This is a genomic window from Phenylobacterium sp. RIFCSPHIGHO2_01_FULL_69_31, from assembly GCF_001824475.1.
Lineage (GTDB): Bacteria > Pseudomonadota > Alphaproteobacteria > Caulobacterales > Caulobacteraceae > Phenylobacterium.
This window is the reverse complement of record NZ_MHXN01000023.1, coordinates 94,198-135,358: the sequence shown is the minus strand read 5'-3', so window position 1 is coordinate 135,358 and position 41,161 is coordinate 94,198. Positions and strand designations below refer to the sequence as shown.

The 41,161-nt window shown below is 69.2% G+C and carries 45 protein-coding genes; 32 read left to right on the top strand and 13 right to left on the bottom strand.

Annotated elements, in window-relative coordinates:
- Nucleotides 1-99 precede the first annotated feature (99 nt).
- The 9 genes from A2790_RS13680 (at nucleotide 100) to A2790_RS13640 (ending at nucleotide 8,078) form a co-directional block, all read left to right on the top strand.
- The gene (locus A2790_RS13680) at nucleotides 100-594 is read left to right on the top strand and encodes a GNAT family N-acetyltransferase (RefSeq protein ID WP_293392604.1); all 495 of its coding nucleotides are present in this window, start codon (nucleotides 100-102) and stop codon (nucleotides 592-594) included.
- A gap of 158 nt (nucleotides 595-752) precedes the next feature.
- Entirely contained in the window at nucleotides 753-1,640 is an 888-nt protein-coding gene (locus tag A2790_RS13675; protein WP_293392601.1) for a sce7726 family protein, read from the top strand.
- A 6-nt stretch (nucleotides 1,641-1,646) separates the two neighbouring features.
- Nucleotides 1,647-2,582 carry a sce7725 family protein gene (locus tag A2790_RS13670; protein ID WP_293392599.1) on the top strand — a complete coding sequence of 312 codons (936 nt, stop codon included), beginning with the start codon at nucleotides 1,647-1,649 and terminating at the stop codon, nucleotides 2,580-2,582.
- Between the two features lie 8 nt (nucleotides 2,583-2,590).
- Complete coding sequence (locus A2790_RS13665; protein ID WP_293392597.1) at nucleotides 2,591-3,613, top strand: RES family NAD+ phosphorylase; 1,023 nt, start codon at nucleotides 2,591-2,593, stop codon at nucleotides 3,611-3,613.
- Between the two features lie 130 nt (nucleotides 3,614-3,743).
- On the top strand, nucleotides 3,744-4,523 hold the full coding sequence (locus A2790_RS13660; RefSeq protein ID WP_293392594.1) for a hypothetical protein: 780 nt from the start codon (nucleotides 3,744-3,746) through the stop codon (nucleotides 4,521-4,523).
- A gap of 175 nt (nucleotides 4,524-4,698) precedes the next feature.
- Entirely contained in the window at nucleotides 4,699-5,877 is a 1,179-nt protein-coding gene (locus A2790_RS13655; protein ID WP_293392592.1) for a VWA domain-containing protein, read from the top strand.
- Nucleotides 5,878-5,920: 43 nt separating this feature from the next.
- A complete protein-coding gene (locus A2790_RS13650) occupies nucleotides 5,921-6,580 on the top strand; it encodes a TetR/AcrR family transcriptional regulator (protein ID WP_293392589.1) in 660 nt (219 codons plus the stop codon).
- Complete coding sequence (locus tag A2790_RS13645; RefSeq protein ID WP_363080943.1) at nucleotides 6,577-7,728, top strand: MFS transporter; 1,152 nt, start codon at nucleotides 6,577-6,579, stop codon at nucleotides 7,726-7,728. Before A2790_RS13650 ends, A2790_RS13645 begins: the two co-directional genes overlap by 4 nt.
- A gap of 32 nt (nucleotides 7,729-7,760) precedes the next feature.
- Complete coding sequence (locus A2790_RS13640; protein ID WP_293392586.1) at nucleotides 7,761-8,078, top strand: cupin; 318 nt, start codon at nucleotides 7,761-7,763, stop codon at nucleotides 8,076-8,078.
- Here A2790_RS13640 and A2790_RS13635 read toward each other — a convergent pair.
- Together A2790_RS13635 and A2790_RS13630 are read right to left on the bottom strand one after the other, a co-directional pair.
- A complete protein-coding gene (locus A2790_RS13635) occupies nucleotides 8,075-9,511 on the bottom strand; it encodes a UdgX family uracil-DNA binding protein (RefSeq protein WP_293392583.1) in 1,437 nt (478 codons plus the stop codon). The two genes, A2790_RS13640 and A2790_RS13635, sit on opposite strands and share 4 nt — an antisense overlap.
- Nucleotides 9,511-10,734: a putative DNA modification/repair radical SAM protein gene (locus A2790_RS13630; RefSeq protein ID WP_293392580.1), complete on the bottom strand. Its 1,224-nt coding sequence runs from the start codon at nucleotides 10,732-10,734 to the stop codon at nucleotides 9,511-9,513. The genes A2790_RS13635 and A2790_RS13630 overlap by 1 nt, the downstream gene beginning before the upstream one ends.
- A gap of 656 nt (nucleotides 10,735-11,390) precedes the next feature.
- Here A2790_RS13630 and A2790_RS13625 point away from each other — a divergent pair.
- The 6 genes from A2790_RS13625 to A2790_RS13600 all read left to right on the top strand — a co-directional run bounded on the left by A2790_RS13625 (nucleotide 11,391) and on the right by A2790_RS13600 (nucleotide 16,307).
- A complete protein-coding gene (locus tag A2790_RS13625) occupies nucleotides 11,391-11,759 on the top strand; it encodes a GntR family transcriptional regulator (protein WP_293392577.1) in 369 nt (122 codons plus the stop codon).
- A gap of 4 nt (nucleotides 11,760-11,763) precedes the next feature.
- Complete coding sequence (locus tag A2790_RS13620; RefSeq protein ID WP_293392574.1) at nucleotides 11,764-12,615, top strand: ABC transporter ATP-binding protein; 852 nt, start codon at nucleotides 11,764-11,766, stop codon at nucleotides 12,613-12,615.
- A complete protein-coding gene (locus A2790_RS13615; RefSeq protein WP_293392572.1) occupies nucleotides 12,612-13,487 on the top strand; it encodes a hypothetical protein in 876 nt (291 codons plus the stop codon). The genes A2790_RS13620 and A2790_RS13615 overlap by 4 nt, the downstream gene beginning before the upstream one ends.
- A 27-nt stretch (nucleotides 13,488-13,514) precedes the next feature.
- Nucleotides 13,515-14,360, top strand: a complete 846-nt coding sequence (locus A2790_RS13610; protein ID WP_293392569.1) for a DUF2306 domain-containing protein — start codon at nucleotides 13,515-13,517, stop codon at nucleotides 14,358-14,360.
- A gap of 11 nt (nucleotides 14,361-14,371) precedes the next feature.
- The gene (locus tag A2790_RS13605) at nucleotides 14,372-15,112 is read left to right on the top strand and encodes a hypothetical protein (protein ID WP_293392566.1); all 741 of its coding nucleotides are present in this window, start codon (nucleotides 14,372-14,374) and stop codon (nucleotides 15,110-15,112) included.
- A gap of 64 nt (nucleotides 15,113-15,176) precedes the next feature.
- Nucleotides 15,177-16,307 carry a hypothetical protein gene (locus A2790_RS13600; RefSeq protein ID WP_293392564.1) on the top strand — a complete coding sequence of 377 codons (1,131 nt, stop codon included), beginning with the start codon at nucleotides 15,177-15,179 and terminating at the stop codon, nucleotides 16,305-16,307.
- A 10-nt stretch (nucleotides 16,308-16,317) separates the two neighbouring features.
- Here the strand turns inward: A2790_RS13600 and A2790_RS13595 are convergent, their stop codons facing one another.
- A complete protein-coding gene (locus tag A2790_RS13595; protein WP_293392561.1) occupies nucleotides 16,318-17,913 on the bottom strand; it encodes an NAD(P)/FAD-dependent oxidoreductase in 1,596 nt (531 codons plus the stop codon).
- A gap of 74 nt (nucleotides 17,914-17,987) precedes the next feature.
- On the opposite strand from A2790_RS13595, the gene A2790_RS13590 reads away from it, so the two are divergent.
- The 4 genes from A2790_RS13590 (at nucleotide 17,988) to A2790_RS13575 (ending at nucleotide 21,007) form a co-directional block, all read left to right on the top strand.
- Complete coding sequence (locus A2790_RS13590; RefSeq protein ID WP_293392559.1) at nucleotides 17,988-18,866, top strand: transglutaminase family protein; 879 nt, start codon at nucleotides 17,988-17,990, stop codon at nucleotides 18,864-18,866.
- A gap of 33 nt (nucleotides 18,867-18,899) precedes the next feature.
- Complete coding sequence (locus A2790_RS13585; RefSeq protein WP_293392556.1) at nucleotides 18,900-19,046, top strand: hypothetical protein; 147 nt, start codon at nucleotides 18,900-18,902, stop codon at nucleotides 19,044-19,046.
- A gap of 53 nt (nucleotides 19,047-19,099) precedes the next feature.
- Entirely contained in the window at nucleotides 19,100-19,702 is a 603-nt protein-coding gene (locus A2790_RS13580; protein WP_293392553.1) for a DUF6134 family protein, read from the top strand.
- Between the two features lie 144 nt (nucleotides 19,703-19,846).
- A complete protein-coding gene (locus A2790_RS13575; RefSeq protein WP_293392548.1) occupies nucleotides 19,847-21,007 on the top strand; it encodes a hypothetical protein in 1,161 nt (386 codons plus the stop codon).
- Here the strand turns inward: A2790_RS13575 and A2790_RS13570 are convergent.
- Complete coding sequence (locus A2790_RS13570) at nucleotides 20,968-21,426, bottom strand: hypothetical protein (RefSeq protein ID WP_293392546.1); 459 nt, start codon at nucleotides 21,424-21,426, stop codon at nucleotides 20,968-20,970. The two genes, A2790_RS13575 and A2790_RS13570, sit on opposite strands and share 40 nt — an antisense overlap.
- Before the next feature lie 229 nt (nucleotides 21,427-21,655).
- On the opposite strand from A2790_RS13570, the gene A2790_RS13565 reads away from it, so the two are divergent.
- From A2790_RS13565 to A2790_RS13525, 9 genes are all read left to right on the top strand, one after another.
- The gene (locus A2790_RS13565; protein WP_293392543.1) at nucleotides 21,656-22,975 is read left to right on the top strand and encodes an MFS transporter; all 1,320 of its coding nucleotides are present in this window, start codon (nucleotides 21,656-21,658) and stop codon (nucleotides 22,973-22,975) included.
- Nucleotides 22,976-23,058: 83 nt separating this feature from the next.
- Complete coding sequence (locus A2790_RS13560) at nucleotides 23,059-24,561, top strand: ATPase domain-containing protein (protein WP_293392540.1); 1,503 nt, start codon at nucleotides 23,059-23,061, stop codon at nucleotides 24,559-24,561.
- Nucleotides 24,558-25,718 carry a sensor histidine kinase gene (locus A2790_RS13555; protein ID WP_293392537.1) on the top strand — a complete coding sequence of 387 codons (1,161 nt, stop codon included), beginning with the start codon at nucleotides 24,558-24,560 and terminating at the stop codon, nucleotides 25,716-25,718. The genes A2790_RS13560 and A2790_RS13555 overlap by 4 nt, the downstream gene beginning before the upstream one ends.
- Before the next feature lie 223 nt (nucleotides 25,719-25,941).
- A complete protein-coding gene (locus A2790_RS13550) occupies nucleotides 25,942-26,520 on the top strand; it encodes a GNAT family N-acetyltransferase (protein WP_293392534.1) in 579 nt (192 codons plus the stop codon).
- Between the two features lie 9 nt (nucleotides 26,521-26,529).
- Nucleotides 26,530-27,297, top strand: a complete 768-nt coding sequence (locus A2790_RS13545) for a prolipoprotein diacylglyceryl transferase family protein (protein ID WP_293392531.1) — start codon at nucleotides 26,530-26,532, stop codon at nucleotides 27,295-27,297.
- Complete coding sequence (locus tag A2790_RS13540) at nucleotides 27,245-28,642, top strand: radical SAM protein (protein WP_293392528.1); 1,398 nt, start codon at nucleotides 27,245-27,247, stop codon at nucleotides 28,640-28,642. The genes A2790_RS13545 and A2790_RS13540 overlap by 53 nt, the downstream gene beginning before the upstream one ends.
- Complete coding sequence (locus tag A2790_RS13535) at nucleotides 28,639-28,917, top strand: hypothetical protein (protein WP_293392525.1); 279 nt, start codon at nucleotides 28,639-28,641, stop codon at nucleotides 28,915-28,917. The genes A2790_RS13540 and A2790_RS13535 overlap by 4 nt, the downstream gene beginning before the upstream one ends.
- Nucleotides 28,914-29,171, top strand: coding sequence for a hypothetical protein (locus A2790_RS13530; RefSeq protein WP_293392522.1), 258 nt, complete (start codon nucleotides 28,914-28,916; stop codon nucleotides 29,169-29,171). The genes A2790_RS13535 and A2790_RS13530 overlap by 4 nt, the downstream gene beginning before the upstream one ends.
- Before the next feature lie 51 nt (nucleotides 29,172-29,222).
- Nucleotides 29,223-30,716: an MFS transporter gene (locus A2790_RS13525; RefSeq protein ID WP_293392519.1), complete on the top strand. Its 1,494-nt coding sequence runs from the start codon at nucleotides 29,223-29,225 to the stop codon at nucleotides 30,714-30,716.
- On the opposite strand, the gene A2790_RS13520 is transcribed toward A2790_RS13525, so the two are convergent.
- From A2790_RS13520 to pcaF, 6 genes are read right to left on the bottom strand one after another with little or no spacing between them, the layout of a single operon-like run.
- Complete coding sequence (locus A2790_RS13520) at nucleotides 30,713-31,789, bottom strand: Glu/Leu/Phe/Val dehydrogenase dimerization domain-containing protein (protein ID WP_293392517.1); 1,077 nt, start codon at nucleotides 31,787-31,789, stop codon at nucleotides 30,713-30,715. The genes A2790_RS13525 and A2790_RS13520 overlap by 4 nt on opposite strands.
- Nucleotides 31,790-31,849: 60 nt before the next feature.
- Nucleotides 31,850-32,878: an alpha/beta fold hydrolase gene (locus A2790_RS13515; RefSeq protein ID WP_293392515.1), complete on the bottom strand. Its 1,029-nt coding sequence runs from the start codon at nucleotides 32,876-32,878 to the stop codon at nucleotides 31,850-31,852.
- A 51-nt stretch (nucleotides 32,879-32,929) separates the two neighbouring features.
- On the bottom strand, nucleotides 32,930-33,184 hold the full coding sequence (locus A2790_RS13510) for a DUF3253 domain-containing protein (RefSeq protein ID WP_363080931.1): 255 nt from the start codon (nucleotides 33,182-33,184) through the stop codon (nucleotides 32,930-32,932).
- Nucleotides 33,184-34,332, bottom strand: coding sequence for an acyl-CoA dehydrogenase family protein (locus A2790_RS13505; protein ID WP_293392511.1), 1,149 nt, complete (start codon nucleotides 34,330-34,332; stop codon nucleotides 33,184-33,186). The genes A2790_RS13510 and A2790_RS13505 overlap by 1 nt, the downstream gene beginning before the upstream one ends.
- A 14-nt stretch (nucleotides 34,333-34,346) precedes the next feature.
- Nucleotides 34,347-34,988, bottom strand: a complete 642-nt coding sequence (locus A2790_RS13500) for a hypothetical protein (RefSeq protein WP_293392508.1) — start codon at nucleotides 34,986-34,988, stop codon at nucleotides 34,347-34,349.
- 5 nt (nucleotides 34,989-34,993) lie between these two features.
- Nucleotides 34,994-36,202: a 3-oxoadipyl-CoA thiolase gene (pcaF, locus tag A2790_RS13495; RefSeq protein WP_293392505.1), complete on the bottom strand. Its 1,209-nt coding sequence runs from the start codon at nucleotides 36,200-36,202 to the stop codon at nucleotides 34,994-34,996.
- Between the two features lie 161 nt (nucleotides 36,203-36,363).
- Here pcaF and A2790_RS13490 point away from each other — a divergent pair, with 161 nt between their 5' ends.
- The 4 genes from A2790_RS13490 (at nucleotide 36,364) to A2790_RS13475 (ending at nucleotide 38,334) form a co-directional block, all read left to right on the top strand.
- Nucleotides 36,364-36,834, top strand: coding sequence for a PaaI family thioesterase (locus tag A2790_RS13490; RefSeq protein WP_293392503.1), 471 nt, complete (start codon nucleotides 36,364-36,366; stop codon nucleotides 36,832-36,834).
- A 19-nt stretch (nucleotides 36,835-36,853) separates the two neighbouring features.
- Nucleotides 36,854-37,324 carry a GFA family protein gene (locus tag A2790_RS13485; protein ID WP_293392500.1) on the top strand — a complete coding sequence of 157 codons (471 nt, stop codon included), beginning with the start codon at nucleotides 36,854-36,856 and terminating at the stop codon, nucleotides 37,322-37,324.
- Nucleotides 37,325-37,396: 72 nt separating this feature from the next.
- Nucleotides 37,397-37,825: a DUF2147 domain-containing protein gene (locus A2790_RS13480; RefSeq protein WP_293392497.1), complete on the top strand. Its 429-nt coding sequence runs from the start codon at nucleotides 37,397-37,399 to the stop codon at nucleotides 37,823-37,825.
- A gap of 53 nt (nucleotides 37,826-37,878) precedes the next feature.
- Nucleotides 37,879-38,334: a GNAT family N-acetyltransferase gene (locus A2790_RS13475; RefSeq protein WP_293392494.1), complete on the top strand. Its 456-nt coding sequence runs from the start codon at nucleotides 37,879-37,881 to the stop codon at nucleotides 38,332-38,334.
- A gap of 35 nt (nucleotides 38,335-38,369) precedes the next feature.
- Here A2790_RS13475 and A2790_RS13470 read toward each other — a convergent pair whose 3' ends face one another.
- The 3 genes from A2790_RS13470 to A2790_RS13460 form a co-directional block, all read right to left on the bottom strand.
- Nucleotides 38,370-39,005 carry a glutathione S-transferase gene (locus A2790_RS13470; RefSeq protein ID WP_293392491.1) on the bottom strand — a complete coding sequence of 212 codons (636 nt, stop codon included), beginning with the start codon at nucleotides 39,003-39,005 and terminating at the stop codon, nucleotides 38,370-38,372.
- Nucleotides 39,006-39,073: 68 nt separating this feature from the next.
- On the bottom strand, nucleotides 39,074-40,354 hold the full coding sequence (locus A2790_RS13465; RefSeq protein ID WP_293392488.1) for a nucleoside transporter C-terminal domain-containing protein: 1,281 nt from the start codon (nucleotides 40,352-40,354) through the stop codon (nucleotides 39,074-39,076).
- Between the two features lie 99 nt (nucleotides 40,355-40,453).
- Nucleotides 40,454-41,161 (bottom strand): aldo/keto reductase (locus tag A2790_RS13460; RefSeq protein ID WP_293392485.1); only part of this gene is annotated, 708 nt, incomplete at its 5' end.

Below are 41,161 nucleotides of genomic sequence, written 5' to 3'. Positions count from 1 at the left end.
AGCAGCCAGCCAACAAACAAGGGGGCGAGCCACAGCTCCGGCGCCCGCCTCCGCCCCGACCGCATTGTGACGCTCCCCGCGCCGGCGTAACCAGGGCGGATGGCGCCCCTCTCCAGCATCCGCGTTCGCCGCAGCCGTCCGTCCGACGCGGCGAGCCTGCGGGAGGTGCTCCACGACACCTACGAGATCACCTGGCTGCCCCAGCTGACCCCCGAGGCGGCGCGAGCCTTCCGCGAGGCGGACCGCCCGGCCGCCTACGTCGCCGAACGGGGCGGCCTGTTCCACGTCGCCGAGGTGGACGGCCAGGTCGTGGGCTTCGTGGATTGGGAGGCTGATTTCGTGAACGCCCTGCACGTGCGGTCCAGCCACGCGCGCCTGGGCATCGGCAGCCGCCTGATGGACGTGGCAGAGGCCGAGATCGCCCGCGCGGGCTTTCCCGTCGTCAGGCTGGAGACGGACACCTTCAACGCCCGCTCCCAGGCCTTCTACCGGGCCCGCGGCTACCGGGAAGTCGATCGGTATCCGGACGAGGAGTGGAACAGCGGTCTTACGACGCTCTTGCTGGCGAAGGCGATCAGCCGCGTGGGTAACTGAGTTGCAGTAGGCTGGGGCTATGAGGAAATCTTGGCATCCAGGCGGGAAGCCGACGCTAGTCAGTGGCGGCGAAATTCGAGGATTCCCACGACGCGCCTCCTAACTTAGAAGGAGAGTCGTGTTTCCGAGCGACCCGCCCGGCGGGACGCGGAGGGATTGTGGTGCACACCCCCAGCCAACTAGCAGCGCTTTCACGCCTATTCTCAGCGACCGTGTTTCGCGAAATGGCGACCAAGGGGCGCTCTGCGACGTTTGCGAGGCTGATCGGCGAAACCGGCCTGCTGGACGGCCGATTCACTGGCCCTACCGTGGCGGAAGCGTTTGACGCGGCGTTCTCACGCTTGAGACGGGCGGGAGCCAGAGACGAATACGTCTATCGCTCCGCCCTGACCCACAATGTCCTGCTCGGGAAACACTCGCTCAACACTGCTGCAATGCTCGCTGAGTTTCGCGCAGGGGCATGTAAGGCCGACCTGGTAATCCTCAACGGCACGGCGACGGTCTACGAAATCAAATCGGAGAGGGACTCGCTTGTCCGTCTTGAGAATCAAATTCGCCAGTACCGACGGGTCTTTGCCAAGGCCTACGTGATTGCAGGCGAAGACCACGTCAGCGACGTGCTCAAGGCCACGCCCGCCGAAGTCGGCGTCCTGAGCTTGGTTCGGTGGGATCGAATAAACACTGTGCGAGAAGCCGTTGAAACTTTCGACGCCGTGTGCCCGGTCGCAATCTTCGAGGCGCTACGGACTGCTGAGGCGTGCAAGATTTTGACCGCGTTGGGTGGCGAGCCGCCGGACGTCCCGAACACGGAGCTACATCGCGCATTGCGCACGAAGTTCGAACAGCTAGACGCGGCTGCAGTGCATCGCGAAATGGTATCGGTTCTGAAGCAGACGCGTAATCTCGCGCCGCTGCATGCACTGGTTGACCGCTTGCCAGCTTCGCTACAGCCTGCTGCCCTGTCGATTCAGGTGCGACGCGCCGACCATGAACGGCTAGTCAAAGCTGTGTCTACACCCTTCGAGGAAGCGCTAACCTGGGGCTGACACGGCATGTACTACCCCTATTTTCGCGGCAAGCAGTTCGAACTGATCACAGTCCGCGAAACTGCCGCCGTGATGGCGGCGGCCGGATTCGTGCCCATCATTGAACCGGTGAAGGAAACCCTTAACGGCCTTGATCGCGCTCTGAAGGCGGTTTGCGAGGCCGGGGGCAACGCCATCGTCATCGTCAACCCCTACCACGGGGATCATTCCGACGACGGCGCGGGTATCTCCACACTTTTGAGAGCCAAGTATCTTGGCAAGGGAGGCATCAGCGCTGGCATTTTGCTTAAGGAGCATATGTCGCGACGCGACGCGCTGGGATGTTACAAGGCCCACGAAGACCACAGACCCGTCTTCGTTCACGCCGGCTTCACTGACGGCAAGGGCTTGGCCGAGGATATCGGCGACATCCTCCCTGACACTCAACACGTATTCTTCGAGAAATACTGCGGAACTCTATATCGGAAACACTTTCGCGGCAGCCGAAGGATTCTGTTGCGAGACGGGTTCGAGAGACGGCGCAACGCCGACCATCCGCCGATGGAGGTCTTTTCAGAGCTACACCTAACGTACGCAGACGACGGCATGGACGGCTTCGGCGATTTCCTGATCGTCGGCGACGACTTCACCGAAGGCGGCGGGCCTGCGTACGCCGTGGCCATCCATCTGACCTTCATCAACCCGGAGAAAGACGACGTGATGTATATTTATCATTTCGTCTCAGACTCCAAAGATACCCCTACCGATCCAGCGGGAAAATTCGCCCAAGCCTTAGCAAAGCTGATCAAAAAGCTTGATGGTAGAATGTCACATTTGGAAGACACCTCCGCGATCACGGAGTTCCGTGACTTATACGCCAAAAAGCACTTCCCTGGGCTCGGCCAAGTGAAGAAGCTGTCGATGATCCACCACGTCGAAACGCTGGCTCGCTATTTGTCATAGCACCGGAGATGGGCGCGCTTTGCTGTCCGGAATGTTTCGGCGATCGCGGCTTACGCCGCGACATCATCCCGTCGCTGAGTGCAGCAACAGGCGACTGCGGCTACTGCGGATCAAGAGACGTGCCCTTGGTACCGCCCAATGCACTCGCAGATGTTTTCGAACTCTTGATCAGCGCCTACGAGGCAGACGAGGAAGGTTCCACGCTCATTGAGCTGATGAAGCGGGATTGGCAGCTATTTTCGCATCCGGCGATGGATGCCGCCCATGCCAAGGAGTTGCTCAGCGAAATTCTCGATGACGGCGAGATTGTGCGGAAGCGGTTTTCGCCATCCTCCAGCTTCACCAGTACCGGCCTAGTGCAATGGGAGACGCTGCGCGAGGAGCTGATGTGGAAGAACCGCTACTTCCTCGATCAGGCGATCGACGAGGACCGGCTTCGAGATCTCCTGGCCTTCCTGCCGGCGGACGATATGCCGGACGTCTGGTATCGCGCTCGCATCATGACTGGCGACAACCCCCACTCCATTGAGGAGATGGGCGCTCCGCCGCCACGTGAGGTCTCCCATGGCCGCGCTAATCCGCCGGGGATTCCCTATCTCTACGTCGGCTCCAAGCCTGATACGGCCGTCGCCGAGGTGAGGCCGCACACAGGTGAGAAGGCGTGCGTCGCAGACTTCAAGATCAAAGGAGCTCTTACCGCCGTTGATCTGCGCAATCCCCGCCAGCTGGTATCCCCGTTCTTGCTGGCCGATGCTGCTGCGATCGGCCAGCTGCGGGCAGACATCCCTTTTCTTGAGCGCCTTGGTGACGAACTGACCCGCCCCGTGCTGCCGCGTGGCGCAGCTATCGATTACGTACCCAGTCAATACCTATGTGAGTTTATCAAGAAGCGCGGCTATGACGGGGTCGTCTACCGCAGCTCGGTCAGCGACGGGATCAACCTTGCGCTGTTCGACCCTAGCCGCGCGGTAGCCGGCGCGGTCGACATCTATGACGTCAGAGGCGTCTCCGTTCAGATCGAACGGGTCTAGCGCAGCGCGCTCTTAGTCCTGGCGGCTAGCCGGTCCAAACTCTCGGAGCCGCCATTCCCAACGTTGGAAATGAGTCAAGCCCCCCAACAAACTTTGACTCCCACCCCCACCCCATGTTCCCTTTTCGTTCATGGCGTCGGATCTCGACCTCACCGAACAGGAACAGGCGTCCCTCGCCGAGCTGGCTGAGCTCGACATGGCGCTGGCGCGGCATGTCCATGCCCATGCGCTGGCGGCGGACGATCCGGCGACCATCGCCGACCTGGCCCGCGCCTATCAGCGGATCGCGCGCTCGGCGCGGCAGAGCCTGGCGCTCACCGCCAAGCTTCGGCGCGATGCGGCGCGCGACGCCCTGGAGGCCGCCCGCGAGGCGCGGCTGAAGGCCGACCGCGACGCGATCCTGGCGCCCTTCGCCATGCGCTACGCCCGCCCGGCCTATGAGCCTCATGACGACGAGGCCTATGACGACGAGGACGAGGCCGACGAAGACTTCGACGATGACGAGGACCAGGACGGGGCCGGCGACGAAGACGGCGACGATCCCGCCGCCGCCGCCGCACCCGCCGCCACGCCCGACCCCGCCGTCCTCGCCCGCGAGGCCGAGCTGCGCACTGCCCTGCGCCGGCTGATCTGGGACGAGCGCGAGCGCCTCGAGACCGAGGAGACGCCGGAGGACCTGTTCGTCCTCCTGGACGAGCGCCTGGAGGCGGTGCGGCGCTGGCCCGCCCCGGCCGCCCGGCCGCTGGACGAGGACGTGGTCGAGGTCAGCCGCATCCTGGGCCTGCCCCCTCGGGCCCTGGGCGAATGGCGCAGCCTGCCCGATCCCGAGCCGCCGCCGGAGCCGCCGGCCCCGCCAGCGCCTTCACCCCCGGACCCGGACCCGGCCGACCCGTGGCGCAGCTCCGCCTGACGCCGCGCCCATCGCCCCCGGTGCGGCCCGTTCCCCCGATCGCAACACCCGAAACGCCGCCCGCCGCGCCGCCGGCGCGTGCGCCTGCGCGCCGGCGCGACCCCGGCCGCACTGGACATCGGGAACCGGCGGCCCCATCCTTCGCGTTCAAACGACCGTTCGACGCGAGCTGCCGATGTTCATGCGCTTCTTCACCGAGCTTCGCGAGGCCAAGGTGCCCGTGACGCTGAAGGAATACCTCGCCCTGATGGAGGCGATGGACAAGCAGGTCATCGACCGTTCGGTGGAGGACTTCTACTACCTCTCGCGCGCCGCCCTGGTGAAGGACGAGAAGAACCTCGACAAGTTCGACCGGGTGTTCGGCCACGTCTTCAAGGGCCTGGAGAAGACGGACGGCGAAGGGCTCACCGCCGACATCCCAGCCGAGTGGCTGAAGAAGATCTCCGAGAAGTTCCTGACCGAGGAAGAGAAGGCCCAGATCGAGGCCATGGGCGGCTTCGACAAGCTGATGGAGGCCCTGGCCCAGCGGATCAAGGAACAGAAGGAGCGCCACGAGGGCGGCAACAAGGCCATCGGCACCGGCGGCACCTCGCCCTTCGGCGCCAACGGCTATCACCCCGAGGGCGTGCGGATCGGCCAGGACAAGGGCCGCCACGGCAAGGCGATCAAGGTCTGGGACAAGCGCGAGTACAAGAACCTCGACGACAGCGTCGAACTCGGCACCCGCAACATCAAGGTGGCGCTGCGGCGGCTGCGCAAATGGGTGCGCGAGGGCCACGCCGACGAGCTGGACATGAACGGCACCATCCGGGGGACGGCCGAAAAGGGCTATCTCGACATCCAGATGCGGGCCGAGCGGCGCAACAAGATCAGCGTGCTGCTGTTCCTCGACGTGGGCGGGTCGATGGACAGCCACATCAAGGTCTGCGAGGAGCTGTTCAGCGCCGCGCGCTCAGAGTTCAAGAACATGGAGTTCTTCTACTTCCACAACTGCCTCTACGAGGGCGTGTGGAAGGACAACCGGCGCCGGCACACCGAAAAGATGAACACCTGGGACGTGCTGCACAAGTATCCGCACGACTACAAGGTGATCTTCGTCGGCGACGCCACCATGAGCCCCTACGAGATCACCTATCCGGGCGGCTCGGTGGAGCATTGGAACGAGGAAGCGGGCGCCATCTGGATGGACCGGGTGGCCCAGATCTACGAACACATGGTCTGGCTGAACCCGACCGCCGAGCGCCACTGGGACTACACGCCCTCGATCGGCGTGATGAAGCAGCTGGTGGGCGACCGGATGTTCCCCCTGACCATCGACGGGCTGGAAAAGGCGATGCGGGAGTTGTCGCGCTGATCGCGCAATAGGCCTAGCATCCGGTAGCGCTTATGGGATTCGCATGACCGATCCCCTGATTCAGGACCCGTCCGAGACCGAAGAGGCCGAGGCCGCCACCAAGCAGGCGGTCTTCAACGCGGCTGAGCGATTGTTCGCCCTGCACGGCTTCCAGAACGTCTCGGTGCGCGACATCACCGCCGAGGCGGGGGTGAACCTGGCCAGCGTGAACTACCACTTCGGCTCCAAGGACGCCCTGCTCTTCGAGATCTTCCGCCGGCGCACCTCCGAGCTGAACCGCGAGCGGGCGCGGATGCTGCACGAGGCGGCCGCGAGGCACGACGGCAAGCCGCCGGTCCGCGACATCCTCGAGGCCTACTTCGCCCCGCCCCTGCGCTGGGCCAATCCCGACAACGACCGCCGCATCTCGGTGCAGTTCATCATCCGCGCCCGGTCCGAGGGCACGGCCGAGATGCGCGAGGTGCTGCGCAACGACGTCAGCCATCTGGAGCGGTTCGCCGGCGCCCTGATGGCCGCCCGCCCCGACCTGCCCAAGGAAGACGTCTACTGGCGCCTGCACTTCGTGCTGGGCATGGTCCACAACAACCGCTTCGCCGAGTTCGACCGCCTGCACCACCTGTCCGGCGGCCTGACCCGTGAGGGCGACGTCGATGCGCTGCTGAAGCGGATGCTGGACTTCGCCGAAGCCGGGTTCAACGCCTGAACCGGCTGGTCCTCAGCGCCTGCGCGCTGAGGTTCCTGGACACCTTCCTGCTGATCGTCCCGTTCTACACGGTGATGTTCGCCGAGAAGGGGCTGTCGCCGGCACAGATCGGCTTGGCCCTCGGCGCCTGGTCGGCCACGGGCCTGCTGCTGGAGATCCCCTGCGGCGTCCTGGCCGACCGCATGTCGCGCCGCTGGCTGCTGGCCATCTCCCAGCTCCTGCGGGCGGCGGGCTTCCTGGTCTGGCTGGCGTTCCCGAGCTTCTGGGGCTTCCTGGCCGGCCTGACCTTGTGGGGCATGAAGAGCGCCACCATGTCCGGCGCCTTCGAGGCCGTGGTCTACGACGAGCTCAAGGCCCTGGGGCGCGAGGCCGAGTACGCCCGGGTCTTCGGCCGCGCCAAGGCCGCCCGCGGCGTGGGCCTGGTCGCCGCCTCGCTCACCGCCGCCGCCGCGGCGCCGCTGGGCTACGACGTCCTGATCCTGGCCAGCGCCCTGGCCGGCGTGGCCGCCGCCGCCTCGGCGCTCTGGCTGCCCGCCGCGCCCCGGGCCGTCGCCGTCGCCGACTGGGACTACCTCGCCCACCTGCGCCGCGGCGCCCGCGAGGCCCTGAGCCTGCCGGGCGTGCCGGCCCTGATCGCCTTCATCGCCGGCGTCCAGGCCGTCGCCTACGCCACCGCCGACTACTGGCAGCTCTTCGGCCGCGACGTGGGCCTTGCGAAGTCCGCCATCGCCCTCTTCATCGCCGCCCTCGCCACGGCCGAGGCGGTCGGCAGCATCCTGGCCCACCGCATCCGCGGCCTGGACGTGCGCTGGTCCTACGGCCTCACCTGCCTCGGCGGCCTCAGCATCGTCGCCGCCGCGGCGACGCACCAGGCCTGGTCGGTCGTCCTGCCGCTCGTCTACCTGGGCCTCTACAGCCTGGTGGACGTCAGCGCCGACGCCCGCTTCCACCACGCCATCCGCATGGAGACCCGCGCCACCGTCGCCTCGGTGAAGGGCTTCGCCACCCAGTGCGCAAACGGCGTCCTGATCCTGGGCTTCGGCCTCGTGGCCCAGGCCTCGGACTACCGGACCTCTTTCCTGACCTACGGCGCCGGCCTGACCCTGCTGGGCGCGGCCTACGCCGCCGCCAGCCTCCGCCGGCGCTAGCGGCGCCGCTTGCGCGGGCCTATCTGGACGCCATGCCCAAGATCGTCACCGACGCCCGCCAGTTCACCGCCGACGGCGCCTGGGGCGCCCGCGACCTCGCCGCGATCGAAGGGGCCAGCGTGCGCCTGCATTGGACCGACCAGCCCTACAGGTGGCACGTCAACGATGGCGCCGAGGTCTTCGTGGTCCTGGACGGCGAGGTGGAGATGCGCTGGCGCCAGGACGGCCGCGAACACACGACGATCCTCCGACCCGCGGACATGTTCATCGCCGACGTCGGCGACGAGCACGTGGCGCATCCCATCGGCCAGGCGCGCATCCTGGTGATCGAGAAGGCCGGTTCGGTCTAGGCCGCCAGCGCCCAGGCGTACCTCAGATCCTCAACGAACATGGCGTAGGCCTCCGCCTTGGCCGCCGCGTCGGGGAGGCGGAGCAGGTATGACGGGTGGTAGGTGACCACGCCCTGGGCCTGGTCTGAAAGCTGAAGGGCCTGGCCGCGGAGCTTGCCGATCGGGGTGGGTTTGCCGAACACCGCCAGGCCGGCCGTTGCGCCCAGGGCGACGACGACCCGGGGCCGCACGATCCGCCGCTCGGCGTCCAGCCACCAGCGGCAGGCGGCGACCTCGCCGGCGTCGGGCGTCTTGTGGATCCGCCGCTTGCCGCGCAGCTCGTGCTTGAAGTGCTTCACCGCGTTGGTGACGTAGGTCTCCGTGCGCGGCACGCCCGCTTCGGCCAGGGCGCGATCGAACACCTGCCCCGCCGGCCCGATGAACGGCTTGCCGGCCAAGTCCTCCTGGTCGCCGGGCTGCTCGCCGACGAACAGCAGCCGCGCGCCGGGGGGCCCCTCGCCCGGCACGCCCTGGGTAGCGTCGCGCCAGAAGTCGCAGCGTCGGCAGTGATCGACGCCGGCCGCCACCTCGGCCAGCGAGGTCGGCGCCTGCCCGTCCCACGGCGCATCGCGGCTGTTGCGAACCGCTGTCTTCACGACGCGGCGGTTGGGTTCGGTGGGAGCCTGACGGACCATGGTGTCGGTGCGGCCTTGGGCCTGGGCGATGAGTTCGGGAATGAGCGCCGCCTCGGGCAGGTTCCGCCAATAGCGCTTGGGCATCTCCATCTGCATCGCCCCGACCTTCAGCCGGGCCGGGTTGAAGATCGAGGCGTAGTAGGTGCGCCAGTAGTCCTCCAGCGCATCCTCGCTGGGCGCGTCGGCGGGATCGGCGCCGGCCGTGAAGCTCAGCTCCACCATGTCCCAGTGGACGCAGGCGTCGGGCGTCAGGATCGAGAAGCGCATGTTGGCGTACCGGCGGGCGAAGAACGGCGCCGTCGCCTCGGCCACCCGGTGGGCCGGTTCGAACCAGGCGACATAGGCCTCACCCCCCTCGTCCGCCGCCAACCGGAAACGGACGAAGGCCTTCATCTTGTGGGCCGCCCGGCTGACCTCCTTGGCGAAATGGTTGGCGCGGGCGACGTCCGGATCCGAGGCGATGTGCATCAGATCCCGCTCATCATGCAGCCGCCAGAGCAGCCGGTACAGCAGGGTGAAGCGCTCGTTCGAGCGGTGCAGGATCACCCGGGCGGCGAGATCGACGAAGGCCTTGGGAACCCGGAAGTCGGCCCTGATGTCGGTAGGCTGGACAGGTTCGGCGGCGTTACCGAACAGGGTGGCCTCGCCGTCGACGGTCCACAGCGCGGCTTCGGGCGGGACCTTGCGGGCCCGCAGGCCGCGGGCGGCCTGGCGCCAGCCGTCGAAGTCGGTTTCGTGGGCAAGGCGGACCACGTGCATCAGAAGAGGTCCAGTTGCTGCGGCTCGACCTCCTGGCGCAGGTTGGCGCTGTCGGTGAGCGCGCCCGGGCTCCAGTCTGCGCAGACCAGGAACGGCTTCAGCTTCTCGATGCCGCGGGACAGCCGCTTCACGTCCGCGAGCTCCAGCCGCTTGAAGCGGCGGACATCCAGGATGCGATCCACGGCGCGCACGCCCAGACCGGGCACCCGCAGCAGCCGCTCACGCTCGGCGGTGTTCACGTCCACCGGAAAGTCGCCGCGGTTGCGCAAGGCCCAGGCCAGCTTGGGGTCTACAGCGAGATCGAGGTCCTCGGTCTCGCCGATGATCTCGGCGCGCTCGAAGCCGTAGAACCGCATCAGCCAGTCGGCCTGGTACAGCCGGTGCTCGCGCACCAAGGGCGGGCGTTGCAGCGGCAGGCGGGCGGTGGCGTCGGGGATCGGGGAGAAGGCGGAGTAATAGACCCGGCGCAGCCGGTAGGCGCCGTAGAGGCTCTCGCTGCGCTTCAGGATCGCCCCATCGGTGGCTGCGTCGGCGCCGACGATCATCTGGGTGGACTGGCCGGCCGGCGCGAACCGGGGCGGCGAAGCCTTGCGACCCCTTTCCTTGGACGCCTCCTCCGACACCCTGACCGCCCCCATGGCCTTCTTGATGCCGGCGACGTCTTTCTCGGGCGCCAGGGCGACGAGGCTTTCGTCCTTCGGCAGCTCGATGTTGATCGAGATGCGGTCGGCGTAGAGGCCCGCCTCGTTGACCAGCGCCGGCGAAGCCTCCGGGATCACCTTCAGATGGATGTAGCCGCGGAAATCGTGGACCTCGCGCAGGGTCCGCGCCACGCGCACGATCTCCTCCATGGTGTAGTCCGCCGAGCGGATGATGCCGGAGGAGAGGAACAGCCCCTCGATGTAGTTGCGCTTGTAGAAGCTGAGGGTGAGGTCGACGACCTCGTCCACGCTGAACCGCGCGCGCGGCGTGTTCGAGCTGACCCGGTTCACGCAGTAGGCGCAGTCGTAGACGCAGAAGTTGGTCAGCAGGATTTTCAGCAGGCTGATGCAGCGGCCGTCTGGCGCGTAGGCGTGACAGATCCCCATCCCGCCGTCCGTCGAACCGACGCCCTTCCCGCCCCGCGAGTCGCGCTTGACGCTGCCCGACGAGGCGCAGGAGGCGTCGTACTTGGCCGCGTCGGAGAGGATTGCGAGCTTGCGTTTGAGATCGAGGGTTGGCACCTGGCGAACGTAGAGTTCTTATTTTGTTCGCGCAAGCGAGGCTGTGGTTGTTTCCGCGCCGCCGCCGATAGCTGACATATCGCGAACTGTGGAACCGTAGCCGTGGGCGCGCATTGTCAAGCTGCGGCGTCCGCTCTGCCATCCCCCCCCGGATGCGGAGCGGAGTCCGCCGGCCCCTGCACCGTCCCTCGAGGCAGGGGCCTCTTTCTATTTGCGCCAGGCGCAACGCGTTCCGAGCGCGGGTGGGGCTGCATTGCCCGCAAGCTCGGCCGAGGGTCTCCGATTTAACGTCACCGCGTCGGAGACCCTCGTAGCCGAGGCGCCTGAGGCCGGTTGCGGCTCCCCCAACGTGGGGGCGTTCTTACGGGGGAGCCGCGTTCAGGAGCGCTTCGGGACGGGTCGGTCCGGGGGGAGAGATGAACCGGTGTCCCTCAAGCCCGGACACCATCGCCCCAAGGCTTGACCGCAGTAGGGCGGGTTCGTGTCCGGCTTGTATCATGCGGCGGTATTTGCGGGGCGGCCCAGCCCGGCCGCAAGGGAGACTTGCCTTGGATTGGTGTTATAGTCATATATAACACTAGACCAGATGACGGTGGGTGCAGACTCACGGTCTCGGTCGCCTGGCGCGGGGGCGTGCAGGCCATTCGGAACGGGCGATGGATCCAGAGTGGAACGACAGTCAGCCGATCTACCGCCAGATCCGCGATCGCGTGGTCGCCATGATCCTCGACGGCCTGCTGAAGGAGGGCGATCCGCTGCCCTCGGTGCGCAACGTGGCGACCGAGAGCCGGGTCAATCCGCTCACCGTGCTGAAGGCGTACCAGCAGCTGACGGACGAGGGGCTGGTGGAGAAGCGGCGGGGGCTGGGAATGTTCGTCAACACCGGGGCGCGCGACCTGCTGTTGGCCGCCGAGCGGGAACGCTTCCTCACCGACCAGTGGCCCGAGATCTTCGCCACGATCCAGCGCCTGGGACTGGCCGGCGACCTGCTCGGCAAGCCCGACAAGCCGACGGGGAAGGGCTGAGCGCATGGCTTGCATAGAAGCCCGCGGCCTGCGCAAGGCCTTCAAGAACACCGTGGCCCTGGATGGCGTCGACCTGACGATCGAGCCGGGCCGCATCGTAGGCCTGATCGGCCCCAACGGCGCGGGCAAGAGCACGGCGCTGCAGGCCATCCTGGGCCTGACCGCCTACCAGGGCGAGCTGAAGGTGCTCGATCTGGGCCCCTGGACCGCGCGCGACCAACTGATGAGCGAGGTCTGCTTCATCGCCGACGTGGCGGTGCTGCCGCGCTGGATGCGGGTCTGGCAGGCGCTGGACTACGTGGCCGGGGTGCATCCTCGCTTCGACCGGGCCAAGGCCGAAGGGTTCCTGGCCCGGACCTCGATCCGCAAGACGAGCCGGGTGCGCGAACTGTCCAAGGGCATGGTCACCCAGCTTCACCTGGCGCTGGTGATGGCGATCGACGCGCGCCTGCTGGTGCTGGACGAGCCGACACTGGGCCTGGACCTTTTGTACCGCAAGGCCTTCTACGACAGCCTGCTGAACGACTACTTCGACGGCGACCGCACGATCCTGGTGACCACCCACCAAGTGGAAGAGGTGCAGCACATCCTGACCGACGTGGTGTTCCTGGACCGCGGGCGCGTGGTGCTGGATTGCAGCATGGAGGCGTTCGAGGCCCGCTATGTGGAACTGCTGGCGGCGCCCGAGCACCTGACGGCGGCGCGGACGTTCCGGCCCATCCACGAGCGCCAACTGTTCGGCCGCAGCCTCCTGATTTTCGACGGCGCGGACCGGGACCGGCTGGCGACCCTGGGCGAGCTGCGCAATCCCAGCCTGGCGGACGTCTTCGTCGCGCTGGTCGGAGGCCCGCAATGAGCGCCCTGCCCTGGACGCGCGTGCTCTATTGGTCGGTGCGGCGCGAGCTGTGGGAGCACCGGGCGGTCCTTATGGCGCCGGCGGTGATCGGCGCCGTCGCGCTGGTCGGCGCCTTGCTCAGCACGTTCCGCCTGCCGGCCGCCTTGCGCAGCCTGGAAGCGGGCTCGGCCAAGGACGGCGACATGCTGATGGCGTCCTACAGCTTCATGGCGCTCGCCGTGCTGCTCACCGGCCTGCTGGTGGCGGCGTTCTATTCGCTGGGCGCCCTGCAGGGCGAGCGGCGCGACCGCAGCCTGCTGTTCTGGAAATCCCTGCCGGTGTCCGACCGGATGACCGTGCTGTCGAAGGCGGCGGTCCCCCTGGTGGTGACGCCGGTCGTGACCTTCGCGGTGATCTTCGCCGCCCAGCTGCTGATGCTGGTCTGGAGCACGGCGGTGACGGTCGCCAACGGGATCAGCCCGGCCGTGCTGTGGAAGCACGCGGACCTGACCACGATGTGGGTGGTCCTGCCCTACGGCCTGATCGTCAATGCCCTGTGGCAGGCGCCGGTGTTCGCCTGGTTCCTGCTGGTCTCGGCCTGGGCGCGGCGGACGCCGATCCTCTGGGCGCTGGCGCCGTTCGCGATCCCGGCGATCCTCGAGGGCCTGGCGTTCCGCACTTCGCACATCGGCGGCTTCATCGGCGAGCGGCTGCTGGGCGGCTTCGCGCAGGCCTTTAGCGTCGACGGCAAGGCTGAGGCGGCAATCGACAACATCGGCCAGGTCGCCCCCCTGCGCGTCCTAGCCCAACCCGACCTCTGGCTCGGCTTCCTGTTCGCGGCCGTGTTCCTGGCCGCCGCCATCTGGCTCCGACGACGACGCGAGCCGAACTGACACCCCTCCCCTTCCGGAGATAGTCCCATGACCACTGCAGTCCTGACGCCCGGCGGCTCCGCCCGGGCGACGGCGGAACGCGCCCTGAAGGCGGCCGCAGGCTTCTGGTTCGCCACTGTGGTGACGGGCCAGGCCCTGTTCCTGGCCTACATCCTGGCCGTCTACGCCCCGACCTCGCTCAGCGGGAACTTCGCCGCCTGGAACGAGAACAAGATGCTCATCAAGGGCTATGTGCCGGGCGACACCGTCGGCAACCTGGCCTTCGCGGCGCACGTGCTGATGGCGGCCGTGGTGACCTTCGGCGGGACGCTCCAGTTCGTGCCGCAGATCCGCGCTCGCGCGCCAGCGGTCCACCGCTGGATAGGCCGCGCCTTCATGACCACCGCGATGGCCGCCAGCGTCGTCGGCCTGTGGATGACCTGGGGCCGGCCCACCGACTCCGGCCTTCCCGCCGCCATCGCCATCACCCTGGACGCGGCCCTGATCCTGGCGTTCGGCGGCCTGGCCTGGCGCACCGCCGTGGCCCGCGACTTCACCGCCCACCGCCGCTGGGCCATGCGCACCTTCATGGTCGCCAACGGCGTCTGGTTCCTGCGGCTGGGGATGGCGACCTACGGCATGGCCTACCTGGCGACCGGCAAGGTCCTGCCCAGGCCCGGCGATGTCTTCGACGTCTGGAGCTTCGGCGCCTACCTCGTGCCGCTCCTGGTCCTCGAACTCTACCTGCGCGCCAAGGCCGGCGGCGGCCCCGTGATGCGGGCCTCGGCGACCGGCGCGGTCGTCCTCGGCGCCCTGCTCATGGGCGTCGGCATCTTCGGGACGTGGGTCGGCATGTTCGCCCCCGTCCTCGCCAACGTCCTCGCCAAGCTCTGAAGGCCGTCGCCATGAATCTCGAAGCCCCTCCGGGCGCGCCCTGGATCCTCCATTTCGCCGCCACCCTCCTGCTGGTGCTCCACATTGCGGGCGGCGCGACCGGCATCCTCTCCGGCGGGGTCGCCATGTTCGCCCGCAAGGGCGGTCGGTGGCACACCGTGGCGGGGACGGTCTTCTTCGTCTCGATGCTGACCATGACCGGCGTGGCCGCCTGCACCGCCCCGTTCCTCGCCGACGGGCGATGGACAAACACCACCGCGGCGGTCTTCACCCTCTATCTGGTCACCACAGGCTGGGCGACGGTGCGCCGGCGACCAGGGGAGGCCGGCGCCTTCGAGCGAGGCGCGGTGCTCGTGCCGCTGGGCATCGCCGCCATGGGCCTGGGCCTGGTTCCTTGGGGCCAGGCGACCGGTACGGCCGACAGCTTCGCCACAGTCTACGCCTTTGCCGCCATCGCCGGCCTGGCGGCGGCCAGCGACCTGCGGATGATCCGGCGCGGCGGCGTCGCCGGACGCGACCGTACCGTGCGCCATCTGTGGCGCATGGGCCTGGCGCTCTTCATCGCCACCGGCTCGTTCTTCTTCGGACAGCAGGACCGGATTCCCGAGGCGATCCGCACCAGCATCGTCCCCTCCATCCTCGGCCTCGCGCCCCTGCCCCTCACCGCCTTCTGGTGGATCCGCACCCGCCTGCCCCGGCGAGCCCGCCGGCCGGCTCGGGTGACGCCCAGCGAGTTCCGCAAGGCGCTCTAGGGAAGCTTCGCTATACTGCGCCCCAGGCGTCGTCGGGGGACCTCGCCGATTGGGGGGCTCTGCGATGACCACGGCCAATGCGGCAGGCGCCGCCGGGGGTCCGGGCGAGCGGCGCGGTCTGTTCGAGGACCAGCTGGCCGACTGGACCAACGACGACGTGCTCCAGACCAAGGAGGCGCGGGCGGCGCTGGGGGCCAAGCATCCGGCCGGTCTGCGGGTGCTGGACTGGCCGGAGCTGCGGGCGCTTTTCGCCCGGTACGATCCGCCCGCCACGCGCCACGGACGGCGCGATCGGCGCTTCGGCCTGTTCTCGGTGGCGCTGGCCGCCCTGGGTCTGGTCCTGGCGGCGCTTGCGCCACTGACCGTGGGCGCCGAACGCTACATGGGCTTCGCCGCCGCCGCCCTGACCATCGCGGGCCTCAGCCTGATGGCCTTCCACGAGTTCGGCGCCAGCTCGAAGGCCCGGTGGCTGGCGCAACGGTTCGGGGCGGAGCGAGTCCGCGCGCTCTATTTCCAGGCCGTGGCGAACAACCTGGACCTAGTCGCTCGAGCAATGACCAGCGACGCCGCGCTCGGCGAATGGAAACAGGCCCGGTCGCGCCTGCTCTCGCTGCTGCCGAGGCCGGAAGACCTGCCAGGCCAGGTGCCGAAGCTGGCTGGGCCGGTGGACGACGCGGACACCTGGGTGGCTCCCGAATGGACGACGCCGCCGGGGCCGCCGCAGCCGTCGCCGGACCTCGACCTACTGCTGTCCCTACTGCGTGGCCAGCGGCTCGACGCTCAGCTCGACTATGTGCGGCGCAAGCTGAGCGACTCCCTGGGCGCCCCCGGCCAGCGGGCCGCCGCGGTGCGACGGCTGAGCCTCCTGCTGCTGGCCGCCGCCGCGGTGACGGGCGCGGTCGCGGGCGTGCTGCTCGCCACCGGACGAGCCCCGGCGGACACGGACGTGAAGCTCGCCCTGGAGGTCACAGTGGGCGCGCTGGTCGTGGCCCTGGCGCTGCGCGTGATCAACGACGACCGACTGCTGTCGGGCGACGCCGCGCGCTATGCCTCCTACGCGGAGGCGGTATCGAAGGCTCGCGCCCGGTTCGATGCGGGCGACTTGGCCGAAAAGCAGGCCGCTCTTCGCGAGATGGAGGTCGTGGCCTACCGGGACCTGCGGCAGTTCGTCGGCGCTCATTGGCGGGCGCGGTAGGCCGGTCGGTTCAGATCCTCCGGCGCCTCACGTCGCGAAGGATCTCGGCCGCGGCGTTGTGGCCGGGCGCTCCGGTGACCCCGCCGCCCGGGTGCGTGCCCGCGCCGCACTGGTAGAGGCCCTTCACGGGCGTCCGATAGTCGCCGGCGCCCAAGACGGGGCGTGCGGAGAACAGCTGATCCAGGCTGAGGCGGCCGTGCATGATGTCGCCGTTCACCAGGCCGAAGGTGCGCTCCAGGTCCAGCGGCGACAGCACCTGGCGGCCCAGCACCGAGGCGGCGAAGCCCGGCGCGTGCTTCTCGACCGTGGCGATCATCAGATCGGCCACCTCGTCGCGGCAGTCGTCCCACGATCGGCCGCCCGGAAGCTCGGGCGCCACGTGCTGGCAGAACAGGCTGGCCACGTGGCGGCCGGCGGGCGCCAGACTATCGTCCAGGGTCGAGGGGATCAGCATCTCGACGATCGGCGCCTTCGACCACCCGTGGACGCGGGCGTCGTCATAGGCCCGCTCCATGTAAGCCATGGTGGGCGCGATGATGATGCCACCCGTCATGTGGTCGCCCGGCTCCGGCGCCACGGTGAAGCGGGGCAGGTCCGACAGGGCCACGTTCATGCGGAAGGTCGCCGAGCCCGAACGGTAGCGCGCGATGCGCTCGACGAAGTCGGCGGGCTGCACGCCCGGGCCCACCAGCTTCTGGAAGAGCAGTTGCGGGTGCAGGTTCGAAACCACCGCCCGGGCCTTGAGCGTCTCGCCCGAAGCCGTGACGACCCCGGTCGCCCGTCCTTTCTCGGTGAGCACTTCGGCGACGGCCGTGTCGGTGCGGATCTGGACGCCGCGTTCGCGGCAGCAGGCGGCCATGGCGCCGCTGATCGCGCCCATGCCGCCGACCGCATGCCCCCAGGCGCCCTTCTTGCCGTTCACCTCGCCGAAGACGTGGTGCAGCAGCACGTAGGCTGAGCCCGGCGTGTAGGGGCTGGCGTAGTTGCCCACGACGCCGTCGAACCCGTAGGCCGCCTTGATCGGGTCGCTCTCGAACCAGCCGTCCAGCCAGTCGCCGGCCGACTGCGAGAACAGGGCCAAGAGGTCGCGCTTGGCGGTCAGGTCGAGGCGCGAGAGCTTGCGGCCGATCACCGCGCTCTTGATGAGTTCGGGGATGGCCTCCTTCAGCCCGCCCTCGACCAAGTTGGGCGGCGTCTGGATGACCAGCTCGCGCAGGACGTCGGCGATGGCGTCCAGGCGGTCCCAGTAGGCGGGCAGGCGCTCGGCGTCCTTCTGCGAGAACCGCGCCGTCTCGGCCTGGGTGCGGCCCTCGCCGACGAAGAAGTGGTCGCCGTCCAGTGGCAGGAAGTTGGCCATCTTCCGCTCGACCACTTTCAGGCCATGGCGCGGCAGCTCCAGGTCGCGGATCACCTTCGGGTTCAGCAGCGAGACCGTGTAGCTGGCCACCGAGTTGCGGAAGCCGGGGTGGAATTCCTCCGTCACCGCCGCGCCGCCCACGACAATGCGCCGCTCGAGCACGGTGACCTTCAGGCCGGCCGCCGCCAGATACGCCGCACAGGTCAGGCCGTTGTGCCCGCCGCCCACCACGATCACGTCAGTTGTCATGGGCCTGTGCTCGCATGGGCGCAGGCTTCGCCGCAAGCCGCGGAACCGTAACCCGCGCGAACGGTTCCGCCCGCATGGCCCGCCTCCGCATCCGTCACGAGACGATCTACGCCTACGAGCGCCCGGTGGCCTTCGCCCAGCACCGGCTGCTGCTGCGCCCGCGCGACAGCCACGCCATCCGGGTGATGGATGCGGTGCTCACGGTCTCTCCGCCGGGGGAGACCCGGTGGCTGTACGACGCCCTCGGCAATTCGGTCTGCTGTTTCACCCCTGGGGGCCAATCGAGGGCCCTGTCGATCACGAGCGAGCTGGTGATCGAGCGCTACCCAGCCCATCTCGCCGACCCGCGCGTCGAGGATCCGCAGACGGCGACTCCCATCGTCTATGCGCCTCAGGATCGAACGGTGCTGGCGCCCTTCATCGACCCCGCTACCGAGGACGCCGACGGCGACCTGCTGAGGTGGCTGCGGGGCCAGGTCGGCAGTCCGCACGAACCGGCGCTGGAGCTGATCCTCAGGCTGAACCAGACCATCCACGACACCTTCGAATACCAGCCCCGCGATCTGGGCGCAGCGCAGGAGCCGTCGCACACGGTCAGGCTGGGCGCCGGGACGTGCCGGGACTTCGCCTGGCTGATGGTCGAGGCGCTGCGGCGGCTGGGCTACGCGGCCCGGTTCGTGACCGGCTATCTCTATTCACCGGCCCACGGCGAGATGCGCGGCGCCGGCGCCACCCATGCGTGGTGCGAAGCCTTCCTGCCGGACCTGGGCTGGACCGAGTTCGACCCCACCAACGCCCTGGCCGAGAGCGGCGACCTAATCCCGGTGGCGGTGGCGCGCACGCCGCTGGAGGCGACGCCGATCAGCGGCGCGATCTATGGCGATCCCGGCGCCACGAACATGGCCGTTCACGTGGATGTGCGTCCGGTCGATTCGCTTCAGGCCGCCGCGTGAGTCATGGATCTCCGGGCGAGAAGGAGACGACCGATGACCCACGGCCTCCAGCAGCAGAGCCAGGTGCTGGCCTATCCCTTCACCAGGTCGGCCGCGACGCCCCAGCATGGGCAGAAGCCGCCGGAGAAGCCCCTGCCAGTGCGCGAGCCCCGCAGCTATAAGCCGCGTCCAGGACACTAGATTGCCCGTATAGGCCGACTAGACTGGCGCGTGGGGCGCTAGAGGATTTCGATATGAGCCTTCTGCTCGGACGACGCGAACTGATCGCCGGCGGCGTGGGGCTGTTGCTGCCCGGCGCGGCGCTGGCCGCCGCGCGCCGCCTTGCCTTCCAGGTCTTCCGCAACGGCGCCAAGGTCGGCGAACACGAGATGACCTTCTCGGGCGACGAGGCCAACCAAACCGTCTCGACCGACGTGGACATGGTGGTGAAGATCGGGCCGGTCCCGGTCTACAAGTACAAGCACAATGCCGTGGAGCGGTGGACGGCCGGCAAGTTCGCCAGCATCGAGGCCACCACCAACGGCAACGGCAAGATCCAGAAGACCACCGCCCGCGCCATGCCGGGCTACGTGCAGATCACCGGCTCCAAGGGCGTCGTCCGCGGCCCGGCCGATGCGGCGCCGCTCAGCCACTGGAACCAGGCCAGCTTCGGCAAGCCCCTATTCAACCAACAGGAAGCCAAGCTGCTCAAGGTCACCTGCACCAAGGTGAAGCCCGGTCACTGGCAGATCCGCGGCGAGGCCGAGATCGACGACTTCTACGACGCCTCCGGCAACTGGCTGGCGCTCAAGGGCAAGCTCGAAGACGGGTCGAAGATCGAGTACCGGCGGATCTGACCGCTGCTTGCGCGCGCCCGGGCGGCGTGCGTAACTTCGCCCATGTGCACAGAGCGCCTCCGCGACTGACGCAAGTCCGCCGAGCCCCCGGCTCCGCCGCCCTGCGGCCGTGAGCCTGCACGCGTCTCTGTTCGCAGGCCTTCCATGAGCTTCTTCGGCAACGACGCGATCAACCGCGTCAATCTCCACTCCGGCGTCCAGGCGCTGGCCCAGGGCGCGGGCGGCGTCTTCGTGCTGGTGTTCCTGCTGAGAGCAGGCGTGCCGGCGCCCATGGTCCTCGCGGCCATGGCGGCGATGAACGCCGGCCGGTTCGTGCTGCGCCCGCTGGTGCTACCACTGGCGCGCCGCATCGGGCTGCGCGCCACCCTGATCCTGGGCACCGTGCTGGAAGCGGCGACTTTCCCGCTCCTGCCACTGGTCCAGGGCATGGACCTGGCCTTCGCCGCGGTCGTGGCGGTGGGCCCGATCGGCAGCGTTCTCTACTGGACCTCGTACCACGCCTATTTCGCCAGCGTCGGCGACGACGAGCACCGGGGCGGGCAGGTCGGCGCGCGCGAGGCCCTGACCGCCGTCATCGGGATCGCAGCGCCGCTGCTCGGCGGCTGGGCGCTGGTGCTCTTGGGGCCCTGGCCGGCCTTCCTCGGCGTCGCAGCGATCCAGGCGGCGGCGGCGTTGCCGCTGTTGGGTGCGCCGCAGGTGGCCGTGGCCGACGAGGCGCCTGGAAGCTTCAAGGCCGCCTGGGCCGGCATGGGGCTCATGGCCTGCGACGGCCTGTTCGCCGGCGGCTACTACTATGTCTGGGAGCTGGCGCTGTTCGTCTCCCTGGGCGAGAGCTTCACCGCCTATGGCGGCGCCATGGCGCTGGCGGCCCTGGTCGGGGCCGCGTTCAGCCTGCTCATCGGCCGACACATCGACGCCGGAAGGGGACGGTCGGCGGCGGTCGTCGCCTTCGTGGTGGCGGTAGCCGTCCTGGGCCTGCGGGCGGCCAGCGTGGGTTCGCCCTGGCTTGCGGTGACGGCCAACGCCCTGGGCGCCCTGGTGACGGCGCTCTGGATCCCGGCGCTGATGACGCCGCTCTACAACCTCGCCAAGGCCTCGCCCTGCCCGCTCCGCTTCAGCGTGGCGACTGAGGCGGGCTGGGACCTGGGCTGCGCGGCGGCTTGCCTGGCCGGGGCGGCGATGGTCGCCGCCGGACAGACCTTCGCCGCCCCGATCCTGGTCGGCCTGGCTGGGGCGGTGATGGGCTTCGTCCTGCTCTGGCGGCGTTACGCCGCCGGCTCCGGCCCCGCAGCCTTGCCCACATAGGCCTCGAACGCTTCGCGGGCGCGAGTGAGGCAGCCGTCGACGGGCGCGACCGTCAGGATGCCGTCGAACGTGGTGAGGTCGGCCTCGGGGCAGGTCGGGTTCAGCGTCGGCATGGCCCGGCGCATGCGCGGCGGCGCCACCAGCAGCTTCACCACCGCCATGCGCTCCGCGTCGACGCTCGCCAGGTGGCGCCGCGGCAGGGTTACGGCCGCCGCCGTGCCCGTGAGCCGCTTTACGGTTCCGACCGGGTCGATCAGCACCACGGACTTGCCCGGCGCGATCTGCAGCGCCTGGCCGCTGGCGTACTCCGTTCCGCGAGCGATGGCCGGATCGGTGGACGAGACCACCACGAAATCGGCGGCCTGCGCCGCCCCCGCAAGCCCCGCCGCCAGCGCGCCTCCCAGGATCAACCGTCGCATACGCCCCTCCACTCTCAACCGGCGCGGAAGGTGCGGACACGCCAGCGGCGTCGTCAAGCTTGCGCGCGCGGGAGGCGAAGCCGTCTGCGGCCGACGTTGGCGATTGCGCCCACGCCAAATCCCCCTAGCATTGCGGAAAGGGTTCGCCGGACCGAACCTTCGAAAATTCCACTGCGCGAGGGAGCCGTGGGAGGCGGGCGTGAAGAACCCGTCCGACGCGGGCTGAGGTTTGAACGCCAAGCTGGACGAAAGCGAGGACGGCGCGCAGGTCGCGGCGGACGATCTGGCCGCCCGCGAGGCGGCCTACGAGAAGTTCGTCTGGGACAATCTCAAACGGAACTACCTCGGCAACTACCTGCACGGCATGCTGGGGATGACCGGCTTCCGGCTGGTCAACGCGCCCACCTTCCTCCCGGCCTATCTGCTGGCGGTCTCGGGCTCCAACGTGGTGGTCGGGCTTGGTCTGGCGCTGCAGCAACTGGGCGGGGTGATCTCGCCGATCTTCGGGGCCACCAAGGTCGAGCACCGCACCAAGGTCATGCCGGCTGCGATCTGGATGGGCAGCCTGGGGCGGCTGGCCATCCTGGGCATGGCGCTGTCGGGCTGGTTCCTGTCGGGGCAGCCGCTGGTCTACGCGCTCCTGTTCTTCATCCTGATGTTCGGCGTGTTCATGGGCGCCCAGCGGGTGGTGTTCAGCCTGCTGATGTCCAAGGTGATCCCGATCAGCCGGCGGGGACGCCTTCAGGCGTGGCGCAATGCGACCGGCGGTCTGATCGCGGCCGTGCTGGCCTGGGTGGCGGGCAAGTACTTCATCGGGCCGAACCTGTTCGGCAACGGCTATTCCACCACCTTCGTCTTCGCCTTCCTGCTGACCAGCGCCGGGCTCTGGGCGCTGCAGCTCCTGCTCAAGGAGCCCGAGCCGCCGACCACCCGGCCGCAGGCCCGGTTCCGCGACCGGCTGCGCGAGTTCCCCGAGCTGATCGCCCAGGATCGGGCCTACGGCTTCTTCCTGGTGGTGCAGATGCTGGCCACCTCGGCGCGGATCGCGACGCCCTTCTACATCCTCTACGTCGGCAAGGTCGTTGGAGCCGACGGCGCCACGCTGGGCCTGCTGACGTTCGCTTTCCTAGGCGCCGACACGGTCTCGAACCTGGTCTGGGGCTACATGGGCGACAAGGTCGGTTTCCGCGCCGTGCTGATCGTCTCCCTCGCCGGCTGGGTAGGGGCTACGGTTATGCTGCTGAACCTGCACACGCCGGGCCCGATCTTCGCCGCCTTCGCCCTGCTCGGCGCGTCGCTATCGGGCTACATGATGGCATCGCAGACGATGATCCTGGAATTCGGCAGCCGTGACGACCTCCCGATGCGCATCGCCGTGTCCGCCACCGCCGAGAGCATCACCGCCACGGCCGGCCCCCTGGTGGGTGGCCTGATGGCGGAGGCGTTCGGCTACGATGTGGTGTTCATGTCGTCCCTGGGCTTCCTCGCCGCGGCGTTCGCCATCCTCGTTCTGGCGGTCCGTGATCCACGGCGCGGCACGGCGGGCTGAGCGGAACCGCAGCGCTTCGCGTGCATTTGCTGTCGGGGGGTGGAGCGGCCCCGCCGCCACTTCAACGGTTCGCACGAGGAGCAATGAGCAAGATTCCGGCGGCGAGCCACGCCGACGACGCAGCCACCGGCATCGCCGGGCTCGACGACATCCTCGGCGGTGGCCTGAAGCGCGACCGCGTCTATCTGTTCGAGGGCAGCCCGGGCACGGGCAAGACCACGGCGGCGCTCAGCTTCCTGATCGCCGGCGCGGCAGCCGGCGAGCGGGTGCTCTACGTCACGCTCTCCGAGACCGAGACCGAACTGCGGGACACCGCGGCGTCGCACGGGTGGACCCTCGAGGGCGTCGAAATCTTCGAACTGGCTCCGCCCGAGAACCTTCTCGACGAGACCCAACAGCAGAGCCTGCTCTATTCGTCCGACCTGGAACTCGGCGAGACCACGCGGATGATCCTGGACGCCGTCGAACGTTCCCGGCCCAGCCGCGTGGTGATCGACAGTCTGTCAGAGATCCGGCTGCTGGCCCAGGGGTCGCTGCGCTATCGACGGCAGGTGTTGTCCCTGAAGCACTATTTCGCCACCCACGGCGCGACCGTGGTGCTGCTGGACGACCTCACGGCAGAGGTCGCGGACAAGACCGTGCACAGCGTCGCCCACGGCGTGGTGCGCCTGGAGGAGCTGGCGCCCGAATACGGCGCCGAGCGCCGGCGGGTGCGGGTCACAAAGTACCGGGGGCGGAAGTTCCGCGGCGGCTTCCACGACTTCACCATCAAGACCGGCGGCCTGCAGGTCTACCCGCGCCTGGTGTCGAGCGAGCACCGGACCCGGTTCGATCGGACGCCGATCCCGAGCGGCATTGCCGGCCTGGACGACCTTCTGGGCGGCGGACTGGAGCGCGGCACCGCGTGCCTGGTCCTGGGTCCCGCCGGCACCGGCAAGTCGCTGCTGGGCCTTCAATTCTCGCTGGCGGCGATCCGGCGGGGGGAGAAGGCGGCGGTCTTCGTCTTCGACGAGGAACTGGGCCTGCTCTTCGAGCGCGCGAAGGCCTATGGCTTCGATCTGGCAGCCCTGCAGGAGAGCGGCGATCTGCTGATCGAACAGGTGGATGCGGCAGAGATGTCGCCCGGCGAGTTCACGGCGCGGGTTCGCCAATGCGTCGGCCGGTCCGGGGCGCGGACGGTGGTGATCGACAGCCTGAACGGCTACCAGGCCTCGATGCCCCAGGAGCACTATCTCCTGCTCCACATCCACGAGTTGCTGCAGTTCCTGAACCGCCAGGGCGCCACAACCTTCTTGACGGTCGCCCAGCACGGGTTGGTGGGCGAGATGAAGTCGCCCGTGGATGTCACCTACTTGGCAGACACGGTCCTGCTGCTTCGCTACTTCGAGGCGATGGGACAGGTCCGCCGCGCCATTTCCGTCGTCAAGAAGCGCGCCGGCATGCATGAGCGGACGATCCGTGAGTACGAGATCGACAGGCGCGGCATCAGCCTGGGCGAGCCCCTGACGCAGTTCCAGGGCGTTCTGCGCGGCGTTCCCGACTTTGTGGGCGACCGCAATGGCTTGCTGAACGGACCGGCGGAATGAACGTCGCGGCCTCGGGGCCGGAGCGGGTTCTGATCCTAGCGCCCTACGGCCGTGACGCTGCGGTGGCCGCCGCAGTGCTCCGCGAAGCGGGCCTGGACGCCGAGGTCTGCCCCGACATCGGCGCGGTGCGGCGGGAGTGCGAGGCCGGGGCCGGCGCCGCCCTGATCGTCGAGGAAGTACTGCAGGAAGACGACTATTCGCCGCTGGCGCGGTGGGTCGAGACCCAGCCGCCGTGGTCCGACTTTCCGGTCATCGTTCTGGCGCGCCGGGGCGGCGGGCTTGAGCGCAACCCGGCCGCCGAGCGGTACGGCCGGGCGCTCGGCAACGTCAGCTTCCTGGAGCGGCCGTTCCACCCCACCACCCTGGTGAGCATCGTACAGACGGCGCTGCGCGGCCGTCGGCGCCAGTACGAGGCGCGCGAGCGGCTGGAGACCCTGCGGGGCGCGATCCACCGTCAGCAGCAGGACCAGACCCACCTGCGCCTGCTGATCAACGAGTTGAACCATCGGGTGAAGAACACCCTCGCCACCGTGCAGTCGATCGTGACCCAGACCCTGCGCAGCGGCGGTGCGCCCCTCTCCACCCGGGACAGCCTGACAGCGCGCATCGTGGCGCTAAGCAAGGCCCACGACGTACTGACCAACGAGCAGTGGGCCGGCGCGGACCTGGGCGAGATCGTCGCCCAGGCGCTGCAGCCCTTCCGCCTGGGCATGGGCGATGAGCGCGTGTTGACGCGCGGCCCGAAGGTCCGCCTCGAGCCCAAGACCGCGATCGCCATCGCCCTGGCCCTGCACGAGCTGGCCACCAACGCCGTGAAGTACGGCGCGCTGTCGGCCTCCGGCGGCCGGGTGGAGTTCGAATGGGCTCTCTCGAAGGGCCGCACCGCCCGGGAGCTCACGGCGACCTGGCGCGAGATCGACGGGCCGCGGGTGAACCCGCCGACGCGGGCGGGCTTCGGGACGCGGCTCATCGAGCGCGGCCTGGCGGCAGACCTGAACGGCGAGGTTCGGATAAGCTACCCGATCGACGGGGTGGTCTGCACGATCCGGGCGCGACTGGACCCGAGCGACGGCCACGAGCCTCTGGCTCCTCCGGCGCGCTCCGGCAATCGCCGCCCGACCGTAAGCTCAAGCGCCGCGGCCCCGCCGCCAGCCTGAAGCTGGGCCATCGCCCGCCGGCGTGCTATGTGCCTGGCCATGGATCGCCTGTCCGTCCAGCAACCGTCGGGTACCAACGGCGCCGCCCTCGCGGGGCGTCGGGACGGTTCTGCGCGCACTGACGCGGCCTAGCCTTCCCAGACGAGCCCCCGCCGGACCGGCCGGGGCTCATGCGATCGAAGGAAGGCGCCCCGGCCTCCGGCATTTCCCAGAGAGACCGGAGATGACTGATCCCTTGCCCCCGACGCCCGTGCTGGAAACCGCGCGGCTGATCCTTCGACCCTACGAACTGCGCGACGTCGACGCCGTGCAGCGCATCTTCCCGAACTGGGCGGTGGTGCGCTGGCTGCACGCCGGCGTTCCGTGGCCATACCCCGACGACGCCGCTGCGACGAACATGGCGGACTGCCTGGCCCGTCGGGCGCGTGGGGAACGATTCTTCTGGGCGATCACGCTGAAGGGCGGCGACGACGAACTGGTCGGCCGCATCGACCTGTGGCCCTTCGACGGCAAGACTCGCGACATGCGCGGCTTCTGGCTGGCGCCCGACCTGCACGGCCAGGGCCTGATCACCGAGGCGGCAGAGGCGGTGACGGCCTACGCCTTCGAGGCCCTCTGCTGGCCCTTCCTCTACCTGACGAACGCGGTCGAGAACCGCGCTTCGGCCCGGGTGAAGGAGAAGCAGGGCGCCGAACTGATCGCCGTCGAGCCGCGGGAGTATGTGAGCGGCATGGGCCAGTCGCAGGTCTGGCGCCTGGACCGCGAGGCCTGGCTGGCGCGGCGGGCGAATCCCTGCGCTTGATCGCCGGCCATGATCGATGTCCCCACGGCCGCCTGGGCGCACACCGCCTTCGACCTGGCGGCCTGGGGCGCGGGCCTGGCGCTGAGCGTGGTCCTCTATCGCTGGCGGCTGAAGGGCCTGACCGAGCAGGTGGCGGGCAAGGTGGGCGGCGGCTACTTTGCGGCCCTGGCCGCCGGCGCCGTCCCGGGCGCCTGGCTGGCAGGGTCGATGAACAGCCTGGCCGGCGCCGATCCGGCCCTGTCGCACAGCGTCGTCGGCGCCCTGGTCGGCGCGATCGTGGGCGTGGAGGTCTACAAGGCCGCGCGAGGGATCAAGGGCTCCACCGGAGGCGTGTTCGTGGGCCCGTTCGCGCTCGGGGTTGTGGTCGGCCGCTGGGGCTGCCTGTTCGCCGGCCTTCCCGACGGAACCTATGGCTCCCCTGCCGACCTCCCCTGGGCGGTGAACCTGGGCGACGGCGTCGGACGTCATCCGGTGCAGGTCTACGAGAGCCTGGCCATGGGCCTGTTCCTCGCCGCCTATCTCGAGGGCCTGGCGCGGCGCAGGCCGTGGGCGATGCGGCGCGGGTTCTACGCCCTGTGCATCTGGTACGGGCTCACCCGTTTCGGTTGGGAGTTCCTCAAGCCCTATCCCCCGTTGATCGGGCCGCTTAACCTGTTCCACCTGCTGTGTGGGGGGCTGGTCGCCTATGGATGGGTCTACTATCGCGCAAGCCTCGCCCGGGAGCGTGCGCAAGGCGGCGCCCTATCTGTTCCTGGGGCAGACCACGAGCCTGTGTGAGACCTGCCTGGCGCTGGTCCCTGCGAAGGTGATCGGCGAGGACGGCGCGGTCTTCTACCTCAAGCGGTGCCGCGAGCACGGGGTGCAGAAGACCCTGATCGCCGACGACATCGACTACTGGAAGTCCCAGCGCGACTGGCTGAAGCCGGGTGATCGGCCGCTGTCCGTCGCCACGCGCACCGACCACGGGTGCCCCTACGACTGTGGCCTCTGCCCGGACCACGAGCAGCATTCGTGCCTGGCGATCGTCGAGGTGAACGAGGCCTGCAACCTCTCCTGCCCGGTCTGCTTCGCCGACAGCTCCGTCAAGCGCGAGGCGCACCGGCCGCTGGCCGAGATCGCGCGGATGCTGGACGCCATCGTCGCCGCCGAGGGAGAGCCCGACCTAGTCCAGCTCTCGGGCGGCGAGCCGACGATCCACCCGCAGTTCTGGGACATTCTCGACGCGGCCAAGGCCCGGCCGATCCGGCACCTGATGATCAACACCAACGGCCTGCGCATCGCCCGGGAGGCCGGCTTCGCCGAGCGGCTGGCGGGCTACATGCCGGGCTTCGAGGTCTATCTGCAGTTCGACAGCCTGAAGCGCGACGCCCTCATGGAGCTGCGCGGCGCCGACCTGACCCGCGTGCGGATCGAGGCGCTGGAGGCGCTGGAGCGCAACAACATCTCCACGACCCTGGTCGTGACGCTGAAGAAGGGCGTCAACGACGACGAGATCGCCGACATCGTCCGCTTCGCCCTGGACTGGCGCTGCGTACGGGGCGTCACCTTCCAGCCGATCCAGGACGCCGGGCGCAACGACGGCTTCGACGCCAAGCGGCACCGGATCGTCCTGACCGAGGTGCGCCGCCGGATCGCCGAGGCGGGCGTCTTCGAGCTGGACGACCTGATCCCCCTGCCCTGCAACCCGGACCAGATCTGCATCGGCTACGGCCTGCGCAACGGCCGCGAGGTCCGGCCGGTCACGGCCATGCTGCCCCGCGACCTCTTCGTGGCGGCCGCGCCCAACACAGTGACCTTCGAGAGCTATCCGGAACTGCGCCGGCAGGTGTTCGAACTGCTGTCGCTCTCCACAGCCCAGGGCAATACGTCGGAGAAGCTGGCCAGCCTGCTGTGCTGCCTGCCCGAGGCGGCCGTGCCGCAGGAGGTGGCCTACGAGAACACCTTCCGGGTCGTGGTCAGCCAGTTCCTGGACCGCTTCAACTTCGATCTCGGCACGGTGAAGCGCAGCTGCGTCCACTTCGTGCAGCCGGACGGGACGATCATCCCCTTCGACACCTTCAACACCTTCTACCGGCCCGGCGCCGCCGGGGCGGAAGCCCTGAGGAAAGGTCAGGCCCGATGAGCGAGGTCCAACCGCCGGGCTCGCCCGGACCCGTCCGCGCCTTTGTCGGCGCGGCGCTGATAGCGGTCGGCGTCCTGATCATGGCGCTGTGCGGCGGCTGCGGCGCCATCTTCTTCGCGGTCTTCTTCGTCGACGCGATAGCCCACCCGAACGACGCCGGAACGATGCTGATTCCCTTGGCCCTTGGCGGCGTGCCGGCCGCCATCGGCTTTGGCCTGTTCCTCGTCGGCCGGGAGTTGCGCCGCCGCCCGCCGCCGGGAGAGACATTCTCTTGAGCGATCGGCTGACCCGTTTCGTCGCCGGCGCCCTGGTCGCCGTCGGCGGGCTCATGGTGCTCCTGTGCGGATCTTGCACGCTCGTGTTCGGGGGCGGCGGCCTGGTTTCGCTGATCCGCGGCGAAGACGCCGGGCTCAGCACCTTCATCCTGGCCATAGCCGTGATCGTCGGCGGCCTGCCTACCGCGGCCGGCGTGGTCTTGCTGGTCAACGGCTGGAAGAGCTGGCAGGCAAATCGCCCGCGATCCGGGTGACATGTCGGATCGCCCTGACGTCGTACGTCCTCGCCAGGACGAGGAGTGCGCATGACCGCTATGGCTGACACGCCGCCCGCAAAGGCGACCCGCCGGGAGTGGATCGGCCTGGCGCTGATCGTACTGCCCTGCCTGCTCTATTCCATGGATCTCACGGTCCTGAACCTGGCCGTTCCCTCGCTTTCGGCCGACCTGGCGCCCAGCGCCACCCAGTTGCTGTGGATCGTCGACATCTATGGCTTCATGGTCGCCGGCTGGCTGATCACCATGGGGACGCTGGGGGACCGGATCGGTCGGCGGCGGATCCTGATGTTCGGCGCCGCGGCGTTCGGCGCCGCCTCGGTGATCGCCGCCCTTGCCCCCACCGCCGAGGCCCTGATCGCGGCGCGCGCCCTGCTGGGCGTGGCCGGAGCCACCATCGCGCCATCCACGCTCTCGCTGATCCGCCACATGTTCCAGGACGAAGGGCAGCGCACCGTCGCCATCGGCGCCTGGGGCACCGGCTACGCCGCGGGCGGCCTTATCGGGCCGGTGCTGGGCGGGGTGCTGCTGCAGTGGTTTCCGTGGGGATCGGTCTTCCTGCTGGCCGTGCCCGTCATGGTCCTGGTGCTGATCGCCGCGCCCATCCTGCTGCCGGAGTACAAGGACCCCAACGCCGGCCGGCCCGACCTGCTCAGCGCCGGCCTGTCACTGACCGCGGTGCTGGCGATGGTCTATGGCCTCAAGCACCTGGCCGAACATGGTCCTTCGACCCTGGCGGGGGGCAGCATTTTGCTCGGCGCTTTGCTGGCCTTCGGCTTCGTTCGTCGCCAGCAGCGGCTGACCGACCCCCTGATCGACCTAGCGCTGTTCCGGTCGAAGACGTTCTCGACCGCCCTGACCATGAACATGATGGGTTGCCTGGTGATCTTCGGAACCTTCCTGTTCATCGCCCAGTACCTGCAGCTGGTGCTGGGGCTCTCGCCGCTGGAGGCGGGGCTCTGGCAGCTTCCGTCCGCCGCAGCGACCACGGTGGGCTCCATGGCCTCGCCCTGGTTTGTCAGCCGGGGCCGACCGTCACGGGTGGTGGCGGGCGGGTTCGCCCTCATGGCGGCCGGGTTCGTGCTGCTCAGCCTGGCGCCCTGGGGCGGCCTGCCGGCGATCGTGGCCGGCTGCGTGGTGATGTCGATCGGGCTGGGCCCGACCTTCGTCTTGACGTCCGACCTGATCCTGAACGCCGCCCCGCCCGAACGGGCCGGCGGCGCGGGCGCCATCTCCGAGACAGGCTCGGAGTTCGGCGGTGTCATGGGCATCGCCCTTTTGGGCAGCCTGGGCGTGGCGATCTACCAGGCCTTCGCTCCCGCCACGGACCACGCCTCGTTCGGCATGGCGGTCGCGGAGGCCGAGCGGATCGGCGGTCAGGCCGGTGCGGCGCTGCTGGCCGACAGCCGGGCGGCCTTCGTCCGCGCGATGCAGGCGGTCACCGTGGTCTGCGCGGCCATCTCGGCGGGCGCAGCAGTCGCGGCGCTGGTGTTGCTCAGCAACGCTCGTCGGGGGCAGTCTTAAGCCGCCGCCCGCTTCTCCGCCGCGCCGACGATACGCGCGCGGGCGATCTGGTTGGCCACCTCATTGGTCGGGCGGCGCTCGGAGCGCGCCTGTTCCAGCACTTCCTCGAGCGTCAAGGCCAGGCGGTCCAGCTTGGCGTCGACCCAGGCCGGATCGAAGGCTTCGCCCCGCTCAAGCGCCCGGATCTCGCCGGCCACGTTGATGATGCCGCCGCCGTTGATGACGTAGTCGGGCGCGTAGAGGATGCCGCGTTTGAACACCTCCCGGCCGGCCTCGGCGTCGGCGAGCTGGTTGTTCGCGGCGCCGGCGATGATCTTCGCCCGGATGCGCGGCAGGGTGTCGAGGCTGATCGCGCCGCCCATGGCGCAAGGGGCGAAGACGTCCACATCGGCATCGAAGATGGCGCTGGGGGCCACGATCTGCGCGTCGGTCTCGGCCGCCACGCGGCGCAGGGCCTCGGCGTTCACGTCGGTCAGCACAAGCTTCGCGCCCGCCGCGTGCAGCTTGCGCGCCAGGTAGCCCCCGACGGAGCCCACGCCCTGGATCGCCACGCGGACGCCGCCTAAGTCGCGCTTCAGGCCCCGCTCCACGCAGAGGCGCACCCCGCGGAACACGCCCTCGGCGGTGACCGGGCTCGGGTCGCCCGAGGCGGCGGGATGGCCCTCCAGGCCGGCGACGTACTTCGTGTGCTTGCGGGCGTTCTGCAGGTCGGCCACCGAGACGCCGACGTCTTCGGCCGTCCAGTACTTGCCGCCGCAGTCCTCGACCGCACGGCCGAAGGCTTCGAACAGGGCGGGCGTCTTCTGGGTGCGGCTGTCGCCGATGATCACCGACTTGCCGCCGCCCAGGTCCAGGTCGGCCATGGCGTTCTTGTAGGACATGGCCCGCGACAGCTTCAGCGCATCGTCCAGGGCCTCGGCCGCGCTGGCATAGGGCCACATGCGGCAACCGCCCGCCGCGGGGCCGCGAGCGGTGGAGTGAACGGCGATGATCGCCTTCAGCCCGGTCTTTTCGTCCGAGAAGGCGTGGATCCCTTCATGGCCCTCGAAGGCGGGAGAATCGAACAAGGTCATGCCGGGAACTCTGCGTCCTGAGGGATGAATTTGGCGGGGGATACGCTCCTGCGGGGCATATCACAACCCCGCGGCGCGACGTGACGCATCGGCCGGGTCGTTGTTCCTGGACGCCGCGCCGGGGATCGGCGGGGCCGCCGAGGGTAAGGGGGCCTGGGGATCACGGATGAAGCTCAGCACGTCGGCGATCACCACCGCCCGCTGCTTATCGCGCGTCAGGAGATGGTGGCCCGCGGCGTAGTAGGCGCTGCGGTCCGACGGGTGCAGCCGCTTTACGGCCTTGAAGGCCGCGTTCTTGGGGATGATCTGGTCGTTGGCCCCGTAGAGGTAGAACGTCGGCACATGGTCGTCGCCCACCGCCTTCGCGGCGCGGTCCATCAGGCGGACGAGGCCATAAAGGGTGTCGGAGCGGGCGCCCCAGATCATCAGCCGGTCGCGGCCCATGGCGATCAGCTCTTCGCGATTATCGGTCGGGTAGATCCGGTCCGTGACCCAGCGTGGCGGCGTATAGACCTTCGAGGCGGTGAAGTTGGCGGCGAGCCACAGGAGCGTCTTGTTGGGCAGCGGCTGGGCCTTGAAGCCCCAGACACCCGGCGCCAAGAGCACGAGCCGATCCGCGGCCGGCGGCCGGTCGCTGGCGAAGGCGGCGGCGGCCACCGAGCCGCCCATGCTCTCGCCCACCACGGTGACGATGGCGTTGGGATGCCGGGCGCGGGCCAGCGCCGTGACCGTGCGCAGGTCCTCGACCATCAGGTCCTCGCCGGCCCAGATGCCACGCCCCGGAGACCGGCCGAAGCCGCGCTGGTCGTAGGCATAGGTGGTGACCCCGTCCTTCGCCCAGGCCTCGGCGGCGAAGTGGAAGGCATTGGCGTAGTCGTTCATCCCGTGAGCGGCCACCACCACCGCCCAGGGCTCGCCCGTCGCCTCCCAGGCGCTGAGGCCCAGCCGCGCCCCGTCGAAACTGACCACGGCGTCCGCCTCGATGCGAGGCCCCTGGAAGCCGGCCGGCGGCGTGCCCGCCTGCTGAACCAGCATCGGGGCGCACGCCGACAGCGTGAGCAGCAGGAAGACGAGGGCCAGGCGCTTCATGACGAGGACAGACTATAGAGCCTGCCGATTAACCTCGGGAAAAGGCGGGAGTCAGGCGCCGTCGCCCTCCATCGGCAGGCGCATGCGCCAGACGCCGCGGAAGGTGTCCGGATCGGCCGGCTTGTTGTGCCGCAGGATGACGATCTTACCCTGGCGGGCGAGGCCCACGGCCGTTCCGCGGACACGGCCGAGCTGACGGCGCCAGCCCTCGGCGTCGAGCCCGCGGGCCACGTCCTCCGGGGCGATGGACTTGCCCGCCGGGACCTTGGCGAGGAGATCGAGGATCAGGGCTTCGATCGGATCCATCACCCACCCCGCTTCAAGGTCTCGCGGGCGATGATCACCTGCTGGATCTGGCTGGTGCCTTCGTAGATCCGGAAGATCCGGACGTCGCGGTAGAAGCGCTCGATGCCGTACTCGGCGATGTAGCCGGCGCCGCCGAAGATCTGCACCGCCTTGTCGGCGACCCGGCCCACCATCTCGGACGCGAAGTACTTCGCCGCGGCGCCTTCCATGGTGACGTTCTGCCCGGCGTCGCGCTTGCGGGCGGTCTCCATGGTCAGCGCCCGGGCGGCCAGCGCCTCGGTCTTGCAGTCCGCGATCATGCCCTGGACCAGCTGGAAGCCGCTCAACGACTGGCCGAACTGCTTGCGCTCGGCGGCATAGGCGACGCTGTCGGCGATCAGGCGCTCGGCGACGCCGACGCAGAGGGCGGAGATGTGCAGCCGCCCCTTGTCCAGCACCTGCATCGCCACCTTGAACCCCTCGCCCTCGGCGCCGATGCGGTTCTCGACCGGCACGCGGACGTTGTCGAAGATGACGTCGCAGACGTGGGCGCCCTGCTGGCCCATCTTCTTCTCGGGCTTGCCGACGCTGAGTCCCGGCAGGTCGCGGGGCACGAGGAAGGCCGATACGCCGCCGGCCCCCGGCTTGGAGGGGTCGCTGCGGGCCATGACCGTGAAGAGGTCGGCCTTGTTGGCGTTGGTGATGTAGCGCTTGGCGCCGTTCAGGACGTAGTGGTCCCCGTCGCGGATCGCGCGGGTTTGGACGGCCGCGCTGTCGGAGCCGGCCTCGGGCTCGGTCAGGGCGAACGAGGTGATGATATCGCCCGACGCGATGCCGGGCAGGTACTTCTGCTTCTGCGCCTCGGTGCCGAACATCACCAGCGCCTGCGAGCCGATGCCCACATTGGTGCCGAAGGTCGAGCGGAAGGCCGGGCTGGTGCGGCCCAGCTCGATGACCACCAGGCACTCCTCCTCCATGGAGAGTTCCAGGCCGCCGTAGGCTTCGGGGATCGACAGGCCGAAGAGGCCCAGCGCCTTCATCTCCTCGACCACGTCCTCGGGCATGGCGTCGTCCTCCGCCACCTTGGCCTCGAGCGGGCGCAGGCGTTCGCTGACGAAGCGGCGGACAGTGTCGATGAGCTGGTCGCGGGTCTCGGCGTCAAGCGCCATGGTGGCAGTTCCCCTTACTTGCAGGCCCTGGCGGCCGCTGTCTGTTTGAAGCGTTGCAGGCCCACCGCCACCACCGGCCGCGGCCAGGTCTCGGTGCGCACGGTCCCGGGCGCCACGGCGCAGATCGGCGCCGGCTCGGGCGTCACCTTGCCCTGGCGCAGGATCAGGGCGATGGCGCCGTAGTCGATGGCCTTGTCCGTCTGGTTCCACACCTTGAGCACCGTGGCGCGCTTTTCGGCTGAGCCGTCCAGCGCCGCCGCGATCTGGCCCTCGGCCGGCGCCTCGAAGGTTTCGGTGACCGCGCCCTCCGCATGGGCGTCGGCCAGTTGGCCGTCCTCCACCCGCTCCAGCACCGGCATTCCCTTGTCGTCCAGGCGGAACACCGCCCGCTGGCCCAGCATCACCTGCACCGTTCCATCCTGCACCAGGGTCTTCGGCTCGACGGTGATCGCCCTTGCCGCGGCCACGGCGGCGGGCGCGGTGGTCGTCTCGTCGGCCGGCTTCGCCGCGGGCCGGATCTCGACCTGCTGCTCGTCCAGGCCGGGCAAGGGATCGTCGCTCACCGACCGCTCCTTGGGCGCGGTCTGCACGGGGCCGTCGTCGGGCGGCGTTGGCTGGGCCGCCAGCGCCAGCGCCAGGAGGGCGGAGGCGAGCACGCGGGTCAGGCCTTGGCGAGCGCCAGGGCCGAGCCCTGGCCGACGCCGACGCACATGGTGGCCAGGGCTCGCGCCCCGCCCCGCTCCTGCATGGCGCGCGCCGCGGTGAGCGCGAGCCTCGCGCCCGATGCGCCCAGGGGATGGCCGATGGCGATGGCGCCACCGTGCGGGTTCACGTGCTCGGCATCGTCCGCCAGGCCCCAGGCGCGGGTGCAGGCCAGGGCCTGGGCCGCAAAGGCTTCATTCAGCTCGACCACGTCGAAGTCGCGCGGCGTGATCCCGAGGCGGGCGGTCAGCTTGTCCACGGCGGGCACCGGGCCCACGCCCATTACCCGCGGCGCCACCCCGCCCGAGGCGCCGCCCTCGATGCGGGCGATGGGCTCCAGGCCGTACTTCCGGACCATCTCTTCCGACGCCAGGATCATGGCCGCGGCGCCGTCGTTGACGCCCGAAGCGTTGCCGGCGGTGACGGTGCCGTCCTCGCGCACGATGGGCTTCAGCGCCTGCAGCGCGGCCAGGGTGGTGTCGGGCCGCGGATGCTCGTCTTGGGCGACCACCACCTCGCCCTTGCGGTCCTTGATGGTGACGGGGGCGATCTCACCGTCGAAGAAGCCACGGTCGCGCGCCTTGCCCACCCGCTGTTGGCTGCGGAACGCGAAGGCGTCCTGGTCGTCGCGGGCGATCTGGTAGTCGGTGGCCACGTTCTCGGCCGTCTCCGGCATGGCGTGGGTCCCGTACTGCTTCTGCATCTGGGGGTTCACGAACCGCCAGCCGATGGTGGTGTCGAAGATCTCGGCGTTGCGCGAGAAGGCGCTGTCGGCCTTGCCCATCACGAAGGGCGAGCGGGTCATGCTCTCCACGCCTCCGGCGATCACCAAGTCGTTCTCGCCCGTGGCGATCGAGCGGGCGGCGGTGATGGTGGCGTCCAGGCCCGAGGCGCAGAGGCGGTTGACCGTCATCCCCGGCACGCTTTCCGGCAGGCCGGCCAGCAGCAGCGCCATGCGGGCGACGTTGCGGTTGTCCTCGCCGGCCTGATTCACGCAGCCGTAGACGACCTCATCCACCTCGGCCCAGTCGATCTGGGGGAAGCGCGCCATCAGCACCTTGAGCGGGTGCGCGGCCAGGTCGTCGGCGCGCACCTTGGCCAGGGCCCCGCCGTAGCGGCCGATCGGGGTGCGGGCGCCTGCGCAGAGATAGACGGTCCGGCCTTGCATGGGTGCGTCCTCGATCGGGTCAGAAGCGGGCCGGCAAACTAGTGTTCGAATGTCCGGTCGGCAAACCCTTAGGACGAGGCGTCGGCGTCACGGACGCTTCCCCATTCCGCGGCCTCATGCTTAGACGCCCCACTCCGTGGGTTGGGTGAGGATTTCAGGGCATGGACGGCGGCGACGAGGACGAAGGCAGCTACAGCTCGAAGCTGACGCAAGTGACCGAGGGCGAATGGGCTGGGTGGTCCTGGTACCCCGGCGGCGACCCGTTCGAGGATCTGGCGGGGCCGTTCTACTTCCGCATCGACGAACAGGGGCCGGTGTGCGCCTTCAAGGTCGAGAAGAAGCACCTGAACGGCGGCGCCTTCCTGCACGGCGGCTGCTTCATGACGTTCGCCGACTTCTCGCTCTTCGTGATCGCGCGCGAGGCGCTGAGCGACCAGCATGCGGTGACGGCGACCTTCAACTGCGAACTGGTGGGCGCAGCCTACGAGGGCCAAGTGATCGAGTGCCGGGGCGACATCGTGAAGAACACCCGCAGCATGGTGTTCGTGCGAGGCCTCATGAAGGTGGCCGGCGAAACGGTGATGAGCTTCTCGTCGGTCCTGAAGAAGCGTGGCCCACGCAGGGCCGCGTAAACGAGCGGAGGAACGGGCGATGAGCGACTGGAACCTGCCCTGGGAGGGCGCGTGCCGGTGCGGCCGGGTGAAGCTGAAGGTCAGCGCCCCGCCGCTGCTCACCATGGCCTGCCATTGCACCGGCTGCCAGCGGATGACGGCCAGTGCGTTCTCGCTCAGCGTCATGGTTGCGGCCGCCGGCTTCGAGCTGACGGCGGGCGAGCCGGTGATCGGCGGGCTGCATGGTGACGACGTTCACCACTACTTCTGTCCGCATTGCATGAGCTGGCTCTATACTAGGCCGCAAGCCGCCGACTGGCTGGTGAATGTGCGCTCCACGATGCTGGACGGCGCCCCGGGCTCGGAGCCGTTCATGGAGACCTACACGTCCGAGAAGCTGGCCTGGGTGACGACGCCTGCGCAGCGCAGCTATCCCAAGTTCCCGGAGTTCGACGAGTACGCTAGCCTCACCCAGGCGTTCGCCGAATATCACGCGAAAAGCGCGACATAGCGGCGTGCGCCCTAGCTTCGCCCCACATTCTGCCTACATGGGCGCGAGCAGGGACGCTCCCCAAGGATGCCTATGAAGAACCTTTCCGCCCTCGCCGGCCTGGCGATTGCCGCCGGCCTGGCCCTCGCTTCGAACGCCGCCGCCCAGCCGGCCGCCGGCGTCGAGGGCGTCTGGCGCAACCCCAAGAATTCGGTCCACGTGAACATCAAGCCCTGCGGCCAGAAGCTGTGCGGCTACGTGGTCTGGGCCAGCGACGACGCCAAGGAGGACGCTCGCAAGGGCGGCACGGAGAACCTCGTCGGCCTCCAGCTGCTGCGCGACTTCGGCCCCGAGAAGCCCGGCGTTTGGAAGGGCAAGGTGTTCGTCCCCGACTTACGCGCCACCTTCGCGGGCCGCGCCGAACTGGTCGACGCCAACACCCTGCGGGCGCGCGGCTGCCTGGTGGCCGGCGTGTTCTGCAAGGGCCAGACCTGGCGCCGGATCGGCAACGCCGCCGACTGAACCTTGGCCGCGGGGCTTGCCTTGCGGTCCCGCCGACACGAAGTGGTCCGGTGATGGACCTTTCGCCGCTCACCCCTGCCGACATCCCCGAGGTGATGCGCATCGAGCGCACGCCCGGCTACGACGCCGTGGTCGGGCGCTTCGACGCCGAAGAGCATGCGGCGCAGATGGCCTCGCCCACCGTGCGCTACGTGGGGATCCGGGACGGCGACGGGTTGGCGGGGTTTGTCATCCTGCAGGAGTTCGACCAACCCACGGTCCTGCTCCGGCGCATCGCCGTCCGCCACGTCGAAAAGGGCGTCGGCACGCGGCTGGTGCGCGGCGTCCTGGACTGGGTGTTCCAGACCACCTCGGCGGTCGCCATGAGGCTGGACGTCGCCGTGGGCAACCCGCGGGCCCGCCACGTCTACGAACGGGAGGGCTTTCGCCAGTATGACGCCGACACCGTCCACCACCTGATGCGGATACCCCGCGAACGGTGGGCGGAACTGCGCGGCCTTGGCGCCTGAGCTGGCTCAGGCGGCGCGCCTTTAGCCACCCCGCCCTACGCGGTGGACTTCTGCGGCATGCCGGCCTTGGCCGCGGGGCGGGCTCGCATGGCGTCGGCCCAGCGGGCAAGGTTCCGCAGCTCCTCCGGCGAGCGGAACTTGATCATCCGGCCGAAGTCCAGGGCGGTGAAGGCGACGATGTCGGCGATGGTCAGGCGATCGGCGGCGACCCAGTCGCGCCCCTCAAGCTGCCGGTCCAGCACCTTCAGCGCCCGCGTCGCCCCCTGGAGGCTGTGCTCGCCCACAGCCGGCGCCTGCTGCTCCAGCGCGCCCATGGCCGGATGGGTGTGGCGCACGCCGATCATCAGCGGCGTCGCAATCATCATCTCCACCCGGCGCAGCCACATTTCAATGACGGCCACCTCCTCGGGCGTGCGGCCGAACAGGTTGGGCTCCGGGTAGCGGCTCTCGAGATAGCGGCAGATGGCGATGGATTCGGTGACGCAGGTCCCGTCGTCCATCTCCAGCATCGGCACGTTGGCTAGGCCCGCCTTGGCGAGGTAGTCCGGCGTCCTGTGCTGGCCTTCCATGAGGTTGAGCGTGATCACCTCAACGTCGGCGATCTCCTTCTCGGCCATGACCCAGCGGACCCGCCGCGGATTGGGCGCGAGCGGCGTATCGTACAGCTTCATGGTCGTCCTCCTGCCTTCCGGGAGGCTAGCGCCCTTCCCGTCCCGTGAGGCAAGCGGCGCCGGCGCGTCTAGCCGAACAGGCTGGCCGGCAGCAGGCCGACGATCGAGGCGGTGAGGCAGGTAGCGAGGAAGCCCGCCATCATCGCCTTCCAGACCATGCCCACGATCTCGTTGCGCCTCTCGGGCACCAGCACGGAGAAGCCCGCCAGGTTGATGCCCACCGACGCGATGTTGGCGAAGCCGCACAGCGCATAGGTCATCAGGACGCGGGTGCGCGGGTCCATGGCGTCGACCGGGATCGCGCCCATCTTGATGAAGGCGGTGAACTCGGTCAGCACCAGCTTCACGCCCAGCAGAGAGCCCGCGGTCGGCGCGTCGTGCCACGGAACACCGATGGCCCAGGCCAGCGGCGCGAAGACCACGCCCAGGCCCCGCTCCACCGACAGGGGCGCGCCGGCCACATCGCCGAACGCCCCCAGGATGTTGTTGACCATGGCGGTGAGGGCCACGAACACGATCAGCGTCGCGCCCACGTTCAGCATGATCTGCAGACCGTCGGTGGTGCCCTTGATCAGCGCGTCGATCGAGCTGTCGTACTTCTTGGCCGCCAGCGGGTCGTAGGCCTGGGCCTGCTCGATGGCCGCGTCGCGCGGCACGATGATCCGCGCCAGCAGCACGCCGGCGGGGGCGGAGACGATGGAGGCGGTCAGGACGTGGGCGGCGGCGCCCGGCAGCACGCCGGCGAGGATCGTCGCATAGGCCACCATGGTCGAGCCGGACACGCAGGCCATGCCGACCGCGATCAGCATGAACAATTCGGAGCGCGACAGACTGGGCAAGTAGCTGCGGATGAAGATCGGCCCCTCGACCTGCCCCATGAAGACGGTGGCCGCGGTGGCCAGGGCGGGCGGGCCGCGCAGGCCCATGGTCCGTTCGAAGACGAAGCCGAAGCCTTGCGTGATCCAGACCAGGATCTTCCAGTGCCAGAGCAGGGCCGCCAGGGCGCAGACCACCAGGATCACCGGCAGCACGCGGAAGGCGAACACGAACAGCGAGCCGGCGTCGGTCAGCGGATAGGGCTGGTTCGGCGTGCCGGCGAGGAAGCCGAACACGAAGGCGACGCCCGCCTGGGTTGATGAGGCCAGCCCGTCGACGGCGACACCCACGCCCTGCAGACCCGAGCGAAGCCACGGCAGGCCGAACAGCGCCAGCACCAGCAGCCCCTGAACCAGCATCGCGCCGATGGCGAGCTTCCATGGGAACTTGGCCCGGTTCTCCGACAACGCCCAGCAGACCGACAGTATGACCGCCACGCCGACGAGGCTCTGGGCGTTTTCCGGACCGAACATGCATCCCCCGATGCGCCGCCGATTCAGCGGCCTAGCCGGGCAATCCACGCCGAAAGCGGTCCGGGCGCAAGCGCGGCGTGGCGCGTGCGCCCTGTAGCGCTACAGGTTGACCATCGAAAGCCCGCGTTCGTCGTAGCGGGCGCCTTCGACAGCGGTCTCGGGCACGGCCGCTTCGATGGCGGCCAGGTCGTCGGGACTCAGGACGATATCCGCCGCGGCGACGTTCTCTTCCAGCCGCGGGATCTTGGTGGTGCCGGGGATGGGCGCGATGTCGTCGCCCCGGCTTAGCAGCCAGGCCAGGGCCAACTGGGCCGGGGTGCGCCCTTTCTCGGCGGCAAGCGCGGTCAGGGTCTCCACGAGGCCCAGGTTCTTCTGCAGCGCCTCGCCCTGGAAGCGTGGCATGAAGCGGCGGAAGTCGGCGGCGTCCGGCTGGCCTTTGAAGCCGCCGGCCAGGAAGCCGCGGCCCAGGGGGCTGTAGGGCACGAAGCCGATCCCCAGTTCGCGGCAGACCGGCAGGGCGGACCGCTCCGGGTCTCGCGACCACAACGAATACTCGCTCTGGACGGCGCTCACCGGATGGACCGCGTGGGCGCGGCGGATCGTGTCCGGCCCGGCCTCCGACAGGCCGAAGTACTTCACCTTGCCTGCCTTCACGAGCTCGCCAAGCGCGCCCGCCACGTCCTCGATCGGCACGTTGGGGTCGACGCGATGCTGGTAGAACAGATCGATGACTTCGACGCCGAGGCGCTTCAGCGAGGCGTCGGCCACGGCCTTGATGTTGTCGGGCCGGCTGTTGGTGCCGGCCGG

Excerpts from the sequence above, each read along its gene's own strand:
- A2790_RS13510 (WP_363080931.1), bottom strand. The coding sequence starts at position 33,184 with ATGGATCCGATCGAAGCCCTGATCCTCGATCTCCTCGCCAAGGTCCCG.
- A2790_RS13625 (WP_293392577.1), top strand. The coding sequence starts at position 11,391 with ATGGATCCAGAGTGGAACGACAGTCAGCCGATCTACCGCCAGATCCGC.
- A2790_RS13555 (WP_293392537.1), top strand. The coding sequence starts at position 24,558 with ATGAACGTCGCGGCCTCGGGGCCGGAGCGGGTTCTGATCCTAGCGCCC.
- A2790_RS13465 (WP_293392488.1), bottom strand. The coding sequence starts at position 40,354 with ATGTTCGGTCCGGAAAACGCCCAGAGCCTCGTCGGCGTGGCGGTCATA.
- A2790_RS13655 (WP_293392592.1), top strand. The coding sequence starts at position 4,699 with ATGTTCATGCGCTTCTTCACCGAGCTTCGCGAGGCCAAGGTGCCCGTG.
- A2790_RS13525 (WP_293392519.1), top strand. The coding sequence starts at position 29,223 with ATGACCGCTATGGCTGACACGCCGCCCGCAAAGGCGACCCGCCGGGAG.
- A2790_RS13620 (WP_293392574.1), top strand. The coding sequence starts at position 11,764 with ATGGCTTGCATAGAAGCCCGCGGCCTGCGCAAGGCCTTCAAGAACACC.
- A2790_RS13605 (WP_293392566.1), top strand. The coding sequence starts at position 14,372 with ATGAATCTCGAAGCCCCTCCGGGCGCGCCCTGGATCCTCCATTTCGCC.
- A2790_RS13600 (WP_293392564.1), top strand. The coding sequence starts at position 15,177 with ATGACCACGGCCAATGCGGCAGGCGCCGCCGGGGGTCCGGGCGAGCGG.
- A2790_RS13650 (WP_293392589.1), top strand. The coding sequence starts at position 5,921 with ATGACCGATCCCCTGATTCAGGACCCGTCCGAGACCGAAGAGGCCGAG.
- A2790_RS13640 (WP_293392586.1), top strand. The coding sequence starts at position 7,761 with ATGCCCAAGATCGTCACCGACGCCCGCCAGTTCACCGCCGACGGCGCC.
- A2790_RS13590 (WP_293392559.1), top strand. The coding sequence starts at position 17,988 with ATGGCCCGCCTCCGCATCCGTCACGAGACGATCTACGCCTACGAGCGC.
- A2790_RS13485 (WP_293392500.1), top strand. The coding sequence starts at position 36,854 with ATGAGCGACTGGAACCTGCCCTGGGAGGGCGCGTGCCGGTGCGGCCGG.
- A2790_RS13550 (WP_293392534.1), top strand. The coding sequence starts at position 25,942 with ATGACTGATCCCTTGCCCCCGACGCCCGTGCTGGAAACCGCGCGGCTG.
- A2790_RS13560 (WP_293392540.1), top strand. The coding sequence starts at position 23,059 with ATGAGCAAGATTCCGGCGGCGAGCCACGCCGACGACGCAGCCACCGGC.
- A2790_RS13520 (WP_293392517.1), bottom strand. The coding sequence starts at position 31,789 with ATGACCTTGTTCGATTCTCCCGCCTTCGAGGGCCATGAAGGGATCCAC.
- A2790_RS13595 (WP_293392561.1), bottom strand. The coding sequence starts at position 17,913 with ATGACAACTGACGTGATCGTGGTGGGCGGCGGGCACAACGGCCTGACC.
- A2790_RS13475 (WP_293392494.1), top strand. The coding sequence starts at position 37,879 with ATGGACCTTTCGCCGCTCACCCCTGCCGACATCCCCGAGGTGATGCGC.
- pcaF (WP_293392505.1), bottom strand. The coding sequence starts at position 36,202 with ATGCAAGGCCGGACCGTCTATCTCTGCGCAGGCGCCCGCACCCCGATC.
- A2790_RS13615 (WP_293392572.1), top strand. The coding sequence starts at position 12,612 with ATGAGCGCCCTGCCCTGGACGCGCGTGCTCTATTGGTCGGTGCGGCGC.
- A2790_RS13545 (WP_293392531.1), top strand. The coding sequence starts at position 26,530 with ATGATCGATGTCCCCACGGCCGCCTGGGCGCACACCGCCTTCGACCTG.
- A2790_RS13515 (WP_293392515.1), bottom strand. The coding sequence starts at position 32,878 with ATGAAGCGCCTGGCCCTCGTCTTCCTGCTGCTCACGCTGTCGGCGTGC.
- A2790_RS13490 (WP_293392503.1), top strand. The coding sequence starts at position 36,364 with ATGGACGGCGGCGACGAGGACGAAGGCAGCTACAGCTCGAAGCTGACG.
- A2790_RS13580 (WP_293392553.1), top strand. The coding sequence starts at position 19,100 with ATGAGCCTTCTGCTCGGACGACGCGAACTGATCGCCGGCGGCGTGGGG.
- A2790_RS13505 (WP_293392511.1), bottom strand. The coding sequence starts at position 34,332 with ATGGCGCTTGACGCCGAGACCCGCGACCAGCTCATCGACACTGTCCGC.
- A2790_RS13665 (WP_293392597.1), top strand. The coding sequence starts at position 2,591 with ATGGGCGCGCTTTGCTGTCCGGAATGTTTCGGCGATCGCGGCTTACGC.
- A2790_RS13635 (WP_293392583.1), bottom strand. The coding sequence starts at position 9,511 with ATGCACGTGGTCCGCCTTGCCCACGAAACCGACTTCGACGGCTGGCGC.
- A2790_RS13660 (WP_293392594.1), top strand. The coding sequence starts at position 3,744 with ATGGCGTCGGATCTCGACCTCACCGAACAGGAACAGGCGTCCCTCGCC.
- A2790_RS13535 (WP_293392525.1), top strand. The coding sequence starts at position 28,639 with ATGAGCGAGGTCCAACCGCCGGGCTCGCCCGGACCCGTCCGCGCCTTT.
- A2790_RS13680 (WP_293392604.1), top strand. The coding sequence starts at position 100 with ATGGCGCCCCTCTCCAGCATCCGCGTTCGCCGCAGCCGTCCGTCCGAC.
- A2790_RS13570 (WP_293392546.1), bottom strand. The coding sequence starts at position 21,426 with ATGCGACGGTTGATCCTGGGAGGCGCGCTGGCGGCGGGGCTTGCGGGG.
- A2790_RS13670 (WP_293392599.1), top strand. The coding sequence starts at position 1,647 with ATGTACTACCCCTATTTTCGCGGCAAGCAGTTCGAACTGATCACAGTC.
- A2790_RS13585 (WP_293392556.1), top strand. The coding sequence starts at position 18,900 with ATGACCCACGGCCTCCAGCAGCAGAGCCAGGTGCTGGCCTATCCCTTC.
- A2790_RS13610 (WP_293392569.1), top strand. The coding sequence starts at position 13,515 with ATGACCACTGCAGTCCTGACGCCCGGCGGCTCCGCCCGGGCGACGGCG.
- A2790_RS13470 (WP_293392491.1), bottom strand. The coding sequence starts at position 39,005 with ATGAAGCTGTACGATACGCCGCTCGCGCCCAATCCGCGGCGGGTCCGC.
- A2790_RS13575 (WP_293392548.1), top strand. The coding sequence starts at position 19,847 with ATGAGCTTCTTCGGCAACGACGCGATCAACCGCGTCAATCTCCACTCC.
- A2790_RS13480 (WP_293392497.1), top strand. The coding sequence starts at position 37,397 with ATGAAGAACCTTTCCGCCCTCGCCGGCCTGGCGATTGCCGCCGGCCTG.